The organism is Mesorhizobium sp. RSR565B (assembly GCF_054719465.1).
In genome coordinates, this window is the sequence record NZ_JBTTIE010000001.1 from 1689976 (window position 1) to 1746778 (window position 56803).

The following is a 56803-nucleotide window of genomic DNA, read 5'->3' on the forward strand; positions in this document are numbered from 1 at the left end:
CCGCCTCGGCCAGCCGGCGATCAACCTGCTGCCGGCCGGGCTGCTGCCTGATGGTGGGGCGCCGACCGGAACCAAGACCATCGGCGCGCGCACCGAGCATCTGTCGATCGAGAAGACCGCAAACGGCCATGCCGACGGCGTCGTCGACTGGGTCGAACATCTCGGGGACCAGAACCATCTGCATGTTACGGTCGGCCCGAAGAAACTGGTGACGCTCACCGACCCCGATACGGATCTGGCCGAGGGCGACAAAGTGGTGATCCGCTACCGCTCGCCACTTTATTTCGGCGCCGACGGACAAAGACTAATGTGAGGTTTTCGGTGTCTCGCCAAGGGCACGGCACCGGCTTCTGATTGACGAATACAGGACGAATTCGATGAAGCACTTTTTCAACCGCAGGGAAACGATCGTCACCGAGGCGCTGGACGGGCTGTTGCGGACTATCGGTTCCGGCGATCTCGCGCGCCTCGACGGTTACCCCGAGATCAAGGTTGTGCTGCGCGCCGACTGGGACAAGGCGAAAGTTGCCGTCGTCTCCGGTGGCGGCGCCGGACACGAACCGTCCCATGCCGGCTTTGTCGGCAAGGGCATGCTGACGGCGGCGGTTTCGGGCGAGATCTTTGCCTCGCCCAGCGTCGAGGCGGTGCTGGCGGCCATCCGCGCGGTGACCGGCCCCGCCGGCTGCCTGCTGATCGTCAAGAACTACACCGGCGACCGGCTCAATTTCGGACTGGCGGCCGAGAAGGCGCGCGCCGAGGGGTTTCGCGTCGAGATGGCGATCGTTGCCGACGACATCGCCCTGCCGGGTATCAACCAGCCGCGCGGCGTCGCCGGCACCTTGTTCGTGCACAAGATCGCCGGCCATTTGTCGGAGACCGGTCAGGACTTGGCAGCCGTTGCTACAGCCGCTCGCGCGGCGGCGAAGGACATCGTCTCGCTCGGCATGTCGCTGTCGTCCTGCTCGATCCCCGGCCAGCCACATGAAGAGCGGTTCGGCGAAAATGACGGCGAACTCGGCCTCGGCATCCATGGCGAGCCGGGCGTCGAGCGCATCGCGGTGCAAAGCGCCGACAAGCTGGTGGCGATCATGGCGGAGCGGCTGGCCGCGCGGCTCGACCCGAACGCCAGCCACGCGTTGCTCATCAACAATCTCGGCTCGGTGCCGCCGCTTGAGATGTCGCTGGTCGCCAATGCCGTGCTGGCCTCGCCGCTGGCCAAAACCGTCAAACTTGCGATCGGCCCCGGACCGCTGATGACGGCGCTCAACATGAACGGCTTTTCGCTGTCGCTGATCAAGCTCGATGCGGCGCGCGAGGCAGCCTTGCTGGCGCCTGTCGGACCACATGCCTGGATGCCGGCCAAAACCGTCGTCGCGCCGGCTATCGTGCCTATGGCGAAAGCGGCTGGAAACAGCGCAGCCCAAAAGGCCAGTCAGGATCCCGGTACCAGGCGTTTGATCGTCACGGTCTGCGAACGGCTGATCGAGCTCGAAGAGACACTGAACGGGCTCGACGCCAAGGCGGGCGACGGCGATACCGGTTCGACGGTGGCGACCGGCGCGCGCAGCGTGCTGGAACGGCTCGATGCGCTGCCGCTGGCCGACCCTGCCGCCACGCTTGCGGCTATAGGCGATAGTCTGGGCGTCGCAATGGGCGGCTCCTCAGGCGTCTTGCTGTCGATCTTCTTCACGGCGGCGGCTCAGGCTTCGAACGGCGGAGCAACCCTGTCCAAGGCGCTGCTTGCCGGGCTTGACCGGATGACCTTCTATGGCGGCGCCAGGGTCGGCGACCGCACCATGGTCGATGCCTTGGAGCCGGCGCTGAAGGCGCTCGATGCCAAGGGGCTGGATGCCGCGGCTACAGCGGCACGGCACGGCGCCGAGGCGACCGCGGCCATGGAGAAGGCGAAGGCCGGGCGCTCCGCCTATGTCGGCACCAAATTGCAGGGCGTAGTCGACCCTGGCGCCCATGCCGTGGCCGAAGTGTTCGCGGCCGCCGCCGCGCTGCATGCAACGGCCTGACGGCATGCTTAGATTGTCGAATGAAAACTCTTGCGATACTGCCGGCAGGATCGAAACCGGGAATCTGGACATGGCTGCGTTCGACCTTGCCAGGCTGATCACCGCCGCCGCGGACACGATCGCCGCTCACTCGGAAGAGTTGACCGCGCTCGACCAGGCGATCGGCGACGGTGACCATGGGCTGAACATGAAGCGCGGCTTCGAGGCTGTGCGCGCCGATGCCGGGGCGTTCGCTGCAAAGCCGCTGCCCGAGGCGCTGAAGGCGATCGGCACCAAGCTGGTGATGACGGTTGGCGGTGCATCCGGGCCGCTGTTCGGCACATTGTTCCTGGCGCTGGGCAAGGAGATTTCAGGAGAGCCGGATCGCCCCAAGCTGACGGCTGCTTTCGGCAAGGCAATCGAGGCGGTGGCCGCCAGAGGCAAATCGCAGGTCGGCCAGAAGACGATGCTCGATGTGCTGTATCCGGTGCATGACGCGCTCGCGAATGGAAAGACAGGCTCGGAAATCGTTGATATTGCCGACGCGGCTGCCGAAGCGACCGTGCCGATGAAGGCAACACGCGGTCGCGCCTCATTCCTCGGCGACCGCTCAATCGGTCATATGGATGCCGGCGGACGCTCTGTGGCGCTGCTGGTGCGGACCGTCGCCGAAACCGTCGAGGGCCAAGCATGAGCAATGTCGGCATCGTCATCGTCTCGCATTCGCCGCTGGTTGCCGAAGGCACGGCCGACATGGTGCGGCAGATGGTGGGCGACGAAGTGCCGCTTGCATGGTGCGGCGGAAACGGCCATGGCGGGCTCGGCACCAGCGTCGAAGCGATCATGGGCGCCATCGACAAGGCGTGGTCGGAGGCGGGCGTCGCCATACTGGTCGATCTCGGCGGCGCCGAGACCAATTCGGAAATGGCGGTGGAAATGATCGGCGAGCCGCGGGCGCTCAGGATTATCGTCTGCAACGCGCCGATCGTCGAAGGCGCGGTGATGGCTGCGACGGAGGCGTCCGGCGGGGCCTCGCTGAAGGAAGTGGTGGCGACGGCGCATGAATTGTCGCCGTCGTGAGCGAACGGGAATTTTGACCTGATGTCCGCATTTGCCGAGGCCACCGTCCTGATCACCCACGAGGTAGGTCTGCACGCGCGCCCTTCGGTGAAGTTCACTAAGCTTGCCAAGAGCTTTGCCGCCGAGGTGGAGATTGCGCTTGCCGCCAACGGCCCATGGTTCGACGCCAAGAGCATCGTCAAGGTGATGGCGGCCAGGGCGCCGAAAGGCACCATGCTGCACATCCGGGCCACAGGCGACGGCGCCGATGATGCCGTGAGAGCGCTGGCCGAGCTGGTGCGACGCGGTTTCGACGAGGATGCGGGCCATGCCCGAACCGCTTAGGCTGCAAGGCATTTCGGCCTCGGCCGGCTATGCCGAGGGGCCGTTGTTCAACCTCGACAACGGCACCGCGCACTACACGGGCAAGGCGAGCGCCGCGGACGAGAAGGCCGCATTGGAAGCAGCTATCGCCAGCGCGACGGACCGGCTCGCGACCCTGATCGAAACCGCCGATGACGAGGCCGCCGGCATTCTCGAATTCCAGCTCGCCATGCTTGGGGACGAGGCACTGACCGGCCCGGCTTTTGCCGCGATCGCGTCCGGCATGCCGGCTGACATGGCCTGGCGACAGGCGCTGGACGCCGAGATCTCCGGCTACGAAACGTCAGACCAGGACTATTTCCGGGCTCGCGCCGCCGATATCAGCGATATCCGCGACCGCGTGCTGCGCGCCCTTACCGAGGAGCAGGAGAGCGCTCCACCAGCCGGCGCCATTCTCTATGGCGAGGACATCGCGCCGACGCGCTTTCTCGAGACCGACTGGAGCACCGGCGGCGGCATCGCGCTGAGGGCCGGCAGCGCCGCCAGCCACGTCGCCATGCTGGCGCGCTCGCGCGGCGTGCCGATGGTGGTGGGGCTTGGCGCTTCGCCGGCTAATCCCGTCGGTCTGGCTCTGCTCGATGCGGAGCATGGCGGTATCGTGCTTTCGCCGACCACGACGGAGATCGAAGCGTTCCACCGGTCCTCGTCCTCGTTTGTGGCACATCGAGACAAGGCCGGAGTCTATCTCGCGAAACCGGCGGTAACCCGGGCCGGGACGACAGTGCGCGTGCAGGTCAACATCGCCGATCCGTCCGAGGTCGACGGCATCGACATTTCGACCTGCGACGGGGTCGGGCTGATGCGCACCGAATTCCTGTTCGGCAAGGCGCCGCCGGACGAGGAGACGCAATACCAGGCCTATCGCAAGGTGCTGGAATGGGCAGGCGACAAGCCGGTAACCATCCGTACCGTCGACGCCGGCGGCGACAAGCCGGTGCCGGGCTTCACCGTCGAGGAGAGCAACCCGTTCCTCGGGCTGCGTGGCATCAGGCTGTCGCTGGCAAGGCCGGAGGTGTTTCGCGTACAGATCCGGGCGCTGCTGCGCGCGGCGGTGCACGGCAATCTGAAGGTGATGTTTCCGATGATCGCCGTCGCGGAGGAATACCAACGCGCCGCCGCTCTGTTCGTGGAGGAGCAGGCCGGGCTTGCCGCGCGCGGCATCGCGCAAAAAATGCCGCCGCTCGGCATCATGGTCGAGGTGCCTTCGGTGGCGATCGCGCCGGAGGCGTTCGCCGATGTCGCCTTCTTCTCGGTCGGTTCGAACGATCTGACCCAATATGTAATGGCGGCTGCCCGCGATAACGCAGCCGTGGCGCATCTTAATTCTGTCCGCCATCCCGCCGTGTTACGGCTGATCGGCTCGGTTGCCGCTTTTGGCCTGCGCGCGAAAATCCCAGTCAGCCTGTGCGGCGATGCCGGCGGCGATCCGGCATCGATCCCGGCACTGCTCGAGGCCGGCCTGCGGGATCTCTCGGTGGCTCCCGCCCAACTCGCCATGGCCAAGGCGGCCATCTCGGATGCATCGGTCTAGGATGACTGAGATGGCCGACAAGACACCAGAAGCCGGCTCCGAAGAGGCGATCCGCGCCTACAAGACGATCCTGTCGCAGGTCATCGACCAGCGACCGTCGGGTATGCGACAACGCCTTGCCGACGCGCTTGGCAAGCACCGCAGCTTCGTCACCCAGATTTCCAGCGCGGCCTATTCGACCCCGATCCCGTCAAAACATCTGCCGGCTATTTTTTCGGTCTGCCATTTCAGTCCGGCCGAGCGCGATCAGTTTCTGGCTGCCTATCATCTGGCGCATCCCGGCAAGATGTCGGTTGCGGCAGGCATGCGCAAGACCCGGCATGTCTCGCTGATCGTGCCCGATTTCGGCGACGACAAGCAGAATGCAGCGCTCGACAAGGCGATCAACGAATTCATCCAGAAGATCACCAGCATCACCGGCAGGAGTGGCGGCTGATCGTGTTGTGTCGGGAGGACACATGAAGAAGTTTATGAATTCCGTCGACACGGTGCTGACCGAAAGCCTCAACGGCTTCGTTGCAGCTCATGCCGACATCCTGGTGCTGGGCGAGGAGCACAAATTCATTCGCCGCAAGGTGATGAAGCCGGGGAAGGTGGCGCTGATCTCGGGCGGCGGTTCCGGCCACGAGCCGTTGCATGCCGGCTTTGTCGGTCACGGCATGCTGGACGCCGCCTGCCCCGGCCAGGTCTTCACCTCGCCAACGCCGGACCAGATACTGGCGGCGGCCGCCGCCGTCGATACCGGCGCCGGCTGCCTGTTCATCGTCAAGAACTATGAAGGCGACGTGATGAATTTCGACATGGCCGGCGAAATGGCCGACGGCGTCCTGCAGGTGGTGATCAATGATGACGTCGCCGTCGAGAATTCGTCCTTTACGACCGGCCGGCGCGGCGTCGCCGGCACGCTGGTGGTGGAGAAGATCGTCGGCGCCGCCGCCGAGCAAGGCATGGCGCTGGCGGATCTCAAGGCGCTCGGCGGTCGCATCAACAGCGCGACGCGTTCGATGGGCGTGGCGCTGACCAGTTGCACGGTGCCGGCGGCCGGCAGGCCGACCTTCGAGATTGGTGATGGCGAGATGGAATTCGGCGTCGGCATTCATGGCGAGCCCGGCCGGCGTCGCGACACGTTGAAAAGCGCCGATGCGATCGCCGAAGAGATTTGCGCCGCGATCCTGGGCGATCTCGGCGACAGGGCGAAAGGCCCGGCACTGTTGTTCATCAACGGCTTTGGCGGCACGCCGCTGATGGAGCTCTATCTGATGTACAACAGCGCCCGAAACATCTTCGAAAAACAGGGCGTGACGGTGACCCGCTCGCTGGTCGGGTCCTACGTGACATCGCTCGACATGGCCGGCTGCTCGATCACGCTGACCATGCTGGATGACGAGGCAACGTCAATGTGGGACGCGCCGGTGCACACAGCCGCGCTGCGCTGGGGACTGTAACGGAGGGGCCTTGCCCATATCCCGAACAGGCGGCTTATGAACTTGCCTTAGCCTGCGGGACCGGACGGACCGTTACCCGCAGTCACGCCGACAGATTGCCCGCCTGCAGCGCGGCTTGCCTTGCGGCCGACCGCTCCGGCTTCATCCAAACCGAAGCCGTAGAAGTCTTATCGCGGTATCGGCAGCGACGGCCCGGCCACCACGCTGGACAACTTTCCTGCCTTGCGCAGCACGGGCGCTTCATACTTTTTCTTGGCCATTCCAAACACCCTTTTCAGTCCAGTGCAAAAGAATGGACCGAAACCGTGGAAAGTCAATTCATGAGCTGGCTCTGCCACCACACGCTGGCTTCATGCATGCTTTTCTGCAACATACGCTCCTCTGAGTTGGTTGTTTGACGCAATTCCGGACGGGAATTGCTCATGTGGGCGAACGTCATCCGGGTTTGATGCTGCCATCTCTTGCGCCTGCCGATGAAAAACTGCTGCTGACCTTCGCCGACCCGGAGGCGCCGGCTGCCATTGGCCGTGACGTTGCTGCCGAAAGCTTGCTGGCACTGCTCGTCAATGCCGAGTTCCACGGCGTGCTTCCCATCATGCTGCGCAAGCTCAGCGAGATCGGCGACGCCCAACTGCCTGCGGACGCAGCCTTGCGGCAAAAGCTGTCGGAACTGCGTGATCGCTCGACGCTGGCGACCGGCCAATCGATGCTGCTGCAATATCATGGCGACCGCATCATGAAGGCATTGGCGGCGAAAAATGTTCCGGCCCGCATCGTCAAGGGTCCGGTCTTCGCACGCAAACTTTACCGCCACGCCGCTGACCGGCCGTTCACCGACATCGACATTCTGGTCGAGCCGGCCAGCATCATTGAAGCCAACCCGGTGATTGCCGGATGCGGCTTCGAGCTCTGGAGCGGCGAGGCGCAGTCGCAGGATCTGCAGGAGTTCAAGTGGCTGGAGAAGGAGAATACCAGCCTGCTGATCGAACTGCACGGCAACCTGGTGCATGATTCCGGCATGCGGCGGCGGCTGTCGCTGGGCTTTCGCGAATTGCAGATCATCGACGGCAGCGAGGCCGACACGCCGGCCGCGCTGCTGACCATCGCCATTGTCCACGCCGCCGGCGGGCACAAGTTCCACCGGCTGCAGCTTTGCGTCGATGTGCTGCAGGGCGTGCGCGCGCTGCGGTCGCCCGCGGATGAAGACCGGCTTTTCGAGGCGGCGCGCATCAGCGGCATCGAGCTCGAACTGGCGACGGTTCTCAATGTGACGGGGCGGCTGTTTGATGCACCGCGCGCGATCGAACTGGCCGACCGCATCAAGCCCGACCTCTCGATATTTTTGGCCAAATGGCTGATCACCGGCGATACGCTGCTCGGCGTCAATTCCAGGGACAAGATGCATTCGCGCCTGCGCCGCGACGCCTTCCGCTGGATCCAGCGCCTCGCCAGGCCAAAGCCGCATTCTGCCTGAAGTGTGCTTTAGTCCCGCGCCGCCAGCGCCGAGCGGATCAGCGGGGCCGCCTCGGCCGGGTTCGCGCCGACTTCCAGGGTAAATGTCGGGACGGCTTTGACCAGCGTTGCGATGGTTGCCATGCGGCGCTTCTGCGCCGGCAAAAGGCCGGTCATGCCGGTCCTGACATTGTCGGTGGCAAGCGCCACCATGGCGTCTGTCCTGGTCATGGGCACGAGCCGGGTTTGCGCGTCCGCCGAGCGGGCGAGATGAAACAGTGCCGCAACCGGTCTGCCGACAGTTTCCTCGATGCGGATGATCTCGGCGAGACGTTCCAGCGAGACGGCCTGCTCGCCATTGGCGTCCCATTTGTCGCCAAGGCAAGGCGCCACGAAGGGCAGCATTGCCGCGGTGTGGCGGTGGACCTTCACCTTGCGCGGCAAGCCCCAGGCCGTGATGCCGCCACCGGCCAAAACCTTGAGGATCATGGCGTCATCCGAGCACAGGCCGAAACCTTGCGACGCCAGCGCCAGCGACGTCGTCGACTTGCCGGTGCCGCTCGGCGCATGGATCAGCACGAGCGCCTCGCGGCCGGGCAATGTCAGGCCGGCGGTGTGCAGCATGTGCTGGTCGCCGGCATCAAGTGCTGCATCCAGCACCATCATCAGCACCGTCCATTTGACCTTGGCATCGGGATGGACTCGTATCTCGGCCCAGCCTCCATCGGCATTGATCGAGACGGTCTGCAGGCCGGGAAAGACCAGATGAACGGTGCCGCCACCGTCGATCAGCCGGCAATGGCCGTCTTCCGGTACGTCGCCGTCGAAAGCGAGTTTTCCGGCAGGCGATTCCTCTAACTCCTGCGTCTCGACGATATCGATGCGGAAACCCGGCTCGGCCGGCCCGCTGACGCGCAACGTGCCGAGCATGAGGTCGAAGCTTGGCCAGAGATCGGCCCGCGAGGCCGATATGCTGATGACTTGGCCCTGGAGATCATAGCAGAAGGTGGTCGCCGGACCGGTCAAGCAGCGTGCGCCTTTCCGGCATCGGCGTGATGGCGATAGATCTGGACCATGCCGGGGAGGCTGTCCGAGACCACCGGGCGGCCATCGAGACAGACCCAGCAATGGGCAGACATGCGCGGCGCCTGCATCGACTTCGGATCGACGCCGAAGCGCAGATCCGGATCGAAGCCGGCAAAGCGCAGGAAGCGGTGGGCGAGCAGGCCCTCGCGCAGGCATCTGCGGTCGCGCATCAGCCAGGGGTGCCGGACGGTCCGGTTGACGGCAGCGACGATGTAGGCTGACGACAGGCCGCGATAAGGGGTGGGTGCGCTGAGCGGCGCCCATTTCAACACCGATTCGAAGCTGCGGCGGCCGACCAGGATCGGCATCAGCCGCGCGCTTGCCCATAAATGGACACGAAACAAAGCGCGCAGGAGAACGCCGTCCACCATCAGGGAGCCGGGTCGGCGAGAATGCCTTCGCTCACCAGTTCGGCGGCCAGCGCCGCCATGTCCTGGTCGAGCGTGCCCTTGTCGACCTCGAACTCTTCGCACAACAGGACGACGATCTGGTCGAGGCTGCGGGCGCCGTCCACCTTGTCGAGAAAGGCTTCGGTGGTGCCGTTGCAGGTGTAAAGCTGGCCGCTGCGCGCCAAGAGCACGACGGCGCCATCGCCGACATGCTGGACCGAGGCGTCGTCCGCCAGCCGCAGAACCATTTCAGAACCGATTTGGGCCATGGAGCCCCTCCACCATTTTCCTGGAGAGCAGATAGCGCGGCGATGCGGGTCTGTCCATTGCGCGGGCGAGAGGGAGAACAGGCAGGCCCGACCGTTCTGTGGCAACCCGGCAACGCCAAAATCCTCACGACACACGCAACCGAAGACGGCGGGTCTTAAAACAGGGAAGCACCCCAGAAATAGTCGGTGATTGCAGCTGGTAATCACCGCCGCAAGCCGTCAAGCCGGCTATCTCGCAGGGTCAAGGTCTTGCTTTTCTTACCTAAAGTAAGCTATGCAGTCGCGGGGTTTTGGGAGAGCATTGGGTATGCGTTACAATTGGGAGCGGGCGCCGACCGCGTTCGAACGTCATCGAAAAGCGTTGGCAGCCGCCATATTGATTGCGGGTGGCGTCGGGCTGATGCTGGCGGCCTTGCCGCTTTAAGACTGATATCCGACACGAACGCCCTGCTTTCTCCGGGCGCATGAGCTTTTTCTGCCTGCCACAAGACGGGCCGCGGCTTAGCGTGCCTGGCCGGTTACGGCGATGAAGCGGCGGTCGCGTCCTTCGAAGCCCTGGCTGAAGCGCTGCACCAGCACGGCCAGTACCGCCGGCCTGCCGGGCGGGGTGTATTCGTAGGATTCCGACAGGCTGTAGGAAGTCGGGCAGTTGCGCGAGCCCGGCACGGCCTTGTCCTCGTGCATGACCTTGAACGGCTTGCCGTCCTGCCCCTGCAGCGACAGGCGGAAGCCGCGCGCCTTGCCCGCCTTGTCCCCTTGAAGTGTCTTGTCGCCCTGAAGTGTCTTGTCGCCCGGAAGAACTTGGTCGCTTGGCTTGGCGTCATCAAAGCTTGCCAAGCAATCCTCCTTGCTGTCGGCAAGGATCTCATCGAGCTGGATGGTCGAAATCAGTGTTTCGCCATAGAACGGCGACAGCCATTTCTGCGCGGCCTGCTCGAGGCGGGGGATGTCGTTGTACTCGACCGTGTCGTCCGGGAAGGTGAACCTGTCGGAGGCCGTGCGCGTGCCGCGCTCGGCGATGCCGTATTTGGCCAGGATTGGCGCGGCCTGCTTTGCGGCCTGCGCCCGTGCCTGCTCCACCGTCGTGGTCGCCTCTTCCGATTCATCGAGGACAAGGATCGGCTTGCCGCCGACGAACTCGTCTGTGCTTGTGTCGATGATGTCGATCTGCGACCAGCCGGAAACGGCAGCGTCGAGCTCGCCATATTGCTCGAAGGCGAAATATTTGCCGTCGGGGGAAAAGCCGATGATCCGCCGCGCGGCGGCATCGCCGGCCTGGGCGGCGGAAACGATCGTCAACAGCAGCGCTGCTCCAACGGCAGATCCAACCCCGTATCGTACCGTCATTGCGCGCCCTGCCCCGATTTCAAACCCGGCCATGGTGCCTGCAATTTATGGCCAAGGCGAGATCGGCCAAGCCCCAAATTTCGGGAAAGACATGGCATTTGGGGAAAGACGTGGCCGGGAAAACCCGCATAGGCTATTGCAAGATAGAGAGTTTTCCCGAGGAGGGATGAATGGCGTCACGCTACCACGAGGTCTATGACGGCTGGAAACGCGACCCGGAACAATTCTGGGCCGCTGCCGCCGAGGCGATCGACTGGTATTCGCCGTGGACCAGCGTCTTCGATGCCAAGGCGGGCGTTTACGGGCGCTGGTTCAACGGCGCCAGCTGCAACACCTGCTTCAACGCTCTCGATCGCCATGTCGCAAGCGGCCGCGCCGACCAGATCGCACTTATCTACGACAGCGCGATCACCGGCACGGTCAAGAAATTCACCTATGCCGAATTGAAGCGCGAAGTGGTAGCGCTGACTTCGGTGCTCAAGAACCGCGGCATTCGCAAAGGCGACCGCGTCATCATCTACATGCCGATGGTGGCCGAAGCGGCGGTCGCGATGCTTGCCTGTGCCCGCATCGGCGCGGTGCATTCGGTGGTGTTCGGCGGCTTTGCCTCGCACGAGCTCGCCACCCGCATCGACGACGCCAAGCCGAAGCTGGTCATCTCCGCGTCCTGCGGCCTGGAGCCTGGACGTGTCGTGGCCTACAAGCCGCTGCTCGACAAGGCGATCGAAATGTCCCGCCACAAGCCGGACGCCTGCCTGATCCTGCAGCGCGACCAGCTGCGCTGCGATCTGAGGGAGCATTACGATATCGATTTTGCCGACGCCGTTGCCCGCGAGCGCGCCGCGGGCGCCAACGTCGATTGCGTTCCGGTGCTCGCCACCGACCCGCTCTACATCATCTACACCTCCGGCACGACCGGCCAGCCGAAGGGCATCGTGCGCGACAATGGCGGCCACATGGTCGCGCTCAAATGGACGATGGAAAACGAGTTCGGCGTCAGACCGGGCGAAGTATTCTGGGCGGCCTCCGATGTCGGCTGGGTGGTCGGCCATTCCTACATCGTTTACGGACCGCTGCTGCATGGTGCGACAAGCGTGCTGTTCGAGGGCAAGCCGATCGGCACACCCGACGCCGGCACCTATTGGCGGGTGATCGCAGAACACGGCGTGGTCGCGCTGTTCACCGCGCCGACGGCCTTCCGCGCCATCAAGGGGCAGGACCCCAAGGGCGAATTCGTGCCGAAATACGATCTGTCGAAATTCCGCACTCTGTTCCTGGCCGGCGAACGCGCAGACCCGGAAACCATCAAATGGGCGGAGCAGAAACTCAACGTGCCGGTGGTCGATCATTGGTGGCAGACCGAGACCGGCTCGCCGATGACCATCAACCCGGCGGGCCTCGGCCTGCTGCCGGTGAAATACGGCTCGCCCGGCGTGCCGATGCCGGGCTACGACATTCGCGTGCTCGACGATGCCGGCCATGAAGTGCCGCGCGGCACACTTGGCAATGTGGCGGTGAAACTGCCGCTGCCGGCCGGCTGCCTGCCGACGCTGTGGAATGCCGACGAGCGTTTCCGGCAAGCCTATCTCGAGGAATTTCCCGGCTTCTACAAGACGGCCGATGCCGGCATGATCGACGACGACGGCTACCTCTATGTCATGGCGCGCACAGACGACATCATCAATGTCGCCGGACACCGGCTGTCGACCGGAGCCATGGAGGAGGTGCTTTCAGCGCATCCCGATGTTGCCGAATGCGCCGTCATCGGCGTCGCTGACGCTATGAAGGGCCAGGTCCCGCTCGGCTTCGTCGTGCTCAATGCCGGTGTGTCGCGCGATACCGCTGCCATCGAAGGCGAAGTGGTGGGGCTGGTGCGCGAACGGATCGGCCCGGTCGCGGCCTTCAAGACCGTGGTGACGATCAAGCGCCTGCCCAAGACGCGCTCCGGCAAGATCCTGCGCGGCACCATGCAGAAGATCGCCGACAAGGAAGAATGGACGATGCCGGCGACTATCGACGATCCCGCCATTCTTGACGAGATCACCGCGGCGCTCAAAGCCCGCGGCATCGGGGTCTGACGGCCCCAGTGGCGTTGTTCCAGCGATCCAGGCCCCCCCGGCCGGCGCCGCGCGAGCGCCTGGAAATGGATATGGACGACACCGTCGTCTACGCGATCGGCGACGTGCATGGCTGCTACAAGGAATTGCTGTCGCTGGAGCAGAAGATCCAGCTCGACGCGCTGCAATTTCGCGGCCGCAAGATTATCGTCATGCTCGGCGACTATATCGATCGCGGGCCGCAATCGGCGCGCGTGCTCGACCACCTCTTGGCGCTGCCGCCAACAGGGTTCCTGCGCGTCTGCCTGGCGGGAAACCACGAAGTGGCCATGCTGAACTATCTCGACGGCTATCTGTCGCGGGACCGCTGGCTGGCGGTCGGCGGCCGCGAGACTCTGTTTTCCTATGGGGTCGATCCGGCGCGGCTTGCCAGCCTCTATGCCTCGAGCGACGCGGTCGACCGGCGCGTGAAGGAGGTCATTCCGGCCAGCCATATCGACTTCCTGCGCAGCCTGCCGGTGCTGCTCTGTTCGGATAAATTCGTTTTCGTCCATGCCGGCATCAGGCCGGGCATCGACCTGGTCGCACAGGATGAGCAGGACCTGCTCAACATCCGCGACGAGTTCTTCAAGGCCGCACATCTGCTCGACCGCCTTGTGGTGCATGGGCACACGCCGGTCGATATCCCCAGGCTTGACGGGCGAAGGCTCGGCATCGACACCGGCGCCTTTCAGAGCGGACGGCTGACAGCGCTCAGGATCGCGGGTAAGTTCGGCAAGCTGATCTTTTCCTGACCTGCCGTGCTTCTTCGTTTGAGCGTGATCTTTTCCGAAAACCGGATCCGCTGTCCGGATCACGCTCCTTTTCAGGATCGCGCTCCGTTCAGGCGGCGGTCTTGGCTCGCACGTCCGATTTCTCCAGATAGTAGGTCGAATAGCGGTCGAAGAACTTTTCCGAGCCGCCGAGCGAGCCGTATTTCGGCAGCTTCTTCAGATCGACCTTGTTGAGCACGGCGCCGACGACCTTGCTTGCGACGTAGGGTTCCTGCTCCAGCAGCGAGCGCACCATGGCGCGCGGCGTGCGGCCCCATTCGGCAACCAGCACGAAGCCGTCGACCAGCGGCGCAAACGCCTTGGCGTCGACCACGGGGCCGAGCGGCGGCAGGTCGACGATGATGTACTCGAACGTCTCCTTGGCGTTGTCGATGAAGCGCCGCATGCCGGCCGACGACAGCAGCTCGCTGGTATGCGAGAATTGCCCACGCAGCACGGCCGGGATGATCGCCAGCTTGGTCTGGCGGTCGACTTTGCCGACCGACTGCCAGGTCTGGCCGTTGACCACGGCCTCCATCAGCCCCTGCTCGGCTTCCATGCCGAGGTTGCGGCTGAGGCCAGGATTGCGCAGATCGGCGTCGATCAAAAGCGTCTTCGAGCCGTTGGCGGCCAGCAATCCGGCGAGATTGGCGGCGACCGTAGACTTGCCCTCGCCGGGCAGGACCGAGACCACGCCTATGACCCGGCTGCCTTGCCCTTCCATGACGACGTCGAAGGCGATCTTGGCGTTGCGCAGCGTTTCGGAGAACATTGATGCCGGCGCATCGACGCTGACCCGCATGCGCGCCCGTTTCTCGGCCGCCGACAATGTGTTGGCGCCTTTGGCATCCGCCGCACCGCCGTCGGCGTCCTTGCCGAGCCTGCCGCCGATCATCGGCAAATAGCCGAGGAATTTGAGGCCGACGCGATCGCGAATGTCCTCGCCGGTCCTGAAGAAGCGCTCGTTGAACTCATTCAGGCCACCAAAGCCGGCGCCAAGCAGCACGCCAAGCACCAGCGACAGCGCCAGCACCCTGGAGGTGCGCGGGCTCGAGGCGGAAAGCGGCGTTGAGGCATCCGAGATGATGCGGACCTTGCCGACCGGGAAGGATTGCTGCTGCGAGGCCTCCTCGTAGCGGCTAAGGAAGGTCTGGTAGAGCGTGGTCAGCGCCTGCGCCTGCTGGTCGAGTTCGCGCAGTTTGACCTGGCTCTGGTTGTCGATGGAGCTCTTGCCGGCCGCGTCGGCGATCTTCTGCCTCAGTGAGGTCTCGCGTGAAAGCGCGACTTCATATTCATTGCGATAGCTTTCGGTCAGTTGCTTCAACTCGCCGAAAATCTGGGTCGACAGGTCGGCCTTTTCCTTGGCCAGCGCCACCGCCTGCGGATGGTCGGCGCCGAAATTGGCCGTCACGTCCTGCAGCCGCTTGGCCACTGCGAGATAGCGGGTCTTGAGCGTTGCAATGACGGAGCTTGCCGGCTGATCGCTTGAGATGGCGGAATCGTTGAAGGCATTGTCCGAGCCGCTTTCGACGATGGTCTTGTATTGCTGATAGCGGGCGCTGGCGCGCGCCGTATCGGCCTGCGCGACGATCAGTTGCGCGGTGAGATCGGCAATCTGCTTGTCGCTGATCAGCTGGCCGTCGCTGTTGGCGGCCAGACCATGCTCGGCCCTGAATTTCTCGACCGCCATAGCGGCCGCCTGTGAGTTCTGACGAAGCTCGGTCAGCCGGCCCTGCAGCCAGACCGCAGCGCGCTCGGTGGCGTCGAAGCTGGCATTGAGCTGGTCGGCGAGATAGGCGTCGGCATAGGCCTTGGTGATGGCGGTGGCGAGCGCCGGATTGGTCGACTGGTAACCGATGGCGAGCACATAGGAGCGGCCGTTGCGCTGCGCCAGCACCTCGCTCTGCAGCTTCAGCACGGCATAGTCGTGGCGCGCCGTCTGCATCATGGCCTGGCGTGTCGCCTCATCGACGTTTTCCATGCCGGGAATCTGCTCGGCGGAACTTGAGCGGAAATAGCCGATCACGCCGCGCACGAAGCCGATGCCCTTGACCAGCGCCGATTGCGGCGGGTTCATGAACTCTGCGTTCTGGTCGAGTTTCAGCTTGTCGACCACCACCGAGGCCAGCCGCGCCGAGGTGATGATTTCGATCTGGCTGAGCAGGGCGGCGTCGGTCTGCATGGTGACGGATGCAGCCGAGATGTCGTCGATGACCTTGTTCAGGCCTTCGTCGATCAGCACGCTGGCGACCGACATGTATTGCTTGGGCGTGGTCTGCAGATAGAGCAACCCCAGGAACAGGCCGATGATGGCGCAGACCGCCACCACCTTGACCTGACGCGCCGCCATGCCAAGCAGGCGCTCGACGTCGATGAAGTCTTCACCCTTTTCCTGATCGGGGTTGGGCAATGGCATCCTCTTGTCGAGAGGAAAGCTGGCATAATTCATCTTCGATCCAATTCTAGGTTACAGGCGCCGGAGCGAGACGGGTCAGGTCCCACCTCGTCCGAAGCTGCGGAGATCGGGGGCAAGATATGCAACGCAAGCTTCATGCCATCCGGCGCCGGGCCTGAGCGGCCAGGCGTGCAGGCATGAGCCGCGCCATCGTCCAAACGCATATGCCCTCGAAAGATGGGCATTATGCGGCCACTTCCTGACGCTCATGCGACCGCACGAACGCCTGCAGCATTTCCAGCACAGGTCCCTTCATGTCGTCGCGCGCCAGCGCGAAGGCGATGGTCGCCTCTATGAAGCCTTCCTTGGAGCCGCAGTCGAACATGCGGCCATTGAAAGGCTGGGCAAAGAAAGACTGGCTTTTCGCCAGCCGCACCATGGCATCGGTAAGCTGGATTTCGTTGCCGGCGCCGCGCTGCTGGTTGCCCAGCAGCGAGAAGATCTCGGGCTGCAGGATGTAGCGGCCGTTGATGTAATAGTTCGACGGCGCATTGGCCGGCGCCGGCTTTTCGACCATGGCCGTCACCTCGAAGCCGCTGCCTGTCTCGGCGCCGCGCCCGACGATGCCGTATTTGCTGGTCTCGCTGGGATCACAGCGCTCGACGGCGATCACATTGCCGCCGGTCTGCTGATAGAGATCGACTGTTTCAGCCAGGCAACCTCGGCGACCGAACGACACCATATCGGGGAGCAGCAGGGCGAAGGGCTCGTCGCCGATGACTTCGCGTGCGCACCACACCGCATGGCCGAGACCATGTGGCGACTGCTGGCGGATGAAGCTGGTGGCGCCGGCCACGGGCAGCATGCTTTCGAGCGCCTCCAGCTGGGTCTTCTTGCCGGTTTGTTCGAGCGTTCCAATCAGTTCGGGGTGCAGGTCGAAGTAGTCCTCGATGACAGCCTTGTTGCGGCCGGTGACGAACACGATGTGCTCGATGCCGGCTTCGAAGGCCTCGTCCACCGCATATTGGACGACCGGCCGGTCGACCACGGGCAGCATCTCCTTCGGAATCGACTTGGTTGCCGGCAGGAACCGTGTTCCAAGCCCCGCCACAGGGATGACTGCCTTCCTGATTTTCTTCATCGCAAATTCCTTCTGAGCAGATCGATTTCAGCCTGTTGCAGGCCACGAACAAACGTCTTCATGTACTCGCCCTCCTTACTCCGCGCCGACAGCAAACAGCGCCGCCACCCTTTTGAGGCGGACGGCGATCGGCATCGACATGTGCCTGACAGCCGCCGGATCACTTAGCGCGGTGCGTATCGCTTTCAACGGCGAACGCGCCTTGATGTGCTGGACCAGCGACAGGAACGATGCCGCCTTGCGCAGGCTGCGGGCGCGTTTGGCGAAGGCGGCCGCAGCAGCAGCGTCCATGGAATTGGTCTCGGCGAAGACCGCGTCGGCCTTGCGCATCGCCTCGATATGGTGAAGCTCGAGCACGCGCGAGATCGAGCCCGTGCGGATGTGGTAGATATAGCCGGTCGTCGGCTCGACGACGCATTTTCCGCCCTTGGCCAGCGCGTTGGCGAGCAGGATGTAATCCTCGCCTATGCTCAGACTTTCATCATAGCGAAGCCCGTTTTCGATCAGGAAACGGCGCTGGAAGATCGGCTTGAGATAGCCAAGGTTGAACGTGGATTCGAAAACGATGTTGCCAGCGATGTAGTCGGCGAGCGTGATTTCACGCAGGCCCTCCAGATATTCGGCGGGAAACATCGTCGCTTCGGCAATGCCGTCCTCGCGCACCACCTGGAGGTTGTCGACGGCGATCACAGCGCCCGCGCTTTCGGCCCGCGCGATCATGGCAGAAAGCCGCCCGGGCAGGACGGCATCGTCGGAATCGAGCACCGCGACCCAGCGGCCGGAAGCCAGTTCGAGCCCGGCATTCCTGGCGCCGCCAGGGCCACGATTTGCCGGCAGCGCAACCACTTTGACGACATCTTTTGGATAGGCTCTTGCGACGTCGAGCGTGTTGTCGCGCGACTGGTCATCGGCGACGATGATTTCGACGCTGACATCGCGCTGGGCCATGGCGCTTGCGATCGCCCGGTCGAGCGTGGCCGCGGCATTGTAGGCTGCGATGACAAAGGAGACGTCAGGCTGCACGCTTGCCTCCTTGCTGCGGGGAAGACAGTCCGTATTGGCGAATTTCGCTGATACCGACCAGGCCGCTGACGACGCCGACATGCATGATGCCGCGCAGCACGCTGCGGTTGCGGCGGACCGGGCTAATCGCGGTCAACGCCGCCATGCCGAAGCAATAGACGGCCTTGGCCGAGGCAAGGCCGACAGCCTTCGCACGCTCTATCACGCCTGCGTCATGGCCGATGAGGTGGCCGTGCGTCTGGCCGAAGCGGAAGCGGCGGCGGCGCAGCCAGTCGAAAGCGGCTCGCGAACGCGGCACGACTTCCTCGACCCACGCCTCCGGCGCAAAGGCGATGCGACCGCCTGCCTTGACCATGCGGTTGAAGAATTCGGTGTCCTCGCCGCCGCTCTGGCCGCGCGCCAGGCTGAAACGACGGTCGCGCAAGCTGTCGGCGCTCATCCTCAAAAGGACGTTGCAGGTGTAGCCGGTGCGGATTTCGCCCTGCACCCAGACCGGCAAGGTCGAATGGAAATCGCCCTTGCGCATCCAGTCCGGCGCATCCGGGCGGTAGAGCGCCCGCACCGGACCGAGCACGGCCTCGGCGCCCCTTGTCTCCGCGATAGCAATCAGTTCGGCCAGCCATTGCCGGGAAGCGGTTTCATCGTCGTCGATGAAGGCGACAAAATCGGCCGTGCTGGCATCAAGACAGGCGTTGCGGGCAACCGAGATGTTGCGCGCCGGAGCGTGCCGGTAGCGGGCCACGAGCTTCAATTCGCTCGCCAGCGCGGTCACCAGCGGCTCGGCGGTCGGCTCGTCGTCATTGTCGGCGACGATGACGCCGATGCCGAAACCGGCAGGCATATCCATGGCAGCGAGCGACCGCAGCGTGTCGGCCAGTTCCGGCCGCCGGAACGTGCAGACGCAGATGTCGATTCGGCGGCTGTCGGCGACCATCATGCCACCCCGCGCTGCGATCGCGAGCCGAGCAGTTGCAGCCAAAACCCGAGCGACCAGCCGAAATGCATGACCATCGCCGAAATGCCCGCCAGCACATTGTTGGGACTGCGCTGGCTGATGGCGGTCACAGCGCCGTAGCCCAGACAGACCGAAGTCCAGACCAGCAGCGGCACCGCCGCCAGCCAGTGGATAAAGGAAAATACCGCGAGAAGGACGACCGGCGCCACCAGCAGCGGGATCATCTGCCGAACTTTCGGGATCATTCGGTGCTTGAGCACATTCTTGGCGCGGCCGCGGCCATAGCCGAGATATTGGAAATACAGGCCCTTCAGCGACGAACGCGGATAGTAGACCATCTGCGTCTTGCCGCTCATCCAGATGCGGTAGCCAGCCTGGCGCAGCCGGTAGTCGAGTTCGGCATCCTCATTGTGGCTGAAGCTCTCGTCATAGCCGCCGACCGCGGTGAAGGCCGAAATCCGGATCAGCGCGTGATGGCCGTGGTCGACCCATTCGCCGGCCGAGAGGTGCCGGTGCTTGGAGCCGCCGGTGCCGAGCTTGGAATTCTGCGCCGCCGCGACCGCTTTCTGCACCGCGCCGCTGCCGCTGGTCAGCATCGAGACGACGACCGAATCGGCTGAAGTGGCGAGCGCCTCCTCGACCAGCCGGTCGCAATAATCGGCGGGATAGCCGCCATGGGCATCAATGCGGATCAGGTATTCGGCGCGGTCACCGAGGCTGGCGACGGCGAGATTGATCGCCGCGCTCTGGATACGTTTTGGGTTGTGCAGGAGGACGACCTGAGGGTCCTTGGCCGCAACCGCTTCGACAATGGCCAAAGTACCATCGGTGCTGCCGCCATCGGCAACGACGATGCGGGCGCCGAGCCTTAGCGCTGCCGGCCTGAGCTGCTCGAGCAACGCGCCGATATGGGCTGCCTCATTCAGGCACGGAATGACGATCAGGCTTGGCGGCAGCGCTTCGGTTTGCGTCATCGGCGCCTTCCCATGCTCTGTACTTTTCCCATCATCAGCCATCGCTAAGCCAGCGCTTCGGTGACGAAGGGACCTGGGACCGCCGCCAGACCGCGCAGCCTGTCGACAAAGGCGCGGCAGTCGCTGCGGTCGTAGCTCCAGGTTCGTGGGTTGCGGGCCAGCACACGCGCCTTGGCCTTGCCGAAGTGCTCCTGGTCCATGCGGCCGAGCGCGGTTTCCAGGATTTCGGGCGTGGCATCGGAAAGCAGGACGCCAATGTCCTGCTGGTCGAGAAAGCGCCCGGTCTCGGTATTGCCCATCGAGATCGGCACGGCGCCGAAGCGGCAGCCCTCATAGAGGCGGTTGGGCAGCAGCCATTCCGAATTCTGCCCTTCCTCGAAGAAATCGATCGCCCAGGAAAAATGCACTTCGCCGTAGATCGCGGCCATGTCTTCCGGGTTGCGGTAGGGGCCACGAAAGGAGAGATAGGGTTCGGCCTCGACAAAAGCGTGGAAATCCGGGAATTCCGAGAGTGCCGGACGGCCCCGGAGGACGACCTCGAAGCGCCCGCCCTGACGGCGCGTGAAGTCGGCCAGCAGCTCCAGCGAGCGGCGGCAGCGCAGCGCGCCGAACCAGCCGATGCGCCACGGGGGTGCTGCAGGGTTTTCGGCCTTTGACCTGTCATCCAAGGCGATCGGCGCGGTTTCGAAGTATTTGTTTTCGACCAGTTCCACCGGTGCGGCGACCTGCCCGAACGGCTTGAAATAATTGGCGATGAAGGCCGGTGAGCTCGTCACCAGAAGCTTCACGTCGCGGGCGAGATAACGCTCCGCTGTGCGCAGTGCTTTGCCCAGCATGTCATTGCGCAGCACCAGGCGATGGATGTCGAGGCATTCGTAGACGATCGGCACGCCGCCGCGAAAGGCGGCCTTGGCGCGCCTGGCCAGCGCCAGCATTTCCAGATTGCGCGCGATGATGAGGTCGGGCTTCGGCATCGCCGCAAGCTTTGAGCCTATCGACAGCGCCGCCTTGGCGACCGCCGCCAGACGCTGGCCGAATCGGCCGTCACGCGTCGCGCCGAGGTCGACCGGCTGCAGCCCCTCGACGTCGGGAACAGCATTTGTGGTCCGACGGAAGCCGGCCAACGTGACCCGCGCGCCGCCTGCCTTGAGCATTATGATCCGCCGGCGCACCGCCGGGTCGGAAACATCGTGCACAAGGTACAAGACATGCAGCATGAAAACTCGACCGCTGTTGGCCCACCCACGGGAATGCTAACCCAGCTTTTGCTGCATCGCAACATTTTTGGTGCGCCGTAGCATAAGTGCACGTTTTTTGTTGCACTGCAAAATTGATGCGTTACCCTCCGTCGGGCTTGAGCGCCGCTCTGGCTGGTCACCCAGCCCGATGCAGCGATGGATTGTGACGCGAGCCGCATCGGGATCGTCCTGGCGTGGGTATTTTCGGTCACCATGCCCGTCCTAGGCACCGCAGGCCACGCCGCGGAATCTGCTGACGAAATGAGGTATCCCATGAAGATCGTCGTTGAAAACACAGTCTGCCTGAATACCGGGGATGCGGCGATTCTGCTGGCGATCCGCCACATTCTCAAGACGATCGTGCAAGGCGACGTGCGGTTTGCCGTCTTCGACAGCCAGCCCGAGGTTGCGGAACGACTCTATCCGAAGACGGATTATCCCGACCTCGAATTCCATAAGCTGCTGTCGGAATCCCTGTTCCGATACAAGAATGGCAGCGGGCTGAGGGACCGGTTCAAGCCGATCTACAATCGGCTCGTTCTCCAGGCCCTGCGCTGGTTTGGCAGCAGCGCGCTAGGCAATTTTTTCAGCCATCGCGACCGGCGCGGTCTCGATATCTACGCCGACGCGGACATGGTGGTCACCACAGGGGGAACCTATCTCGTCGAGAACTACAATCTCGAACGACGCCTCAATCAGTTCAGGCTCGATGCCGTATTTGGCAAAGATCCGGTCTTCTTCACGCAATCCCTCGGTCCGTTCGACAAAAGTTACAACCGCCAGGAGCTTGGCCCGATCTTTGACCGCAGTCCGCTCATCCTGTTGCGCGACGAACGGTCGCGGACCCATATCGGGGACTTGGTGAAGGATCTCGGCAAGTGCCACGTGGTGGCCGATGCCGTATTCGCCTTGGCCGATACCGACAGGATCCGCAAGCGTCTCGCTTCCAGCCAGCCGCCGGCGTCGACGGGCCGCGTCGCTATTTCGGTCCGCCACTGGAACTACGTCAGCGACGGTGAGGGCGGCATGCGCCGCTATCTGGATTCGGTCCGCGAGATCGCCACAATTCTTGTCAGGGACCTTGGCAAGGAGGTGACCTTCGTCTCCACGTGTCAGGGCGTGCCGGAATATGCCCATGACGATTCCAAGACCGCACAGGCCATCGTTGCCGAGCTCGATCCTGAGATCGCCAGCCACGTGACAGTGGACGCTTCGTTCCACACGCCGGACCAGTTGATGGCGCTGGTGAAGGGCTTCGACTTCGTCGTCGCGACGCGCATGCATATGATGATCATGTCGCTTTGCGTCGGCACGCCGGTGCTGCCGATCGCCTACGAGTTCAAAACCAAGGAAGTGGCCAAGCGAATCGGTGTCGACGATGTGCTGCTCGACATCGACACCGTGACGCCCGAAGAGGCGCGCGAAAAGCTCGGCCGATTTGCGGGAAATCTCGACCGCTATCGCAAGACAAGCCTTCAGGCCGTGCTCGAAGAACATGCTTCGGCAATGTCGGCCACAAACCTGCTGGCGCCGCTGATCGCCGGCCGCTCAGCGGATATTGCGCGCGGCGTTGGACAGGGTGGTGAACAAAGCGCGTCGCGACTGCGGGACGGCAAGCATGAAAACGAGACCGATGCCGTAGTTGAGGGCAAGCGCCAAAAAGACCGCGAGCAGGTCTGACTGGCCCGTTAGAGACGCCGGCAACCACAGGTACAGGAACCAGGCAAGCAGGGACGAGGCGATGAAAAGCCCCTGCATGAGCAGGAAGTCGGCGGCGGTCACCGGACCGACGCGATGGACCAGTAGCGCCAGCACGGGAACGCGCAGCACGTAACCGCTGATGGCATAGGCCGCGGCAACGCCGACGGCGCCCCAGTGCAGGCCAACGACGAAGGCAGCGACGGTCGTCAGCGACGAATAGATGCCCCAATGGAACATGGTCTTCGTCTTGCCCTGACAGATGAATATCCATCCCGTCGTGCTTGAAACGGACTGGACCAGGCTGGCGATGCCCAGCCAGGCAAAGATCGGTGCGACCGGTGCCCAGCCCGCGCCGAAGAGAAGTCCGACGATCTGATTGGAGGTCAGCGTCAGCGCCGCGATGCCCGGCATGGTAACGGCCGCCAGCATCCAGTTGGTGCGCACATAGATATCGCGAAAGCGGGCCTTGTCATCGTGGATGCGGCTGAGCAGCGGCACCATGACCCGTGTAAGCGGCTGGTTGATGTTCTGAAGCGGGAACAACAGGAGCTTGTAGGCGCGGTCGTAATAGCCGAGTTCGATCGCCCCGGAATATTTTCCGATGAGAATGTTGTCGAGATTGCGCGAGAAGAAGTTGGCGAGGTTGAAGCCGGTCAGGTTGGCGCCGAACGACAATATATCGGCATCGACCTTCAGGTCCGGCCGCAAAGGCGTCCAACGCGCCACCAGCCAGGCGGCAGCCAGGGCGATAGCTGCCGAAACCGCCGGGCCGATGACCAGCGACCAGTAGCCCAACCCCGCATAGGCCGCGATCGCGGCGGCCAGAAGTCCGGCGGCGGCGCTTATCACGTCGTTCAGTGCGAGCTGGCCGAACTGCAGGTGCCGGTTCATCAACGCCAGCGGCACTGCGGCGAGACTGCCGAGAAGCAGCGGCAGGGCGGAGCCAAGGGTGATGCCGGACATACGTTGATCGCCATAGAACGCGGCGATGGCAGGCGCCAGGCCGGCCACTACCACGGCACTACCCAGCCCGACGAGCGCGCTGATCCAGAACACCTGGTTGAGCTGCTGGTTGCTGATGTCCTTGCGCTGAACCACAGCCTGCTGCAGGCCCAGATTCTGAAGCAGCCCGACGAAGGCCACGATCGGCCCGACGGAAGCCACCAGACCGAAATCCTCGGGCACGAGCAGACGGGCCAGCACGATGACGGAGAGAAACTGGATCGCCATCTTGAAGCCCTGGGCGCCGATGGTTACCAGCCCGCCGCGCAGGGCGACACGACCGAACTGGGGGGGCGGATTGGCGTTCATGCAAGCGACCTCGTTTCGCCAAGCCGCATGGCGATTTCCACGAAATGTTGGTTCAGCAGATCGGAGTTGAACTCGGCCTCGATCTTCTTGCGCGCTGCGAGAGCGATCTCTTCACACGGCTTCGGATTCTCGGCGATCCAGGCAAGCTTTCCGGTCAGCGCCGCAACGTCCCGCTCAGCCACGAGAAAACCCGTCTTGTGATCATCGATCAGTTCAGGGATCCCGGAATGATACGTGCTGACCACCGTCAGGCCGGCGGCCATCGCTTCCATCAGGGAAACCGGAATGCCTTCCAGATCGCCATCGCGGGCGCCGACGCTGGGCAGCAGGAACACATGCGCATCGCGCAGACGCTGTTTGACTTCGCTGTGCGGCCGGGGCCCAAGAAAATTCACCCTGTCGGCAATGCCAAGCTCTGCGGCGATCCCCTTCAGCTGCTCGAGAAGTTCTCCGCCGCCGATCACCGAGTAGATCCAGTCTCGCCGCGGCAGGCCAGCAAGCGCGCGAAGCGCATATTCGATGCCCTTCTTTTCAGTCAGGCGGCAGACCGAGATGAAGGAGAGCGTAGCCTGCTCCCATGAACGCCACCGATAGTCGATGTCACTCGGCCGCACCCCCATATGGTGAACCACAACCTGCTCCGGCGATGCACCGACCTCAATCAAGGCATCGCGGAAAAACGCATTCACCGGCAGTTGAAGAACGCCCTTTTCGAACACAATCTTGTAGCGCGCGAGCGTATTGTCATGCAGCGGTTCGCCGACATCACGGCCGTGAAATATCGTCACCAGGGGAGCGGAAATCCTCCCGCGCTTGATCGCGCGGGCCACGCGCATGCCGTTGTTGCCGAAATGGGCAACGATGACGTCGGCGCCCTGCAGTTTTCGCGCATGAGCAATGTCGATGGCGGTCGAGAGCTTGTCCCAGAACCTGCCGGACCACTTCCTGAGCAGCGGGCGATAGCGACCCAGGCCACCCCACCAGCATACGACCTTTCCTGGCAACGCCTGCCAGCGCGGATCATCGATGTTGCTGTCCCTGCCGAAGGACGTCTCGTTGCAGACGACGCCGACTTCCATGCCGCGCTCAAGGCATCCGGCTATCTGGTCGAGAACAAAGGTTTCGGACAATGAGGGAAACTTGTCGACTACAAAGCAGATCTTCATCGGCAGGATGCGCTCGTCCGGGGAGCCGGTGTCCCTTTGACAAAAGCCGGGCCGAAGACAGGGTGGCGGAAGCACAAGACATGCAGCATGGAACTCTACCGCTGTTGGCCCACCCGCAGGAACGTTAGTACAGGTCTTGCTGCACTGCAACATTTTTGGTGCAGTGTAGCAAGATTTCCCTCAGCTTGGCGTGCCTGCCGATCAAACGCAGAGGAGCAGTGTCAGCCGGCAGATGAAGGATCCGCCAAGCCCTCGGAAACGCCGACATGACCGGTGGGTGCATGCGCAGGGCTCGATGTGGCCAGTTGGGTAACGATCTGCGCAAAACGTTCATTCAGAACATCTGCGTTGAAGTCCTCCTCGACTTTGCGGCGTGCGGCAAGCGCGATACGCTCGCATTCGGTCGGGTGCTCCGCGGCCCAGGTAAGCTTGCCGGCAAGCGCTGAAATATCTCGCTCGGGCGCAAGCAACCCCGTCTCCCCATCCTTGATGAGCTCCGGGATTCCCGAATGATACGTGCTGACCGCAATCAATCCGGCGGCCATGGCCTCCATGAGCGCGACCGGAATGCCTTCCATATCCCCGTCGCTGGCAGTGATACTTGGCAGCAAAAAGAGATGCGCCATGCGAAGCCGTCTTTTCACCTCTGCGTGAGGGAGGCTGCCGAGGAATGTTACGCGACCAGCCAAGCCCAGCTCTACGGCCAGCTTCTCCAGATTCATCCGCAGAGGACCGTCGCCAACAATGTCGTAACGCCAGTCTAGCTGCGGCTGGGAGGCCTTGAGAGAGGCCAGGGCTCGCAAGGCGAACTCGACGCCTTTCTTTTCGACCAGGCGGCAAACCGTCGTCACGACCAGTTGGGTGCCTTCCCACGATTCCCAGCGATAGCCGATTTCGCGGGTGTCAATTCCCATATGGTGGACCGTCGTGCTCGCCTGGGACAGGCCGGCTTCCAGCAGCATCGTGCGGAAGTAATCGTTGACGGGCAGGTTCAGGGTCCCATGCTTGGTCAGCCCGGCATATTGTGTCGCGAGCACTGCCTGCCGCGCCGGGATCGCCACGTCCGCGCCGTGAAAGATGGTTATGATCGGTGGTTTGAGCACCTTCCATTTCTTCAGTGCGGCTGCTCTCTCGCCGTTCTGTCCGAAGTGGGCGACAATCACGTCGCAGCGGTTCAGGCGGCGTGCAAAGGCGATGTCGAGAACGGTCGAGGCCTTGTATCGCAGACGCGGCGGCAGACGCTGTACAAATTTGCTGATTACAGCGGCCCATCGCCACCAATGTCGGGTTCTGGCGAGCAGCGTCGCCATCGGCTCGCTTTGCCGGTCAATTCGGTGGTCACCTTGCATCTTTTCGCAGACCACTTCGACCTGAAAGCCCCGCGCCAGCAGCCCAGCCATCTGGTCCACGACGAAGGTTTCCGAAAGCAGAGGGAATTCGCCGACGACAAAGCCCACGCGCATGACCCGCCCATAAGGTTGGGGCTTGCTCGGACCAAGCGGTCCATATCGCACAAGCCCTAATGTAGACAGGCAGAATACACGTTGATTGCTGCAGTGCCACAAAATATTGCACTGCAGCAATAAAAAGTGATCCGGACGGGCGCACGACGCCTGGACCTGGCTAACGGGAACTTTGCGCGACCACGGTCGTGCAGCGTCTCAGCTGAACTGCAACACGACGCGTTTAGGCTGCGCGCTCCAAACCGACACGTCTTGCGCGGTCGAGAACGCCCATGAACGTTGCGAACTGGCTGTCGGGGTTCATTTGCCGCCGCTCCGAAAACTGACGTGCTGTCGCTGACAGCCGCTTGTACTCGGCCTCATCGCTCCACAGCCGCCTGATCGTTGCGACCCAGTCGGCGAGCGGGGCGTCGTAGTCCAGTACCACGCCGCCGGCGCCGATCGCTTCCGGCAGACCGCCGCGCCGCGAGCCGACCACGGGAATGCCACTACAATGCGCTTCCGAGGCCACCCGGCCCCAGGCTTCTTCCCATTTGCTGGGCGCAAGCAGGATTTTCGTGCGGCCGTAGACCGTCTTCATGTCGCTGGTGCGGCTTTCCAGCTTGACGTTCTGGAGGGGAGAGATTGTTGCTTCGATCCGGGCTCGATGATCGTCGTCGAGCTTCCAGCTTTCGACGAACAGGAACGGGATCTCGGGACAGGCCGCGGCAATGCGCACCGCAAGATCGAAGCCTTTTTCCTCATATGGATTGATGAGCGTGACAAATTCACCGGTCGTCGGTGTGCTGTAGAACGCGGGATTGATGGTCGGCGGAATAACCATCGAATCGATATCGAATTTTGCCTTATAGGCGCGCGCGGTGAACTCGGAGTTGGCGATATAGACCGCCGAATGGAGCTCACGCAGATCGCCGGCCAATTCGTCGAATTCGACATTCCTCAGATAGACGGTCAGCGGCACGCCAAGCCTCTGCAACTCTCTGCCGATCGGCACCGAATTGTGGCACTGCACGACCGCGACATCCGGCCTCAACTTTTTGACGGCGAAGTCGGCCGCTTCCCAGGGGAACCACGCCCGTACAACCGGATAGCCCGGGAAATTGTCGATGACCGCGCGCTGACGAAGGAGCTTCATCTTGGCGCGCGCCCTGAAGCCGAACATGCCGTCGCCGAACAGGGCTGCCAGAACGGATGCCTCGTGACCGTTTTCGCGCAATTGCTCGACCAGGTGGTGGGTGCTCGACTGGACGCCCCCGCTGAATTGCGGCGTGTAGCCGGTGCCGCCTGCAAACAGAACTTTCATGAACCTGGCTCCGCGTTGTGCCGCCCTGCCTTCACGCCGCCATCCTGCCGATCGAGAAATACTCGATGCCGTGACGGGCGATGACCTTGGGATCATAGAGGTTACGGCCATCGAAGATGACCGGCGTGGTCAGGGCATCCTTCACCGCGTCGAAGGACGGGGCGCGGAAACTCTTCCATTCGGTGGCGATCAGCAACGCGTCGGCGCCGCGCAGTGCCGCCTCCTTGGTGCCGCACAACAAAAGGTCGTCGCGCAGGCCGTAGATGGCCTGGCATTCCTGCATCGCCTCGGGGTCGTAGGCCTGCACATTGGCGCCGGCCTGCCACAGCGCCTCCATCAGGACGCGCGCCGGCGCCTCGCGCATGTCGTCGGTGTTGGGCTTGAAGGCGAGGCCCCAGAGCGCGAAGGTCTTGCCCTTGAGACTGCCCTTGAAATAACGGTGCACCTTGTCGAACAGCACCGACTTCTGGGCATTGTTGCGCTCCTCCACGGCGCGCAGCAGCTTGGCGTCGAACTTGACGCCTTCGGCGGTCTTGATCAGCGCGCGGACATCCTTGGGAAAGCACGAACCGCCATAGCCGAGGCCGGGATAGATGAAGTGATAGCCGATGCGCGGATCCGAGCCGATGCCCTTGCGTACCTCCTCGATGTCGGCGCCGAGCTGCTCGGCCAGATTGGCCATTTCGTTCATGAAGGAGATCTTGGTCGCCAGCATGCAGTTGGCGGCGTATTTCGTGAATTCGGCGCTGCGCACGTCCATCACGATCATCTTCTCGTGGTTGCGGTTGAACGGCGCGTAGAGCTCCCGCATCACCGCCTCGGTGCCCTCGCTGTTGGTGCCGACAATGATGCGGTCAGGCTTCATGCAGTCGGCGACGGCGGAACCCTCCTTGAGGAACTCAGGATTGGAAGCGACGTCGAAAGCCAGGTCCTGGCGCCCGCGCGCCTTCAGCGTCGCGGCGATTTTGGCCTTCACCTTTTCGCAGGTGCCGACCGGCACGGTCGACTTGCCGACGACGATCTTGGGACCGTCCATCTCGCGGCCGATGGTCTCGGCCACCGCCAGCACATATTTGAGGTCGGCCGAACCATCTTCGCCGGGTGGCGTGCCGACCGCAATCATCTGGATCTCGCCATGCTTGACGCCGGCGGCGGCATCGGTGGTGAACTTGATGCGGCCGGCGGCGTGGTTCTCCTTGACCAGGGCCTCCAGTCCCGGTTCGAAAATCGGCACCAGGCCCTGGTTGAGCCGCTCGACCTTCTTTTCATCGACATCGACGCACACCACCTGGTGCCCGACCTCCGCCAGCACCGCGGCCTGCACGAGACCGACATAGCCAATTCCAAAGACCGTCAAATTCATTCGGGTTAATTCCTGTTCACGCCCTTTGGCCTTATATAGCCGGGCCGGTTCAGATCTACTTTATGCTGCTTACACTGCATGCCAGCGATTCCGGAAACTGGCACGGCTGGCCGAGCGCGGTGAAGGCGACGCGCTGCACCTGCATCGTCACCTGGCGGCCGGGGTCGGAAAAGGCGCCCATCCAGTTTTTCAGCGTGTCGCTGCCCCAGAGGCTGAAAAATATCTTCTGCGAGTGGGTCGGCAATTGCTCGGGATTGGCCACTTCCTGGACCAGCTTGCCGTTGACGTACCAGCGCAGCCGGTCCTTTTCCCAGATAAAGGCATAGTCGTTGAAGCCCTTGTCGGCGCCGCCTTCGACCTCGGCCAGCTTCTCGTTCTTGGGCTTGCCGGCGATGTAGCTGTTGACCTGCACCTTGGATGTATCCTTGGTCAGCACCTCGAAGTCGATCTCATACCAGGGCTGTTTGTCGGCAGGGCCGATATAGGTGAAGAAAGCGGCGTTGAGACCGGATCCGGTGTCGGTCTTCATCCGTGCTTCATAGGTCCCATAGCCGAAGCGCTGCTTGGTCTGGATCTCGGCGCAGGCGAACTCGCGGTCCTTCAGTTTGCGCTTTTCGAAGCCGAGCGTCAGCATGTTGTCGGAAAATTTTACCAGGCTTTTCGACCAGGTGCAGTTCTGGTGATTGCCGTTCGACCAACCGTCGGAGACATACCAGCGCGAACGATCGAAACTCTTGAAATCGTCGACGAAGGACGGTGCGCTTTGCATCTCCGGGGAGGCGTCCTGGGCGGGGGAGGGGTGGGCGGCGCCGAGCAGAGCTGCGGCTGCCGCCAACAGAAGCGCACCAACGGATAGAAGACGCGTTGGGTTTACAAGACGCATTGGCCGATTTGGCCGCGTCGAAATCATGGCATCGATTGCCGCCATGGGCGTCGTCTTCGGATCTGCGTTCATATCAATTCACCTTTGTGCTGTTCCGCCCCAACCCAAAGTCACCGATTGGCCCACATTGCTAACGGGCCGATCCCGATCCTCCGTCCCCGAACTTTCTCTTCTGTGTCTCGTGTGACCGTGTTCAACCGAAGCGACCTGCGGGTTTGACATATTCCCCGTGCGAATCAGAACTCTGGCCATCCTCGCCGACGATCGCGTCGAGTGAATGACGCAGTTCCTTCATCCGGCTCGTCTGGCGCACCAGCTCGGCGATGCGCTGTTCGCAGTTCAGGATGGACTTCGTCAGCTCGCCGACTTCCGACAGCTTGCGTGCCGACGCCGAGCCGTTCTCCATCGACTCGACCAGGAAGGCCGCGTTGGTGGACTTCGACCGGTAGCGGGCCTCCAACCCGGTCTTCTCGGCCGCAATCTCGGCCGTGATCTGATCCAACAGCTTTGCCAGACGGTCGAAACGCGCCAGATCGGTCTGCTTGTCGCGCGCTGGGTCCCTGGACCTGAAGCCGAAAAGTGAAGCCATCCGGTTGGCCTTCCAAAATTGCTGCACCGCAACATACAGTGCCATCGTCGGGGCGTGTAGGCAACCTCCGAGTTTCAGAAAGGCAATTTTTTCAGCCTTGCGGCCCCCGTCCCGGACTTGGCGGAGCCTACTTTTGCGCCGCCGTGCTGGTACCGGCCATGAGGAAGCGCAAGGGCGGCACCGGCTGCTGCCGCGGGGGCAGACCGGCGTGGCGAAACAACGCATCGAGCTTGTCGGCGGCCACGCCGACAACGATGGGAATGAAGTTCGACTGGCTGGCCAGCGCGTAGGCGGCGGCAGACGCCATGCCGCGCTCGGCCTTCACATCGAGAAAATTGCGCAGCCGGTATTTGTCACGCACATGCCGCTCGTGCTTGCGCAGCAGGGCCTTGGAGCCTTCCGGCAGGCTGTCGATCTTGAGCAGTGCCAGATCCGCATCGGCGAGGCGCTTCAGATCCTGTGTCTTGTGGCGCCCGCTCAGCGAATCGGCGCGCACGATCGCGCCATAGCCGCAGGAACGGATGACCTTGAAGCGTGCGCCAAGGGCAAAGGCGCGGGCGTACAGTTCATAGTCTTCGCCGAGACGCAGGTTCTCGTCGTAACGCAGCCCATGCCTGTCGAGGAAAGCTCTTGATATCACCGGCTTGAGAAAGCCGAGTTCGCCGCGCTGGACACGCCGTCTGGAGATGTTGCCCTCGATGAACCGCTCGAAGTCGAGGAATTCCGGGTCCGCCGAAAAGGACGGGGCGACGATCTTAGAGACGTCGGTCGCCGTATCGTCACGGATCAGCATGATGTTGTCGGCGGCGAAATCCCAGTCGGTGCTGGCAAACAGCTGGCGAAACCGTCCCTGAAGGAAGAAATCGTCGGCGTCGAGAATGCTGATGAAAGGCGATTTCGACCCGGCAATGGCGGCATTGCGGGCGAAGGACGGGCCGCGATTGACGTCGAGCCGGATGACCGAAAGCCGACCGCTGCCATCGTCGGCAGCGCTGGCCACTTTTGCGGTGTCGTCGGTGGAGGCGTCGTCGACGACAACGACTTCCGCCACCTCCGGCTCGCGCAGCGCCGAGGCGATGGCTGCGGGAATGGTCCGGGCCGCGTTGCGCGCCGCGATGATCACGCAGACCCGGGATTCTGTCATGGACATAGGATGGCCTTTCGATTGCGTAAAGTGTCGCGAGGCCCCTCGCCCTCCCGGCGCGCGGCGCCGGACCCCGATCCATCCTCCCATGATCCATCCCCAGCGGACCGGGACGGAACGTTTTCTGCCTGCTGCATGACGACCCTCATCGTCACCGGCTTTCCCGCTCGAAAATCCGCCGGCTGAGGTCGGCTGACGCGGCCCAGCCGGCCTCGGTCAGATAGCGGACAGGTTCGCGGCCGCACAATTCCCACAAAACGGTGCGCCGTTGCGGCCATCTGAGCGACGACAGCCACGGCGCGATGACCATGTGGAACAGGTCTTCATTGCCGATGCGTGAGAGGATCCTGGTGGCCCGATCCGACAGCAGCGTGCCGGCGCCACCAAGCACCACATCGGCGGCGCGCAGGCCCAGCAGCAGGGTGTCAGCCAGCCCCTGCTCGGCCGCGTAGTCGAGCACAGTCTGCTGCTCGGCCTCGCTCAGCCGACCGGCAGCGGCCCGGACATCGCAGACATAGCCCGCGCACGGCTCGCGGTTGAACAGCGCCTTTGCGACACTGATGCAGGACAGAAGCAAAGTGTCGGAGGCCGAGATGAACGGCACGCTGGAGCCGGCGATCGCAAGCGCGCGCTTGCGGCGCAGGAACCCTTCCGTATCGCGCGGGCTGGGCGATCCCGGCTGCTGGAGCCGGTAATGGAGATCGACGGTGGACAATTTCCGACCCTGGCTGCGAACCATGTGCTGCTCGCCCAGAAAGCGCACCCACCAGACGGAGCGGGACTTGCCGGCGACCTCGTAGCCGATCGAGCGCAGCGCATCACGAGCTCTAAAGAAGCCGGCCGGCGACACCAATATGTCGACATCTCCAGACGGCTTCATGAAATGGTCGCCATAGAGCAGTTGCTGCTGGAGGGGGCCCTTCAGGAAGACGAAATCGATGCTGCTGCCGCGCAGCGCCTTGTCGATGGCCATCGAATCCATGATGCCGGACGAGTTCATCGCAATCGTGCGCCGGCGATAAGTGTCGAGCCACTCGAGCAATCCCGGCGGCGTCTCGCCCGCCGGTGGGCGCGACAGCGCCTTCAGCATGAAGGTGGCGACCTTGTTCAGCCTGGCGATATCGCAAACATCGGCAACGGAGATGGCCGGTGCAGGCGCGGCGCTGGGGCTCGCCCCGGAGGCGAAGAACAGCCGCAGGCAAGCCTGCACATAGGCCACTTCGTCGGCGCAGCCAGCGGCGCGCAACCTTTCGAAGGTCCCTTCCTGCAATGCCATATGCTGCAGCATCTCCGCAAAAAATTCGCCAGGCGCGTTATATTGCAACTGCGAAGCAAAGCATCGCCAAATTCATGCGCCGCGTCCAGTTTTTCCTTTGGAGACAATTTTCCTGCAACCTGGACGTCTGGCGACACAGTCGTACAACGATGCAAGGCGTCGCCTGATCGGAGCCTATGCCCGACACGTCAGCAACAATCTTGTGGGAACACGCGCTAGCGCCCAAATGACGAGCGTTCGACTAGAAAATTTAATGTAATAAAATCAGCTACGTAACTAAGAACCACGGTCACTCCGCTGAAATCACCTAGGCTGTGAAAATGCGAGCCGTTTTGATCACCATTGAAGGCTACCGCAACCGCGAATTGATTAACGGCGGGTAAATCAGGCTTGACTCATAAATGCTGCCATGCAGCTATTGCGGTGCAGCAATAGCTCGCTGCCGGCAATCGACAGGCCGCTTCCAGTCCACAAGTGGAGAGTAAATTGGAACAGAATGTTGAAAAGCATGAGTACGAAACCCCTAGCCTGACGGTCCACGGCTCGATCGAGACCATCACGCAAGGCGGTAGCGGTACTACGGCACTCGACGCCTCGTTTCCGGCACATACGCCGGTCGGCGAACTCACCTTCTCCTGAGTCTTCTCTCGTTGGGGTGACAAAGTCCGGACTCTGCAAACAGAGCGCACTAAGGAGAGTCGGGGGTCAAACCCCGGCTCTCGCGTCTTTGTCCGGAATTGCCGAAGCGTTGGTGTTGTGAGCGAGGTTTAGGAATGGACTGGAACCCCACGGACCACGATCGGATGAGCGCGAGCAAGGATGCCGTGGCCTGCGAATTCGGCAACGGCCTGGCGCTGCTCGATATGAGGTCCAACATCTATTACAGCCTGAACAGCGTCGGCGCCTATATCTGGGAGCTGATCCAGGAGCCGCGGCCGATTTCCGAAATCCGCAGCGCCGTGCTGGATCGCTACAATGTCGATCCGGAACGCTGCAAGGCCGATGTCGATGGATTGTTGAAGGGCTTGGCGGACGCCGGGCTTGCGAGGCTCCATGATGAGGAACTTGTCTAGAGCTTTCTCGCTGAGCGGGCCGGAGATGCTCTTTCTCGCCCACTGCCTTGCGGTGGTCGTGGCGGTGCGGCTGGGGCTGACGCTGCTTTCCTATAACAGGATTCGCCGAATAGTGACGCGGCTCGATGCAAGCGAGACAGCTGACATCGGCGATCTCAGGCGTGTCGCCTGGGGCGTGGCTGCGGCTGCCCGCCTGGTGCCTGGCGCAAGCTGTCTGACCCAAGCGCTTTCCGGCCAGTATTTGCTTGCCCGCCAGGGCAACGCCTCAAAAATCCGCATCGGCATCGAGCGCGATACCGGGACCGAGTTGAAGGCGCATGCCTGGCTGGTCAGTGGCGACCACATCGTGCTCGGCGGCTCGCTTGGCAGGTTTAACCATCTCGTCGACCACGGCCAGTGAGCGATGAGCGGCGTCGCCGGAATTCTGCTGAGGCAGGAAGGCAGGCAGGCCGCCGCGGCCGACATCCAGCGCATGCTTACCCGCATGCAACATCGCGCGCCTGACGGCAGTTCGTGGTGGATGGACGAGGGCGTCGTTCTTGGCCACGCCTGGCTCAACACCACCGATGAAGCCGGCCCCGGCCCGCTGACCATGGCCGGCGGCAAGCTCGCGATCACCGCGGACTGCCGGCTGGACAATCGCGACGAATTGCTGGCCAGGCTTGGCATCAGGGACAGTTCGGTTGCCGACGCCGTGCTGTTGATGCGCGCCTATCTGCGCTGGGGCGAAGCCTGCCCCGAGCATCTGCAAGGCGACTTCGCCTTTGCCATCTGGGATGGCGAGCGCCGGCAGCTGTTTTGCGTGCGCGACCATTTCGGCGTCAAACCGTTCTACTATCATTCGAGCGACCGGCGCTTCGTCTTTGCCTCGGAGATCGGGCCGATCCTCGATGCCGGCGGCGTCGACATGCGCATCAGCGAACACCAGATTTCGGGATTCCTGGCCGGGCTGCCCGACGATCCGCAGTCGACAGCCTATGCCGATATCTTCCGCCTGCCGGCGCGCCACAGTCTGACAGTGACCGGCAACCAGGTGGTGCTGCGCCGCTACTGGCAGATCGAACCCTCGCCAAGGCCGATGCGATCGGATACGGCCGAGGAATTCCGGCATCTGTTTTCGCAATCGGTCCGCAACCGTATGCGCGGCACGCCTGCGGTCGGTGCTATGCTGAGCGGAGGCCTCGATTCCTCGTCGATCGCCTGCGTGGCGGGCCTGCAGAATGCCGCGCAGCGAAAGCCGAGGCTGCCGACGTTTTCGCTGGTGTTCGAAAAGGGTTCGCCGATGGACGAGCGGCCTTTCATCGAGGCAGTGCTTGGACAGGAGAAGGTCGACGGCACTTTGATTTCCGTCGGCAACTACGCGCCCTTCGCCGAGTTCGAACGCATTCTGGAAGAGCAGGAGGAAACGTTCCTGGCCCCCGGCCTGTCGCTGACCCGCGACATCTACAGGACCGCCGGCGCCAAGGGCATGAAGGTGCTGCTGGACGGCCATGGCGGCGACGAGGTGGTTTCGCAGGGCCACGGCCATCTGCACGAACTCGCCTATGCCGGCAAATGGATGGAGCTGTGGCGCGAGCTGCGCAGCGCCTCCAACACCTATGGCGATGGCATGCTCGGCCTCTACTACCAGTTCCTTACCCTTTACGGGCCGGCCTGGCGCATCGCGAGAATCAAGCGGTTCGCGAACCGCGTGCTTGGCAAATTGCGGCGCCATCCCACTGGGCGGCCGGCGACGAGCTGGCGCGCCCTGATCAATCCGGACCTGGCGATGCGTACCGACCTCGTCGAACGGTTCCGCAGGGCCGGCTATATGCCGCCCGCGGTCAGCGCCAGCGAGACCTTGACCCATCGCTGGCTGCTGTCGAACGGCATGGTGCCGCACGCCTTCGAGGTTCTCGACAAGGCCGCCGCCAATTTCGGCGTCGAGCCGCGCTACCCCTTCTGGGACAAGCCGCTGGTCGAGTTCTGCCTGGCACTGCCCGGCGCGGAAAAGCTGAACCAGGGCTTTGGCCGCTCGGTGTTGCGCCGTGCCATGGAAGGAATTTTGCCCCCGGCGGTGCAGTGGCGGCGCGACAAGATCGATTTCACCTCCAATTTGGTCAAAGGCATGCTGGGCAATCACCGCGATCTCCTGGACAAGGTGCTGGTGAAAGATGCGGCGCGGATTGCCCCTTACGTCAACCTGCCTGAGGTGACCGCCGCCTATGGCCGTATTTCCAGCCAACCCGAGGCCGCGACCTTGCCCGATGTCCAGTATGTATGGCGTTCGATTTCGCTATCGTTGTGGCTGCGGCAGGTGCAACAGCGCGGGAGCCACTGATGATGCCGGCCAACATGCCTCTTGCCGCTGATGACCGCCATGCAATTGCTGCTCGCGCACAGCACTTCTACAAAGCCTATGGGCTGACGATCGCTTCGCAGGTCGAACTGCCTGAGCTAGAGCCGAGCGAACCAGCTTGCGTCGATGTGCTGATCACGGTCGGCCCGATCGACCTGCCAAAACCCTCGCCCGAGACCGGAACTGCTTTCCGTTTCGAGCCGCGGCAGCAATATTTGGCATGGCAGACGGTCGGCGCCTTCCTGATCACCGATGCCTGCCGCATCGAGGTGGAGCCGGCGCCCGATGTCGACGATGCGCTGCTGGCGTTTCCGCTGCTCGGTCCGGTCATGGCACTGCTCCTGCACCAGCGCGGCCTGCTCATCCTGCACGCCAGCGCCATTGCGGTCGGCGGCAAGAGCGCTGTCTTCATGGGCGACAAGGGCGCCGGCAAATCGACGACGGCGAGCGCGATGATCCGTGCCGGGCATCGATTGCTGACCGACGATGTCGTGGCGCTCGATCTCACGGACCGGCCGATGATCGTTCCGGGTTTTCCGCAGTTGAAGCTCGCCGCCGATGCCGCCGCCGCGTTTCCCATCCGCCAGGCAGAGATACGCCCGCAGGTGCATGCGGCGATCGACAAGATGCAGCACCGCCTGCACGCCGGATTTGCGGCAGACGCGGTGCCGGCGACCCGGATCTATATCCTCGAGCGCAGCGACAAGGCAGCGATCACGCCGCTGCCAGGCATCGGCGCCCTGCCGGCAATCATCAAATTTTCCTATGTGACGCGTTTCGGCCGTCCAGCCCTGGTCGGCGATTTTGCCACGACACATCTTCGCCAATGCGCCGCCCTGGCCAGCCAGATCGGCGTCTGCCGCCTCGAAGTGCCCACCGGGCTCGACCGTATCGGCGAAGCCGTCGCCCTGATCGAAAACGATCTGGCGGCCGACAAAGGGCCGCGGTGACTGACATGTCCGCAACGCAGATCCTGCGCTTTTCGTTTTGCCGCGATGTCGCCGGCTTCGGCGCCGCCATGGCCCGGATCGGCGGGCGCAGGACCTTCACGGCATTGCTGTTCCTGATCCTGGGAAGCCTGACCGAAGGCATCTCGATCCTGCTTCTGGTGCCGCTGCTGCATCTGGTCGGGCGACCCGAGCAGAATTTCGCGGTCAGGTTGCCTGACCGCGACTGGGTGCGCTGGCTGGCTCCGGACGGAACGCTGCAATTGACCACGGTGCTTTGCCTGCTGGTCGGGCTTGTCGCGCTGCAGGCAGCGTTCAACCGCTATAAATCCGTCTACATGGCGCGGCTGCTGCTCGACTTCATCAATCGCCTGCGCATGAACCTGTTCGAGAGCATCGGCAAGGCGCGGTGGGGGATATTCGCGCGCATGCGCAGCTCCGATCTCGACCATGCGCTGACCGGCGATATCGACCGCGTGCAGTCGGCGGCGTTCTCGCTGCTGATGCTGGTGCAGATCGCCGTGCTTCTGGCGGGTTATCTCGTTGTCTCGCTGTTCATTTCGACAGTAATGACGGCGTTTGCCATTGTCGTCGGCATCGTCACCTTCCTGGCACTGCAGCCGTTTCGGGCACGAGCCAGCGCCTTCGGCCGGGTTTTGACCAGCAATCGCCAGGAGCAGTACCGAACGGTCTCGGAGTTCCTCGGCGGCATCAAGGTCGCCAAGAGCCTGAATGTCGAGGCGACCTATTACGCGCAGCTTCGCGCGACGCTGGAGAAGATGAAGGCCGACAACATCAACTATGTGCGCAACAGCACCATCGGCACCGCTCTGTTCCAGGTCGCCAGCGTCATTGGTCTGAGCCTGTTCATCTATGTCGCTTTGGTCCGCTTCAACCTCTCGCTGGCCGAGATCGTTGTCCTGCTTCTGGTGTTCATGCGCATCGCGCCGCGTTTCATGGACATGCAGATGCAGGCGCAGCAGGTGCTGATCAACCTGCCGGCCTATGCCTCGATGCGCGACATGCAGGCGCGTTTCGATGCCGAACGCGAGCCGGCAAACCTCGAATCGGATGCCAAGCTGTCGCTCGATGTCGGGCTCAACATCCGCAACGTCTCCTTTGCCTATGAGGCCGGCGGCAAGCCGGTGGTGAGCGATGTGACGTTTGGCCTTCCCGCCGGCAAGGTAACGGCGCTGATCGGTCCGTCAGGCTCGGGCAAGAGCACGCTTGCCGACATGCTGCTTGGCCTGCTCGAACCGAGCGAGGGCAAAATCCTGGCCGATGGCGTCGAGATCGGCGCGGCCAACCGCCGGCGCTGGCGCGACCAGGTGGCGTATGTGCCGCAAGACGTGTTCCTGCTGCACGATACGATCGCCGCCAATCTGCGCCTTGCCGCGCCGCAAGCCAGTGACGCGGAGCTGTGGACTGCACTGCGCGCTGCGCATGGCGCCGACTTCGTCGAGCGGCTGGAGTTGCGGCTCGACACGGTGGTCGGCGACCGCGGCGTCCGGCTCTCGGGCGGCGAACGCCAGCGCATCGCGCTGGCGCGCGCGCTGCTGCGCAAACCTTCGCTGCTCATTCTCGACGAGGCGACCAGCGCGCTCGACTGGCAGAACCAATCCCTGATCGCCAAGTCGATCGACGGCTTGCGCGGATCGATGACGATCCTGACCATTGCGCACAGGCCATCGATGATCGCCTTCGCCGACTGGGTGGTTGCAGTCGAAAACGGACGAATCGTCGAAGTCGGGCAATATCAGAGGTTGAAAGCGAAGGCCGGCAGCCGCCTGTCGAAAATGCTTTCAGGCGAGCAATCGGAACCCGAGCCGGCCGAAGCAGGCTGAGTCCGGCAGCAAGATGATCCGAGGCCGACCTTGCGGCTTCAGACTGCTCAATGCACGCTGCGCCTCGCCGAGAGCTTCTCGCCTTCAACCGCCTTGTCGGCGCCGAGGCTTCTTTCGGCGTCGCGAGCCCTGTCGGCCGATGTCGGCGCGCTGCTGGCGATCATAACATACACCAGCAGGAAATAACCGACTTGGATGAGGACAGCGCAGCCGATGACGCGAAGCACCGTTGTGGTGACCGTCGCGCCGTCGACATAGGACCACGCGACCACGATCGCGAGGGCGAAAACCATTCCAATGACGAATTTTGGTAATGACATGTTCGGCGGCCCGTCAACCGGCCCGAGCATGCAAAAGCGATGACTTACCCACCCGAGTATCTCCCCATTCGCCATGCGAGCTTATTTAGCTGCTCTTTTTCGGCCGGTTGCTTCCGGCCTTCCCAACCCATCCAGACTCTATCAGGAATAATTTGCGACTCTATTAAGGCGCGAAACTGACGGCAAGGGCAACCTGCAATAATTTTCGGCTTGGCGGCGGCTTGGACTCCGCCATGCTGCGATGCACACGCAGGGGTGGTGACCTAACTCGTCATGCGCTTTATACTACAGTAGAATCTACAATGTTGATTAGTATTTTACTTGATTAATTTAGCAAAGCCAGTGATTCGAAAATCAGTTAAAGCCGTTCCCTCTGCGGCAAAGGACGATTTGCCCAAAACCCGCCGAAAAAACGCATTACATTTCCTACGGTTGCTAATTATTCGTCACAAACCCGCCATAAAGGGCAAAATTTGGGCAAGGAGGGTTTATTATTTAGTCAATTCCTGACGTGACTATTTCAGCCATATGGGAAATTGTGTGTTGCGCTGCAGCATTTTTTTGGTATCGTGGCATAAACCATCCGTTCAACGTATGGAGCTTTTGCATGAGGGACGTTGCCAAGTCGGCCAATGCGGCATTTTCGCATGTCGGCGTAGATTTTCCGCCACCCATCGGCGGGCTGCTGAAGCGCAGTTTCGATATTTTCGGTTCACTTGTCGGCTTGGTGGCGCTTAGCCCGCTGTTCCTGATGGTGGCCCTTCTGGTCAAGCTTTCCGACGGCGGCTCGATCTTCTACGGCCACAAGCGCATCGGACGCGGTGGGCGGATTTTCCCCTGCCTCAAGTTCCGCACCATGGTCGAAGACGGCGAACGTGTGCTGGCCGCCTATCTCGCGGCCAATCCGGAAGCCAACGCCGAATGGATCGCGACCCGCAAGCTGAAGAACGATCCGCGCGTCACCCGCGTCGGCGCCGTTCTGCGCAAGCTCAGCCTCGACGAGCTGCCGCAGATCATCAACATCCTGCAGGGCGACATGAGCCTTGTCGGGCCTCGCCCGGTGGTGCGTGACGAGCTTGAGATCTACGGCAGCGCCGCGGTCTATTATTTGAAGTCGCGGCCGGGCCTGACCGGGCTCTGGCAGGTCAGCGGACGCAACGATGTCTCCTATGACAGCCGCGTCGCGTTCGACCGTCACTATGTCGAGAACTGGTCGCTGTTCGAAGACGTTCGCATCATCCTCAAGACCGTGCCTGCGGTGTGGATGTCGCGCGGTTCCTACTGACCGACCGCAACTGGTCAGCAATCGGGCCGGTACGGCCCGAAGCCAATCCGGTCCAAAGCTATTCGGCGATGGGCCGGTCTCGCATTGCAGCCATAATTCTGCCAGGTTCCGAAGGAGGCACTCGGCAGCAGGTCTATCGGGCGGATGGGGCCAAAACGGATCGGAAACGTTCAGTTGAAAACAGACATATCAGCGTATTTTCGCCTTGCCGGCCCGATGCGGCCGGCACGGCTCGTCGCCACGTGCCTCGCTCTGTCGCTCGCGGTTCCGGCCATGGCCGACGAGTACCGGCTCGGCTCGCAGGACAAGCTCAACATCCGCGTCGCCGAGTGGCAGACGGTGGAAGGCACGTTCCGTGACTGGTCGGCGGTAAACGGCGAATATTCGGTCGGTCCCGCCGGCAATTTGTCGGTGCCGTTCGTCGGCGAACTGCCGGCCGCCGGCAAGACCACGTCGGAGGTTGCGGCTGCCATCAGCGTCGCCCTGCAGCGCAAGCTTGCCTTATCGGACAAGCCGGAAGCCTCGGTGGAAATGGTGCAGTTCCGGCCGTTCTACATCTCGGGCGAGATCCAGACGCCTGGCCAATTTCCCTATGTGCCGGAGCTGACCGTGCTCAAGGCGATCAGCATCGCCGGCGGCATCCGGCGCAACGCCGATTTGGGCACCCAGCTCGGCAAGGACCTGATCACCGCCAAGGGCAATTTCGACATTTATGACGACCAGCGCGTGCGGTTGATCGTCAAGCGTGCCCGCATCGATGCCGATCTCGCCGGCAAGGAGAGTTTCGAGGCGCCCAAGGAAGTCGAGGGCGACCCGCGCCTGGCGACAATCGTCGCCGACGAAATGCAGATCCTGATCTCCGACCAGAAAGCGTTGAAGCTGAAGCTGCAGGCGCTTGACGATCTGAAAGGGGTCCTGCAGTCCGAAATCGAGGCGCTGCAGAAAAAGATCGTCAACCAGCAAAAGCAGGTCGACCTGGCGCAGCAGCAGGCGGACAGTATTGGTCCGCTGGCGCAAAAGGGCCTGGTCGCCAACGCACGCCTGCTTTCCTCGCAACAGTCGGTCACCGATCTGCAGGGCAAGATCCTGGACTATGAGACGGCGATCCTCACCGCCAAGCAGTCGGTCAGCAAGGCGACGCAGGATGCCATCGATGCCCAGAACACGTTGAACTCGAGACTTGCCGCCGACCGGCAGCAGGTCGAAGCAGACCTCAACGAAGCCGCACTCAGGGTCAACATGCAACAGGGCCTGATGGCGCAGGCATCGGACCCGGCCACGACCGCCGCCATCACAAACAACAATGAAGAGCCGGCGCTCATCTATTCGCTGGTGCGCGTGACCGACGGCAAGACCAGCGAGATCGACGCCAAGGAAGATACGCCGGTGCTGCCGGGCGACGTCATCAAGGTGAAGCTGGCGCCGACGGCCAGCCAGTAAGTTCCTGTCTCGCTCAGCTAGACCGGAACGACGGAGGGGCGGGAGAACCAGTTCGGCTCGTTCGCGCCAGGGTGCGGGCGGCACTTCCGTTTTTCGACCGCTTGAAGGCATTCCATGCAGCCCGCCGCACCGCGCCACGTCTACCTCAATCTCGATGCCATCCGCGGCGTCGCGGCGATCAGCGTCATGCTCTACCACTTCTCGCCGTTCCTGGCCGCCGGCAAGGTGCTGCCGTCGAGCTATTTGGCCGTCGACCTGTTCTTCCTGCTCAGCGGCTTCGTCATCGCGCATGCCTATGACCGCAAGATCGAAAACGGCATGGGCGTCGGCACCTTCGTGGCGATCCGCCTGATACGCCTCTACCCGCTTTACCTCGCCGGCACGCTGCTCGGTTTCTTCTATCTCATCGTCAAGAACCGGCTGATTCCGGCGGAATACATGCCGATCTCCGAGATCGGCACCATGCTGACGACCGGCATGTTCTTCATCCCGCTGGTCAGCGATGCCTATCACACGATCTTTCCGCTCAACCCCGCGTCGTGGTCGCTGTTCTTCGAGCTGATCGTCAACATCGCCTATGTCGCCGTCTTCTTCCTGCTGACGAAACGCGTGCTGAGCGTGCTCATCGCCGTAAGCCTGGTGCTGCTGGTCATCGCTTCGATCGTGGCCGGCACCCTCGACTTCGGCATGACCGGATCGACCATCATCAGCGGCCTGCCGCGCGTCTGTTTCTCGTTCTTCCTGGGCGTGCTGCTTTGCCGGTCCATGACACGCTATCAAAGCGGGCTCGGCTTCCTGCGGCGCGGCTGGTGGGTCGAGGGTGCGATCGCGCTGACGCTCTTTGTCTTTGCCATCGCGCCGGCCGGCGGCGCGCGCGTCGCCTACGATCTCGCCTGCGTCGTCCTGGTCTTCCCGGCGCTGGTGGTGGTCGGCACTATTGCGCCGACGGCGCCGCGCCTGTCAGGCCTCTATGGCTGGCTGGGGCGGATTTCCTACCCGATCTACATCATCCACACGCCGCTGCTGATGATCATCGCCGGGGCGGGCAAGGCCGCAGCGATCGACCCGTTCGCGCATCATCCCTGGTTCGGCATCGTCATGGCGGTTTCCGTCATCGTCATCGCCGACATCGCCACGCGCCTCTATGACGAGCCGTTGCGCCGCTTCTTGCAGCGGCTGATGCTGCGCAAGCGCGCCGTCGCCTGAGATAAGCAAGTCAGACGCGCGCCGGCATGCGGCCGTTGGCGGTGTTCTCGTCCGGCACCGGAACATAGGCCCGCCTTGCCCTGGCGAGCGGCACCGGGCGCAGCTTGAACAGGCCGTAATAGACGATGAACGAGGCCATGAAATAGGGGCCGAGGATCTCGACCTCGAAGAAGGAGCGGATCAGCATCATGCCGACCGCGCCGGCGAGCACCACCGAATCGGCGCTCCAGTCACCGAACACCACCTTCGAAACATGGCCCCAGAAGGAGCGCAGGATGATCAGTGCCAGCATCGTCACGCCGATGAAGCCGAGTTCGACCAGCGTCTCGATATAGGTGTTGTGGAAATGGAAGCCGGTGCGGGTGGAGATGTAGAACTCGGCCCAGAGCCGTTCCGGATCGGCAAAACCCTGGATCCAGTAGGCGGCATAGCCATAACCGAGCACCGGACGCTGCTGCGCGGCGGCCCAGCCCTGTTCCCAGAGATAGGTGCGGCCGGTCAGCGTCGAATCCTTGCCGAAGATGCCGAGCACGACATCGAGCAGGCCAAGGTTCAGCGCAGCCATCACACCGCCGACCAGCGCGGTAGCGCCGACGACGAACAGCACGCGGCGGTAGCGGCGTGACAGAACCTTGCTCATGGCAAGCAAGGCAACGACACCGATCACCGCCGGAAGCGAAGCGACTGACGTCGCCGAGTGGGCGATCGCCAGCATATAGACCGACAGCAGGATGATCGGCGCGGTCCAGATGAAGCTCATCCAGTTGCGCCGGTAGAAGGCCAGAAAAGCGAAGCAGAAGAAGATGCCGAGCGAGGCGAAGAAGCCGATCTGGTTCTTGGAGCCGAAGGCGCCGACGAAATTGGTGGTGCCGTCGATAGTGTCGAGCGCATAGGCGCCAACCTTCAGCGAATACAGCAGCACGATGAAGATGCCGATCAGCGAGCCCAGCACCAGCGTGCGCGTGCTGATGGTGCGCGCCGCGATGTAGGCGCACAGCATGTGGGAGAAATATTGCAGCCCCGCCCGCGCGCTGGTGCCGGCCGCTTGCGACCAGAACAGCGACAGGCAGACATAGGCCGCAAACAGCAGCGGCAGCCAGGCGCTGGAGAGATCGCGGGCGAAACGCCGGTAATCGACGAACAGCAGCGGCAGCCATACCAGATAGTAGGCGAGGATCAGGATCTGGCCGAAATTGGTGGAGTAGGCGAAGGCAAAGACCGACACCGCAACGGCGAAGGCGGCATAGGCCTTGTTGTTGTCCGGATCGATCAGAATGGATTTCGGGATCTTCATATCCGTACCGGATTTCTCATGCTGCCGCCTTTCAGCTGGGCTGAAGCGCCCATGGTCGGCTTTTCTGCGTCAGGTCCGCCCTTGCTGCAGGCGCGACTGCCGAAACGGCCCTTACCGGAACCCGCACAACGGGCATCCATTGTGCAGTGCAATATAACCTCTATTGCCCGTCACTCAATGGTAAATTTGCCGCGAGGGGTAAAGTTGCCGCGGGCAAGGTCAAAACCACGATGCAACGGACAAATGGCGGTAATGCGGCTCGCTCGTTCGAAAATTCAAAACTGTGGCCGCTACCACAGGGCTCCGCCGGTGACCTGGATGTTTTCCATGGTGATGCCCTTGGCCAGATCCGAGCACAGGAACACGGCTAGAGCCGCGATTTCCTGCGGCTGCAGCATGCGCTGCTGGGGATTGCCCTTGGCGATCTCGGCCATCGCTTCCTCGGCGGTTCTGCCGTTGCCCTCACGCTCGACCACCTGCGCCACGTTGCGGCGCATCAGTTCGGTCTCGACCCAGGTCGGGCTGATCATGACGCAGGTGACACCGTGCGGGGCGCCTTCCAGCGCCACGCAGCGGGTAAGGCCGAGCAGCCCGGCCTTCGAGGCGCAGTAGGCCGGGTTGTCCTTCCAGCCGACGGAAGCCGCTGTCGAGCCGATGTTGACGATACGGCCCCAGCCGCGCGCGATCATGCCGGGCAGCACAGCTCGGGTGACGCGGAACGCTCCGCTCAGATTGGTGTCGACGATCTTGTCCCACAGTGCGTCGGAATGGCCGCAGACCGGCTGTTCGGCGGTGGTGCCCGCGGCATTGACCAGTATGTCTCCCGGGCCGATGGCGGCTTGTGCGTCAGCCGCAAACCGGTTGGTCACCTCGCTATCGCGGACATCGAGGTGGGCGGCATAAACCCTGGTGCCGTGTGCCGACAGGGCCAACCGCACGCGCTCGAGTTCATCGGCGCCGGGATAGTAGGCGGCGTCGGTTCTGTCGGCGCCGGCGGGGGCGATGTAGGAGCCGACCGCTACATTTGCGCCGGCCTGCGCCAACGCCGTCGCAATGGCGAAGCCCATGCCGGAAAACCCGCCGGTGACGATCGCGCTGCGGCCGGAAAGGTCTGTCATGGGCAGTGAATCTCCGATGCCGACGTTTGATGCCATAGTCTTAGACCCAGCCCGGTGACGAGCGCTACCTTGCCTGCAGCGCTGGTCACCACGTCGCTAAAGCAGTTTGCCCAGCCACTCGCGATAGAAGCCTTCGAGATCGGGTTCGAAGTCGTGCACGATGGGGTAGCCGGGAGCCGCCGCCTCGACCTCATGCATGGTGCCGCATTGCGGGCAGATGAATTCGCGGATTTCCATCCATTGCGGATCGGGGATATCGCTATTGGGATAGATCTCGCGCAGCGCCTCCTCGGTGTTGCGCACGTTGATCGCGGCCTTGAGCTTCCAGTTCTTGCGATAGTCGCCGAAGGAGTGGCCGCATTCGCAACGGGTGATGCGCTCGTCGCCGCTCTGGCAGATGAACAGGTGATCCGAGACCGGCAGAAGGATCGGGTCCTTCCATGCGACACGGTCCTGATAGACGGCGAGCATCTTGAAGAAGCGGTCGTCGTCCTTGTAGGCGCTCATGATGCGCTTTGTCTGCGGCCAGGGCAGCTTGCCGGCTGAGAGATCGCCGAGGACTTCCTTGCTGTATGAGGTCATGGCTTTGCTCCCGGCATGAAGATCGATCTGGCGTCGACGGTCCAGAAATCGCTGAAATCCCTGGTGAAGCGCGACGATAGCTTGATCGCGCTGGCATACATTTTCTTCACCTCGGGCGCGAAGTCGGCCTTCTCGACACGGCCGCGTTCGGCAGCGATCCAGTCCGAAACCGGGATCGCCTTGGCCAGACGCTCCTTGCGCATGGCGGCACGACGTTCGACGGTGGCGTCGATATCGGCAACCGGATAACCCTCGGCGTCGTCCTTCAGCACGATGCCGAAAATCTGGACCGCCGCCTGGCGGGTGAGAAAACCGTTCTCGACATCCCAGGCGGTCTTGACCGGATCGCGCTCCAGCACGTCGCCGTAACCGCCGCCACCATTGTAGGAATGGCTGAAGATGTCCCCCGACTTGTGCGGCGAGGTGATGTAGGGGCCTTCGACCACGGCATGGTCGCCGCCGATGTTCTTCTCGTAGTCGGAGACATGCGGATCGATACCTGGGGCATGCGCGAGCGGTTCGCCTTTTGCCGCCAGTTCATGGATGTTGGAATTGCGTACCGCGCGATGCTTCTGGCAGGTCGGCGCGGGATAGCCGCCACACATGCCGCCATTGTCGAATACCCGCGAGGAGTGTTCCGAGGTGTGCAGTCGCAGGTGCGAGGTCTTGTTGATCAGCCAGGTCGAGACGAAGGAACAGCCGCCGCGATATTTGCCGGCGCCCCCTGAATTGGGGACGATCGAGCGGCCGATATAGACCAACGGCATCGATTGTTCCCAGACCTCGATGTTGCCCATGTCGGATTCCGGATTCCAGCCGACATAGGCGGTGTCGAGGCCATCGGCGATGGCGAGCGCGCCGGAGCCGGCGGCGGCGCATTCGAAATGCGCCATGCCGAACGGCGTACCGTACTGGCTTTCGCCGCCCATCTCGATCATCGGGCTGTTGACCTGGCCAACGAAGGCTTCCTCGACGAAGCCGCGCGCGACGAAGCCGCGCGACAAAAGGCGCTGGAACACGCCATAGGCCGGCAGCAGCAGCGCCCAGGATGTGGCGGTCGCCACCATCTCATTGTCGGGGTTGGTCCAGGTGCCGTGCGGCAGCTTCAGCTCGGTCGCCATCCAGGCGCCGTCATTGACCAGGCCCTCGAAATTCATGTGCTGGGTCAAGGTGACGAACATGCCGCCATCCATGCCGGCCGGCGTGCAGTTCATCGAATGGTAGCCCCAGGGCTGCGTGCCCTCGAAGTCCATGGTGATCTTGCCGTCGGTGGTGATCTCCATCTCGATCGGGATGTTGTAGAGCCAGTCGGGATCGCCAAGCAGCTGGAAGCCGGGCTTGCCCGCCGTGACATGGCCGTAGAAGGTGTGGCCGCGATAGATGCCGGGCACGGTGAGCTGGCGGGTGCGGGCGAGCTGGGCGCGACGGCCCTCCTCGATGAACTCCTTCGACACCTTCATCCAGTAGTCGAGGCCGATCTCGGAGATCAGCTGCTTGACGCTTTCGCGCATGTCGATGCAGGAGGCGACCTTGGCCTTCTCGTCGAGCACCCAGTAGATCGGCATGCGTAGATTGCGCTCGCAGCGGATGACGTAGTCGCGGCGGATCTCGTCACTCTCGCCGATCTTTTCGGCGCAGACGAACAGGCCTTCGGTGAAGCGCTCCTGCGCCAGGCAGACGTCGCCGCCGGGCGTGATGCCGCCGGCTTCGAGCTCGTGGCAGACCGCACCGGCCCAGCCGACCAGCGTGCCTTCATGGAAGATCGGCACCACGTCCATGACGTCGGGCACCTGCACGGTGCCGATGAAGGCATCGTTGTTGGCAAAGATGTCGCCTTCGCGGATCTTCGGGTTTTCCTCGTAATTGTTCTTGATCATCCATTTGATGAAGCGGCTCATCGTGTGGACGTGGACCATGATGCCGTTGGACAGCGCGATCGCATCGCCCTCGGGCGTATAGATCGCCACCACCATTTCGCCGACTTCGCGCACGCCGGGCGAGGCCGAGATGCGGCGGGCCATTTCGCGGGCCGAGACGCAATAGGCGCGCAGCTTGGTGTGCAGCGTCTCGAATTTCAGCGGGTCCTGGTTGCGTAGCGTGAGCTCGGTGATGCCGTCATAGCAGCCGGTCTCTTCCATCAGCCGTTCTGAATCGAGCAGCCGTTCGCGAAGGCGCAGGGCCGAGGCAGGTCCGTCCAACATGGCGGTGCCCTTTCAAGAATGGGTGTAATGCAGCAGCGTCCACTCATCGACGTGGACACGGTCCTGCGGATGAACAACGAGCGTGGTGGCGGGATGTTCGATGATGGCCGGACCGATCACCTCATGGCCGGGCTGCAGTAGGTCCATCTCGTAGAGATTGGCCTTGTGCCAGCGTCCCCCGATATAGGCCTCGCGCACGCCCTTGTGCGCTGCTGCCGGGGCCGACTTGCCGAGCGGGCGCTTCAAGAGCACCGGCTTGACCTTGTCGGCGGTGGCGATCAATCCGAGCTCGGTGATGGTGAAGCCGGCTTCGCCATAGCGCGAAACGCGATGGTTGACCTTGGCGTAGACCGCCTCGAACTCGTCGATGACCCTACGCATGTCGTCAGCCGAATTGACCTCGGCAAGCGGTGCCATGACCTCGACATCCTCGAGCTGGCCGGTGTAGCGCATCATCAGGAACGGCACGGTCTTGATCTTGTCTCTGATATGGCCGTCGCTGATCATCTCCTCGACCGCCGCCTTGGTGAGATCATTCCAGACGTCGGTGACCTTCTTGCCGAAAGCGAGCAGCTCGTCATCGCTTGCGCGGGCGCCGATGTCGTGCTGCGTCGAGACCGAATGCCGACGCATGAAATCGGCGGTGGTGCAGCCGAAGGCCGAGAAGGCGGCGGCAAACTGGAAGGTGATGATGTCCTTGAAGCCGATGCCCCTGCAGCAGCCGGCCAGATGCAGCGGACCCGAGCCGCCATAGGACAGCAGCGTGAATTCCGAGGGATGGATGCCCTGGCCGGAGATGACCCGGCGCAGCGCGTTGTTGGCATCGGCTTCCAGCATGTCGATCATGCCTTCGGCAGCCTCCTCGACACCGACGCCAAGGATGCTGGAGCATTTTTCCTCAAACGCTTTGCGCGCCTTCTCGACCTGCAAGACGACCTTGCCGCCGAGGAAATAATACGGGTTGAGGCGGCCTAGTATGGCGTCGCAATCGGCGATGGTGGGTTCAGTGCCGCCCTTGGCGAAGCAGATGGGGCCGGGGTCGGAACCGGCGCTTTCCGGCCCGAGCGAGACTTTCTTGGTCAGCGGGTCGACCTTGAGGATCATGCCGGCGCCGGCGCCGATCGTGTCGAGATGCAGCGTCGGCACGTTGAGCTTGAAACGGTCCATCAGCGGCTCGTTCTCGATCCGCGTCTGGCCGCGCGAAATGACGCCCATGTCGAAGGAGGTGCCGCCCATGTCCGAGCAGATCAGGGAGTCGTTGCCGATGAGCTTGCCGACATAGGCCGCGCCGAGAATACCGCCGATCGGGCCGGAAATCATGGTTTCGTGCAGGCGCGGATGGTTGATTGAGGTCAGGCCGCCAAAGGACAGCAGCGTCTGCACGCCGTATTTGAAGCCGTATTTTTTCGAAACGTCCTCGATACCCCTAAGCTGCTTGCGGCCGCGCGACGTCGCGTAGGCTTCGATCAGCACCGAGTTCAGCCGCGACTGTTCGCGGATGACCGGGCGGACCTCGTGGCTGGTGTAGATGAGGATGTCGGCGCCGGCTTTCAGCACCTCCTCGCGGCATATCTCGGCGATGCGCTTTTCGTGCACCGGATTGACGTGCGAGAAGATGGTCATGATGCAGATCGCCTCGACCTTGTCGGCAATCAGCTTCCTGGCCGCAATCGCGACTTCATGCTCGTAGAGCGGCAGCACGATGTCGCCGAACTGGTCGATGCGCTCGGTGACGCCATGGGTGCGACGGCGCGGCACCAGCGGATCGGGATGATGGTGGGTCACCGCATGCAGCCGGTCGGCATAGGAATAGTCGGCCCAGGCCTGCAGGCCGCGACCCATCAGGATCATGTCTTCCAGACCCTTGGTGGTGATCAGGCCAAGCCGGCGCCCGGTGCGCGACAACAGTGTGTTGAGCATGCCGGTGCCGGAATAGAGCACGACGTTGACGCCGGAGAACAGCTGCTCCAGCGAGATGCCCCAGGCGTCGGCCGCGTCTTCGGCCGATGCGAGGAAGCCTTCGGCCTCGTTCTTCGGCGTGGTTGCCGACTTGCCGATCTTGAAGTGGCCGTCCTGGTCGACAAGGATCGTGTCGGTCATGGTGCCGCCGGCGTCGATGCCGATGACGATTGGATTGCCGACGATGGGGCTGGTGAGGTTGGGTTGGGTCACGGTCGCCTCAGGATTGCTGTAGGATGGCTCAAGCTAGATTCCTTGGGCGGCCTTGCGCCATATGCCAAAAGACACAATGACCGCCGGACCGGGATCGCCGAGAAAAGGGCATGCGCATGGGCAGCAACATCTGGGCGCCGCTGGCCAGGGCGATTGCCGCCACCGGCACGGACAGGCATGTCGACTGCCTGATCGACCTGATCGGCGCCGATATCGAGCACGATCTCGTCACCGTGACCCGATATTCGGCGACGCAGACACCGGAGTTTGTCAAGCACCGGCGCTTTTCGGATGAGATGGTGCGGCGCTATCTCGACAATTACTACGTCTTCGACCCGTTCTATGCCTCGTGGCGGCGCGAGCGACGGCTGGGCATCCTGCCGCTGAAACGGCTCGCCGATGACGAGGCCAAGCGCGGCCAGTACATAGCCGGTTTCCTGGCGCAGTCGGAAATCTGCGATGAGGTCGGCATCATGCTGGCCGATGGCGGCGACTGGTGCCTCGGCATCTTCCTCGACCGCTCGACCTCCACCTTCAAGGAGAGCGAGATCGCCCTGCTGGACGAGCGGCTGCCGGTGTTCGAGGCCTTGCATGCGCTCGACATCAAGGCGCGCGGCACCGAGTTCTCCCGCACATCGGCGCCGACCGGCCCCGGCGCCTCGCCCCGGCAGGAGCCGACCATCCCGGCGAGCCTGTGGCCGGAGCTGTCGCTGCGCGAGCGGGAATTGGTGCAGTTGATCCTGGCGGGACATCCGACCGCCAACATCGCGGAACGGCTCGGCATCGCCGTCGGCACGGTGAAGAACCACCGCCGCCGCATCTACGAGAAGCTCGACATCACCACCGAACGGGAGCTGTTTTTGCAGTTCTTCCAGCATCGGGCAGACGGTTAGTCCGCCATCGATATCGTCGTCAGTCGTGCAATTGCCTGGAAATCGGCGGGCCGACAGTAAAGCCGGAGAATGTTACCTCAAACCCTTCGCGCTGTGGCGAGCAGCACATCATTCCGACATCGACGGATTTCGAGATCGGGAAATAGGCCAGCCGCACCGGCTTCCAATGGCTATCCGTGGAGTCCAGATACTGGATGCGGATCGCCTCCGCGTGGCGGGTCAGGCGGATGCGGACGCCGTCGGGGCCGGTGGGGATGCTAAGCAGCGACCAGTCCGAGGTGTCGCTGGTGACGACGACGGAAAAGTGCGCCAGCCCGTCGGTGTATTCGATGCCTGCCTTGATCCAGTGCGTTTCGCTCAGCCGCAGCATCAGCCCGGCCTGGTCGTAGAGCACCTTGTAGTCGCCCTTGACGGTGACTTCGGCGCTGAAGTCACCCTCGACCGGCCGATACAGGAAATGGCCATTGTCACGCCAGAAACCGTAGAAGGTTTCGCGCCAGAAGTCGGTTTCCCTGCCGGTGCGCACATGCACGATGCCATCGCCGAAGGCATGATGCGGCGGCGGGTTGAGCCAGGTCAGTTCCTTTTTCGCCGCTGTCATCGGGTCACCCGTCGATCAGCCGGCAAATGTGTAGGCTGTCTTCACCGTGGTGTAGAATTCCGCGGCATAGCGGCCCTGCTCGCGTGGGCCGTAGCTCGAGCCCTTGCGGCCGCCGAACGGGACGTGGAAGTCGACGCCCGCCGTCGGCAGATTGACCATCACCATGCCGGCTTCGGAGTTGCGCCGGAAATGCGTGGCATGCTTGAGGCTCGAGGTGCAGATGCCGGACGTCAGGCCGAAGGGCGTGTCGTTGGCAACCGCCAGCGCCTCGTCATAATCCTTGACACGGATGACATTGGCGACCGGCCCGAAGATTTCTTCGCGCGAAATGCGCATGGCGTTGGTGCTCTCGGTGAACAGTGCCGGCCTGAGGTAGAAGCCGGGCGTTTCGCGATCGAGCCGCTCGCCGCCGAAAGCGAGGTTGGCGCCTTCCTTGCTGCCGATGGCGATGTAGTCCTCGTCCTGCTTGAGCTGGCTCGCATCGACGACCGGTCCTATCTGGGTCTTGGTGTCGAGCGCATCGCCGATGACGAGCTTTTCCAGGCGCTCCTTGAGCGCGGCGACGAAGCGGTCGTGAATGCCCTCGGTCACCACCAGGCGAGAAGAGGCCGTGCAACGCTGGCCGGTCGAGAAATAGGCGCCGTTGATGGCGCATTCGACCGCCGTGGCGAGGTCGGCGTCGTCGAGCACGACCATCGGATTCTTGCCGCCCATTTCGAGCTGGAACTTGCGCATGTGCTCGACGCTTGCCGCGGCCACGCGTTTGCCGGTGCCGACCGAGCCGGTGAAGGTGATGGCGTTGAGGTCGGGGCTGTCGAGCATGGCCTGGCCGACCACCGAGCCCTTGCCCATGACCAAATTGAGCACGCCTTTCGGCAGGCCGGCGCGGTGCAAGATGTCGACGATGGTCCAGGCGCTTTCGGGAACGAGTTCGGCTGGCTTGAAGACGATGGTGTTGCCGTGGGCGAGCGCCGGCGCGATCTTCCAGGTGGGAATGGCGATCGGGAAATTCCACGGCGTGATGATGCCGACCACACCAACGGCTTCGCGGGTGATCTCGACGCCGACGCCCGGGCGCACGCTGGGCACCAATTCACCCGACAGGCGCAGCGTCTCGCCGGCGAAGAAGTCGAAGATCTGGGCGGCGCGGATGGTCTCGCCAATGCCCTCGGCCAGCGTCTTACCCTCTTCGCGCGACAGCGCGCGGCCGATCTCGTCCTTGCGCGCCATGATCTCGTCCGACGCCTTTTTCAGCACGGCGTGGCGCACCAGCGGCGCGGAGCGCGACCAGGCCGGGAAGGCGGCTTTGGCCGCCGCTATGGCCTGCTTTGCCTGTTCGGCGCCGGCCGAGGCATATTCGCCAACGACATCGCCCGTGTTCGAGGGATTGATGTTGCGCGAGCCGGTCTCGCCCACCCACTCGCCATCGATCAGATTTTTACGAAACAGGCTCATGTCGCGGTTTCCTTGTATTGGTTCGCTGGGGGTGCCGTATGCCTGAATCATTTATCAGACAAATGACGACACTGTGAGGGCTGAAATCTAGCTGCGGACTGGATAGCCGATGGCGCGCGGCTATGAAAGCCGCGACCTCAAGATGGACAATATAAAGCGGCCCTGTCAGGTCGGAAAAGTCCAGAACAGGCAAGCCAGCGTCGCCGCGGCGAAGATGACGAAGAACAGGCTTCTGAGCAGGATGTTGCGACGCAGCTCGTTCATGGTGAAATGGCAGCCGACGATGGCCGCGGCGAACAGGAAGCGCCAGTTCAGCAGCGCCCACAGCACGCTGCTCTGGCCAAAAGCCCAGCGCGCGACGAGACAGCCGACAATTGTGGCGAACAGGGCAATCACCGCCCAGAACAGCGCATCCGCCGCATGGGTCAAGACGATGCCGGCGGCCCGGATCGGCAGGATCATCATCAGCATAGCGCCGAAGAAGTAGACGGCGGCGAGCGGCAGGAACGAGCCGGCATCGGCAATACCGTCCAGCCGCCGCACGCCGATCGCGCCATAGGGATAGCCGTGCCTGGCCACCGCCAGGCTGAGCGCCATGAGCAATGCGGTGAGCACCGCGACCAATGCGAATGTAATGAGGGCCTTGCTCATGCCGTTCCTTGCTTTGAGGCCCTGTCAGAGCCGAATCACGAGGAATGATTTTAGCGCACGGTCCGCGATTGCGCGTCAGCTTTGCTGAGCGTTGCGCTCTTCACCGATCGCTGTTTTCGAAGGCGCCCATGCCTTGCGCGATCAGATTGGTTGCCATGACAAGCGAAACGATGGCCGCCGAGTTGAAGATCACCACCCACCATTTGCCGCCGGTCAGGAAGCCGTAGCCGTCGGCGACCGCCAGTCCCCAATCGGCTGAGGGAGGCTGGATGCCGAGGCCGAGGAAGCTCAGCGTGGCGATCGAAAAGAAGGCGTAGCCAAGCCTTGTGACCAGCTCGATGAGGATGGTTTCCCTGACATTGGGCAGGATCTCGAGGAACATGATGGCAAGAGCGCTCTCGCCGCCGAGGCGGGCGGCGCTGACATAGTCGCGGTCGCGCTGTTCGCGCACGGCGGCACGCACCGTCCGTGCCACCAGCGGGGCATAGGCGATGCCGATCACCAGGATGACGGTGAGGTTGGACGGCCCGAGCGCGACAAGCGTCATGGTGACGAGAACGATGAAGGGAAAGGCCATCAGCGTGTCGAGCAGCCTGGCACCGATGGCGTCGACCAGCCCGTCGAAATAGCCGAGCACGAGCCCAAGCACGCTGCCGGCGGCAACGCCGAGCAGGGTTGCCGCCGGCGCGACCAGCAGGATGTCGCGCGAGCCGACGACGATGCGCGACAGCACGTCGCGGCCGAGCTGGTCGGTGCCGAACCAGTGCGCGGCGTCGGGCGGTGCCAGCATGACCAGGAAATCCTCGGCATAGGGGTCGTAAGGCACAAACAGGCTGCCGAACACGGCGCAGCCGACCCAGAACAACAGCAGCAACGACCCGACGATGACCGAGGGCGGCAGCTGCGAAACAGTCTCGCGGATGCGACTTGCTGCCCGCCAGCCCAGCGTACGGCGCTCCGGCAATTCCATCAGTTCCATCATGGCGAGACACGGCGGCGCTGCCGCGGATCGAGCAAGGCATTCACGAGATCGCCTGCCGCGGCCGACAGCACGAAGATGGTCGCCATGACCAGCACGCCGGCTTCGAGCATCGGGAAGTCACGCGACTTGGCGGCGTTGAGCACCAGATTGCCGAGACCCTGTATGCCGAACAGCGCTTCGATGACCACCAGCCCGCCAAGCATGTAACCGGTCTGCGTCGCGAGCACGGCGATGGTCGGCGTCAGCGCATTGCGCAGCACGTGCCGGATGAGGATTTCGCGATGCTCGAGGCCTTTCAGGACGGCGGTGCGCGTATAGTCGGCGGCCAGCGCCTCGATCACGCCGGCCCGCGTCATGCGGGTGATGTAGCCGGCAAGGTTCAGCACCAGCGGCAGCGCCGGCAGGATCAGATAATAGCCACTGACCCACAGCCCGGCGCCATCGGGAGCAGCGCCGGTGATCGGGAACCAGTTCAGCCACAGGCCGAAGACGATGAGCAACAGCAGGCCGGAGACGAAGTCCGGGACGATGCCGAAGGACACGCCGGCGAGTACGATCAGGCGGTCGACAAAGCGGCCCTGGTTGAGACCGGCGACGATGCCGGCGCCGATGCCCAGCGGCAGCAGAAAGACGAGGATAATTCCG

51 protein-coding genes and 1 pseudogene (2 of these 52 running past the window's edge) are annotated in these 56803 nt (G+C 63.0%); 22 read left to right on the top strand and 30 right to left on the bottom strand.

Going from position 1 to position 56803, the window contains the following annotated elements; translation table 11 throughout:
• The 9 genes from ACYG9R_RS08085 to ACYG9R_RS08125 all read left to right on the top strand — a co-directional run.
• On the top strand, positions 1-313 hold the final stretch of the coding sequence (locus ACYG9R_RS08085; RefSeq protein WP_023823816.1) for an ABC transporter ATP-binding protein. Its footprint begins 701 nt before the window's first position; only the last 313 of its 1014 coding nucleotides appear in the window; the start codon falls outside the window, past its left edge; the stop codon is at positions 311-313.
• Positions 314-377: 64 nt separating this feature from the next.
• Entirely contained in the window at positions 378-2021 is a 1644-nt protein-coding gene (locus ACYG9R_RS08090) for a dihydroxyacetone kinase subunit DhaK (RefSeq protein WP_023823817.1), read from the top strand.
• Positions 2022-2091: 70 nt separating this feature from the next.
• Positions 2092-2694: a dihydroxyacetone kinase subunit DhaL gene (gene dhaL / locus ACYG9R_RS08095; protein WP_023823818.1), complete on the top strand. Its 603-nt coding sequence runs from the start codon at positions 2092-2094 to the stop codon at positions 2692-2694.
• On the top strand, positions 2691-3080 hold the full coding sequence (gene dhaM, locus ACYG9R_RS08100) for a dihydroxyacetone kinase phosphoryl donor subunit DhaM (RefSeq protein ID WP_023725850.1): 390 nt from the start codon (positions 2691-2693) through the stop codon (positions 3078-3080). The genes dhaL and dhaM overlap by 4 nt, the downstream gene beginning before the upstream one ends.
• A 21-nt stretch (positions 3081-3101) precedes the next feature.
• Positions 3102-3404, top strand: a complete 303-nt coding sequence (locus tag ACYG9R_RS08105) for an HPr family phosphocarrier protein (protein ID WP_023684207.1) — start codon at positions 3102-3104, stop codon at positions 3402-3404.
• Entirely contained in the window at positions 3388-4974 is a 1587-nt protein-coding gene (gene ptsP, locus ACYG9R_RS08110) for a phosphoenolpyruvate--protein phosphotransferase (protein WP_023823819.1), read from the top strand. The genes ACYG9R_RS08105 and ptsP overlap by 17 nt, the downstream gene beginning before the upstream one ends.
• 10 nt (positions 4975-4984) lie before the next feature.
• Positions 4985-5410: a hypothetical protein gene (locus tag ACYG9R_RS08115; RefSeq protein WP_023668784.1), complete on the top strand. Its 426-nt coding sequence runs from the start codon at positions 4985-4987 to the stop codon at positions 5408-5410.
• A gap of 22 nt (positions 5411-5432) precedes the next feature.
• Positions 5433-6419, top strand: a complete 987-nt coding sequence (dhaK, locus tag ACYG9R_RS08120; RefSeq protein ID WP_023668785.1) for a dihydroxyacetone kinase subunit DhaK — start codon at positions 5433-5435, stop codon at positions 6417-6419.
• Positions 6420-6867: 448 nt separating this feature from the next.
• Positions 6868-7893: a nucleotidyltransferase family protein gene (locus ACYG9R_RS08125; protein ID WP_023725855.1), complete on the top strand. Its 1026-nt coding sequence runs from the start codon at positions 6868-6870 to the stop codon at positions 7891-7893.
• 8 nt (positions 7894-7901) lie between these two features.
• Here the strand turns inward: ACYG9R_RS08125 and ACYG9R_RS08130 are convergent, their stop codons facing one another.
• The 4 genes from ACYG9R_RS08130 to ACYG9R_RS08145 all read right to left on the bottom strand — a co-directional run bounded on the left by ACYG9R_RS08130 (position 7902) and on the right by ACYG9R_RS08145 (position 10914).
• Positions 7902-8897 (bottom strand): phosphoenolpyruvate carboxykinase (ATP), encoded by a 996-nt coding sequence (locus tag ACYG9R_RS08130; RefSeq protein ID WP_023745212.1) that lies wholly within the window; start codon positions 8895-8897, stop codon positions 7902-7904.
• Positions 8894-9328 carry a lasso peptide biosynthesis B2 protein gene (locus ACYG9R_RS08135; RefSeq protein ID WP_023745211.1) on the bottom strand — a complete coding sequence of 145 codons (435 nt, stop codon included), beginning with the start codon at positions 9326-9328 and terminating at the stop codon, positions 8894-8896. The genes ACYG9R_RS08130 and ACYG9R_RS08135 overlap by 4 nt, the downstream gene beginning before the upstream one ends.
• On the bottom strand, positions 9328-9615 hold the full coding sequence (locus ACYG9R_RS08140) for a PqqD family protein (RefSeq protein WP_023823820.1): 288 nt from the start codon (positions 9613-9615) through the stop codon (positions 9328-9330). The genes ACYG9R_RS08135 and ACYG9R_RS08140 overlap by 1 nt, the downstream gene beginning before the upstream one ends.
• Positions 9616-10116: 501 nt before the next feature.
• Entirely contained in the window at positions 10117-10914 is a 798-nt protein-coding gene (locus ACYG9R_RS08145) for a DUF2259 domain-containing protein (protein ID WP_245260048.1), read from the bottom strand.
• Between the two features lie 218 nt (positions 10915-11132).
• On the opposite strand from ACYG9R_RS08145, the gene ACYG9R_RS08150 reads away from it, so the two are divergent.
• Both ACYG9R_RS08150 and ACYG9R_RS08155 read left to right on the top strand, forming a co-directional pair.
• Complete coding sequence (locus ACYG9R_RS08150) at positions 11133-13040, top strand: propionyl-CoA synthetase (protein WP_023823821.1); 1908 nt, start codon at positions 11133-11135, stop codon at positions 13038-13040.
• Positions 13041-13111: 71 nt separating this feature from the next.
• A complete protein-coding gene (locus ACYG9R_RS08155) occupies positions 13112-13813 on the top strand; it encodes a metallophosphoesterase family protein (RefSeq protein WP_023689995.1) in 702 nt (233 codons plus the stop codon).
• An 88-nt stretch (positions 13814-13901) separates the two neighbouring features.
• On the opposite strand, the gene ACYG9R_RS08160 is transcribed toward ACYG9R_RS08155, so the two are convergent.
• The 6 genes from ACYG9R_RS08160 to ACYG9R_RS08185 form a co-directional block, all read right to left on the bottom strand.
• The gene (locus ACYG9R_RS08160) at positions 13902-16280 is read right to left on the bottom strand and encodes a polysaccharide biosynthesis tyrosine autokinase (protein ID WP_023689994.1); all 2379 of its coding nucleotides are present in this window, start codon (positions 16278-16280) and stop codon (positions 13902-13904) included.
• A gap of 190 nt (positions 16281-16470) precedes the next feature.
• Entirely contained in the window at positions 16471-17367 is an 897-nt protein-coding gene (galU, locus tag ACYG9R_RS08165; RefSeq protein ID WP_023668795.1) for a UTP--glucose-1-phosphate uridylyltransferase GalU, read from the bottom strand.
• Positions 17368-17442: 75 nt separating this feature from the next.
• Entirely contained in the window at positions 17443-18390 is a 948-nt protein-coding gene (locus ACYG9R_RS08170; protein ID WP_031199315.1) for a glycosyltransferase family 2 protein, read from the bottom strand.
• Positions 18380-19327: a glycosyltransferase family 2 protein gene (locus ACYG9R_RS08175; RefSeq protein ID WP_023703568.1), complete on the bottom strand. Its 948-nt coding sequence runs from the start codon at positions 19325-19327 to the stop codon at positions 18380-18382. The genes ACYG9R_RS08170 and ACYG9R_RS08175 overlap by 11 nt, the downstream gene beginning before the upstream one ends.
• A complete protein-coding gene (locus ACYG9R_RS08180; protein ID WP_023725858.1) occupies positions 19324-20319 on the bottom strand; it encodes a glycosyltransferase family 2 protein in 996 nt (331 codons plus the stop codon). Before ACYG9R_RS08180 ends, ACYG9R_RS08175 begins: the two co-directional genes overlap by 4 nt.
• A 44-nt stretch (positions 20320-20363) precedes the next feature.
• Complete coding sequence (locus tag ACYG9R_RS08185) at positions 20364-21536, bottom strand: glycosyltransferase (protein ID WP_023684222.1); 1173 nt, start codon at positions 21534-21536, stop codon at positions 20364-20366.
• A gap of 294 nt (positions 21537-21830) precedes the next feature.
• Between ACYG9R_RS08185 and ACYG9R_RS08190 the strand changes: the two are divergent.
• Positions 21831-22880, top strand: a pseudogene (locus ACYG9R_RS08190) (polysaccharide pyruvyl transferase family protein); the annotation flags it as partial.
• Between the two features lie 225 nt (positions 22881-23105).
• Here the strand turns inward: ACYG9R_RS08190 and ACYG9R_RS08195 are convergent.
• The 9 genes from ACYG9R_RS08195 to ACYG9R_RS08235 all read right to left on the bottom strand — a co-directional run bounded on the left by ACYG9R_RS08195 (position 23106) and on the right by ACYG9R_RS08235 (position 33756).
• The gene (locus ACYG9R_RS08195; protein WP_023684224.1) at positions 23106-24569 is read right to left on the bottom strand and encodes a lipopolysaccharide biosynthesis protein; all 1464 of its coding nucleotides are present in this window, start codon (positions 24567-24569) and stop codon (positions 23106-23108) included.
• Entirely contained in the window at positions 24566-25735 is a 1170-nt protein-coding gene (locus tag ACYG9R_RS08200) for a glycosyltransferase (protein WP_023736209.1), read from the bottom strand. Before ACYG9R_RS08200 ends, ACYG9R_RS08195 begins: the two co-directional genes overlap by 4 nt.
• Before the next feature lie 221 nt (positions 25736-25956).
• Positions 25957-27198 carry a glycosyltransferase gene (locus ACYG9R_RS08205; protein WP_023736210.1) on the bottom strand — a complete coding sequence of 414 codons (1242 nt, stop codon included), beginning with the start codon at positions 27196-27198 and terminating at the stop codon, positions 25957-25959.
• Between the two features lie 223 nt (positions 27199-27421).
• Positions 27422-28501, bottom strand: coding sequence for a glycosyltransferase (locus tag ACYG9R_RS08210; protein ID WP_023823823.1), 1080 nt, complete (start codon positions 28499-28501; stop codon positions 27422-27424).
• Between the two features lie 31 nt (positions 28502-28532).
• Positions 28533-29864, bottom strand: a complete 1332-nt coding sequence (locus tag ACYG9R_RS08215) for a UDP-glucose dehydrogenase family protein (protein WP_023668805.1) — start codon at positions 29862-29864, stop codon at positions 28533-28535.
• 55 nt (positions 29865-29919) lie between these two features.
• Complete coding sequence (exoK, locus tag ACYG9R_RS08220) at positions 29920-30819, bottom strand: endo-1,3-1,4-beta-glycanase ExoK (RefSeq protein ID WP_023823824.1); 900 nt, start codon at positions 30817-30819, stop codon at positions 29920-29922.
• A 121-nt stretch (positions 30820-30940) separates the two neighbouring features.
• Positions 30941-31336, bottom strand: coding sequence for a cytochrome P450 family protein (locus ACYG9R_RS08225; protein ID WP_023823825.1), 396 nt, complete (start codon positions 31334-31336; stop codon positions 30941-30943).
• A gap of 127 nt (positions 31337-31463) precedes the next feature.
• Complete coding sequence (locus ACYG9R_RS08230; protein WP_023823826.1) at positions 31464-32486, bottom strand: glycosyltransferase family 2 protein; 1023 nt, start codon at positions 32484-32486, stop codon at positions 31464-31466.
• Between the two features lie 145 nt (positions 32487-32631).
• On the bottom strand, positions 32632-33756 hold the full coding sequence (locus tag ACYG9R_RS08235) for a nucleotidyltransferase family protein (RefSeq protein WP_023822122.1): 1125 nt from the start codon (positions 33754-33756) through the stop codon (positions 32632-32634).
• A 486-nt stretch (positions 33757-34242) separates the two neighbouring features.
• On the opposite strand from ACYG9R_RS08235, the gene ACYG9R_RS08240 reads away from it, so the two are divergent.
• The 6 genes from ACYG9R_RS08240 (at position 34243) to ACYG9R_RS08265 (ending at position 39958) form a co-directional block, all read left to right on the top strand.
• Positions 34243-34395, top strand: coding sequence for a lasso RiPP family leader peptide-containing protein (locus tag ACYG9R_RS08240; protein WP_023684233.1), 153 nt, complete (start codon positions 34243-34245; stop codon positions 34393-34395).
• A 164-nt stretch (positions 34396-34559) separates the two neighbouring features.
• Positions 34560-34829 (top strand): PqqD family protein, encoded by a 270-nt coding sequence (locus ACYG9R_RS08245; RefSeq protein WP_245259933.1) that lies wholly within the window; start codon positions 34560-34562, stop codon positions 34827-34829.
• Positions 34822-35229 (top strand): lasso peptide biosynthesis B2 protein, encoded by a 408-nt coding sequence (locus ACYG9R_RS08250; protein ID WP_245260050.1) that lies wholly within the window; start codon positions 34822-34824, stop codon positions 35227-35229. Before ACYG9R_RS08245 ends, ACYG9R_RS08250 begins: the two co-directional genes overlap by 8 nt.
• Positions 35230-35232: 3 nt before the next feature.
• Complete coding sequence (locus ACYG9R_RS08255; RefSeq protein ID WP_023742532.1) at positions 35233-37149, top strand: lasso peptide isopeptide bond-forming cyclase; 1917 nt, start codon at positions 35233-35235, stop codon at positions 37147-37149.
• Positions 37149-38117 (top strand): phosphoenolpyruvate carboxykinase (ATP), encoded by a 969-nt coding sequence (locus ACYG9R_RS08260; protein ID WP_023715553.1) that lies wholly within the window; start codon positions 37149-37151, stop codon positions 38115-38117. Before ACYG9R_RS08255 ends, ACYG9R_RS08260 begins: the two co-directional genes overlap by 1 nt.
• A gap of 5 nt (positions 38118-38122) precedes the next feature.
• Positions 38123-39958, top strand: a complete 1836-nt coding sequence (locus ACYG9R_RS08265) for an ABC transporter ATP-binding protein (protein WP_023823827.1) — start codon at positions 38123-38125, stop codon at positions 39956-39958.
• A gap of 47 nt (positions 39959-40005) precedes the next feature.
• On the opposite strand, the gene ACYG9R_RS08270 is transcribed toward ACYG9R_RS08265, so the two are convergent.
• A complete protein-coding gene (locus ACYG9R_RS08270) occupies positions 40006-40308 on the bottom strand; it encodes an exopolysaccharide production repressor exox (RefSeq protein WP_348524462.1) in 303 nt (100 codons plus the stop codon).
• A gap of 577 nt (positions 40309-40885) precedes the next feature.
• Between ACYG9R_RS08270 and ACYG9R_RS08275 the strand changes: the two genes are divergently transcribed.
• The 3 genes from ACYG9R_RS08275 to ACYG9R_RS08285 all read left to right on the top strand — a co-directional run bounded on the left by ACYG9R_RS08275 (position 40886) and on the right by ACYG9R_RS08285 (position 44209).
• On the top strand, positions 40886-41563 hold the full coding sequence (locus tag ACYG9R_RS08275) for a sugar transferase (protein WP_023668816.1): 678 nt from the start codon (positions 40886-40888) through the stop codon (positions 41561-41563).
• Between the two features lie 216 nt (positions 41564-41779).
• Positions 41780-43003, top strand: a complete 1224-nt coding sequence (locus tag ACYG9R_RS08280) for a polysaccharide biosynthesis/export family protein (RefSeq protein WP_032885928.1) — start codon at positions 41780-41782, stop codon at positions 43001-43003.
• 114 nt (positions 43004-43117) lie between these two features.
• Positions 43118-44209: an acyltransferase family protein gene (locus ACYG9R_RS08285; protein WP_023823828.1), complete on the top strand. Its 1092-nt coding sequence runs from the start codon at positions 43118-43120 to the stop codon at positions 44207-44209.
• A gap of 10 nt (positions 44210-44219) precedes the next feature.
• Here the strand turns inward: ACYG9R_RS08285 and ACYG9R_RS08290 are convergent, their stop codons facing one another.
• From ACYG9R_RS08290 to ACYG9R_RS08310, 5 genes are all read right to left on the bottom strand, one after another.
• Positions 44220-45503, bottom strand: a complete 1284-nt coding sequence (locus ACYG9R_RS08290) for an O-antigen ligase family protein (RefSeq protein WP_023823829.1) — start codon at positions 45501-45503, stop codon at positions 44220-44222.
• 290 nt (positions 45504-45793) lie between these two features.
• Positions 45794-46621 carry an SDR family NAD(P)-dependent oxidoreductase gene (locus tag ACYG9R_RS08295; RefSeq protein ID WP_023823830.1) on the bottom strand — a complete coding sequence of 276 codons (828 nt, stop codon included), beginning with the start codon at positions 46619-46621 and terminating at the stop codon, positions 45794-45796.
• A 96-nt stretch (positions 46622-46717) separates the two neighbouring features.
• Positions 46718-47203: an acetone carboxylase subunit gamma gene (locus tag ACYG9R_RS08300; RefSeq protein WP_023703583.1), complete on the bottom strand. Its 486-nt coding sequence runs from the start codon at positions 47201-47203 to the stop codon at positions 46718-46720.
• The gene (locus tag ACYG9R_RS08305; protein WP_023823831.1) at positions 47200-49404 is read right to left on the bottom strand and encodes a hydantoinase B/oxoprolinase family protein; all 2205 of its coding nucleotides are present in this window, start codon (positions 49402-49404) and stop codon (positions 47200-47202) included. Before ACYG9R_RS08305 ends, ACYG9R_RS08300 begins: the two co-directional genes overlap by 4 nt.
• Before the next feature lie 12 nt (positions 49405-49416).
• A complete protein-coding gene (locus ACYG9R_RS08310) occupies positions 49417-51576 on the bottom strand; it encodes a hydantoinase/oxoprolinase family protein (protein WP_023823832.1) in 2160 nt (719 codons plus the stop codon).
• Positions 51577-51686: 110 nt separating this feature from the next.
• Between ACYG9R_RS08310 and ACYG9R_RS08315 the strand changes: the two genes are divergently transcribed.
• On the top strand, positions 51687-52469 hold the full coding sequence (locus tag ACYG9R_RS08315) for a helix-turn-helix transcriptional regulator (protein WP_352654620.1): 783 nt from the start codon (positions 51687-51689) through the stop codon (positions 52467-52469).
• Positions 52470-52488: 19 nt separating this feature from the next.
• Here the strand turns inward: ACYG9R_RS08315 and ACYG9R_RS08320 are convergent, their stop codons facing one another.
• From ACYG9R_RS08320 to ACYG9R_RS08340, 5 genes are all read right to left on the bottom strand, one after another.
• The gene (locus ACYG9R_RS08320; RefSeq protein WP_023823834.1) at positions 52489-53070 is read right to left on the bottom strand and encodes a DUF1349 domain-containing protein; all 582 of its coding nucleotides are present in this window, start codon (positions 53068-53070) and stop codon (positions 52489-52491) included.
• 15 nt (positions 53071-53085) lie between these two features.
• Complete coding sequence (locus ACYG9R_RS08325; RefSeq protein WP_023823835.1) at positions 53086-54525, bottom strand: aldehyde dehydrogenase family protein; 1440 nt, start codon at positions 54523-54525, stop codon at positions 53086-53088.
• 165 nt (positions 54526-54690) lie between these two features.
• Entirely contained in the window at positions 54691-55176 is a 486-nt protein-coding gene (locus tag ACYG9R_RS08330) for a hypothetical protein (RefSeq protein WP_023823836.1), read from the bottom strand.
• Positions 55177-55276: 100 nt separating this feature from the next.
• Positions 55277-56158 (bottom strand): ABC transporter permease, encoded by an 882-nt coding sequence (locus tag ACYG9R_RS08335; RefSeq protein ID WP_023738078.1) that lies wholly within the window; start codon positions 56156-56158, stop codon positions 55277-55279.
• Positions 56155-56803 carry the 3' portion of an ABC transporter permease gene (locus tag ACYG9R_RS08340; RefSeq protein WP_031199323.1) on the bottom strand. The gene runs 311 nt beyond the window's last position, so 649 of the gene's 960 nt are visible here — the last part of the coding sequence; the start codon falls outside the window, past its right edge — the gene reads right to left on this strand; the stop codon is at positions 56155-56157. Before ACYG9R_RS08340 ends, ACYG9R_RS08335 begins: the two co-directional genes overlap by 4 nt.

Bases quoted from the DNA above. Each gene is read 5' to 3' on its own strand.
- ACYG9R_RS08090 (WP_023823817.1), top strand. From the start codon at position 378: ATGAAGCACTTTTTCAACCGCAGGGAAACGATCGTCACCGAGGCGCTG.
- dhaL (WP_023823818.1), top strand. From the start codon at position 2,092: ATGGCTGCGTTCGACCTTGCCAGGCTGATCACCGCCGCCGCGGACACG.
- dhaM (WP_023725850.1), top strand. From the start codon at position 2,691: ATGAGCAATGTCGGCATCGTCATCGTCTCGCATTCGCCGCTGGTTGCC.
- ACYG9R_RS08105 (WP_023684207.1), top strand. From the start codon at position 3,102: ATGTCCGCATTTGCCGAGGCCACCGTCCTGATCACCCACGAGGTAGGT.
- ptsP (WP_023823819.1), top strand. From the start codon at position 3,388: ATGCCCGAACCGCTTAGGCTGCAAGGCATTTCGGCCTCGGCCGGCTAT.
- ACYG9R_RS08115 (WP_023668784.1), top strand. From the start codon at position 4,985: ATGGCCGACAAGACACCAGAAGCCGGCTCCGAAGAGGCGATCCGCGCC.
- dhaK (WP_023668785.1), top strand. From the start codon at position 5,433: ATGAAGAAGTTTATGAATTCCGTCGACACGGTGCTGACCGAAAGCCTC.
- ACYG9R_RS08125 (WP_023725855.1), top strand. From the start codon at position 6,868: ATGCTGCCATCTCTTGCGCCTGCCGATGAAAAACTGCTGCTGACCTTC.
- ACYG9R_RS08135 (WP_023745211.1), bottom strand. From the start codon at position 9,328: ATGGTGGACGGCGTTCTCCTGCGCGCTTTGTTTCGTGTCCATTTATGG.
- ACYG9R_RS08140 (WP_023823820.1), bottom strand. From the start codon at position 9,615: ATGGCCCAAATCGGTTCTGAAATGGTTCTGCGGCTGGCGGACGACGCC.
- ACYG9R_RS08150 (WP_023823821.1), top strand. From the start codon at position 11,133: ATGGCGTCACGCTACCACGAGGTCTATGACGGCTGGAAACGCGACCCG.
- ACYG9R_RS08155 (WP_023689995.1), top strand. From the start codon at position 13,112: ATGGACGACACCGTCGTCTACGCGATCGGCGACGTGCATGGCTGCTAC.
- ACYG9R_RS08160 (WP_023689994.1), bottom strand. From the start codon at position 16,280: ATGAATTATGCCAGCTTTCCTCTCGACAAGAGGATGCCATTGCCCAAC.
- galU (WP_023668795.1), bottom strand. From the start codon at position 17,367: ATGAAGAAAATCAGGAAGGCAGTCATCCCTGTGGCGGGGCTTGGAACA.
- ACYG9R_RS08175 (WP_023703568.1), bottom strand. From the start codon at position 19,327: ATGATGGTCGCCGACAGCCGCCGAATCGACATCTGCGTCTGCACGTTC.
- ACYG9R_RS08180 (WP_023725858.1), bottom strand. From the start codon at position 20,319: ATGACGCAAACCGAAGCGCTGCCGCCAAGCCTGATCGTCATTCCGTGC.
- ACYG9R_RS08185 (WP_023684222.1), bottom strand. From the start codon at position 21,536: ATGCTGCATGTCTTGTACCTTGTGCACGATGTTTCCGACCCGGCGGTG.
- ACYG9R_RS08195 (WP_023684224.1), bottom strand. From the start codon at position 24,569: ATGAACGCCAATCCGCCCCCCCAGTTCGGTCGTGTCGCCCTGCGCGGC.
- ACYG9R_RS08200 (WP_023736209.1), bottom strand. From the start codon at position 25,735: ATGAAGATCTGCTTTGTAGTCGACAAGTTTCCCTCATTGTCCGAAACC.
- ACYG9R_RS08205 (WP_023736210.1), bottom strand. From the start codon at position 27,198: ATGCGCGTGGGCTTTGTCGTCGGCGAATTCCCTCTGCTTTCGGAAACC.
- ACYG9R_RS08210 (WP_023823823.1), bottom strand. From the start codon at position 28,501: ATGAAAGTTCTGTTTGCAGGCGGCACCGGCTACACGCCGCAATTCAGC.
- ACYG9R_RS08215 (WP_023668805.1), bottom strand. From the start codon at position 29,864: ATGAATTTGACGGTCTTTGGAATTGGCTATGTCGGTCTCGTGCAGGCC.
- exoK (WP_023823824.1), bottom strand. From the start codon at position 30,819: ATGAACGCAGATCCGAAGACGACGCCCATGGCGGCAATCGATGCCATG.
- ACYG9R_RS08225 (WP_023823825.1), bottom strand. From the start codon at position 31,336: ATGGCTTCACTTTTCGGCTTCAGGTCCAGGGACCCAGCGCGCGACAAG.
- ACYG9R_RS08230 (WP_023823826.1), bottom strand. From the start codon at position 32,486: ATGTCCATGACAGAATCCCGGGTCTGCGTGATCATCGCGGCGCGCAAC.
- ACYG9R_RS08235 (WP_023822122.1), bottom strand. From the start codon at position 33,756: ATGGCATTGCAGGAAGGGACCTTCGAAAGGTTGCGCGCCGCTGGCTGC.
- ACYG9R_RS08245 (WP_245259933.1), top strand. From the start codon at position 34,560: ATGAGCGCGAGCAAGGATGCCGTGGCCTGCGAATTCGGCAACGGCCTG.
- ACYG9R_RS08255 (WP_023742532.1), top strand. From the start codon at position 35,233: ATGAGCGGCGTCGCCGGAATTCTGCTGAGGCAGGAAGGCAGGCAGGCC.
- ACYG9R_RS08260 (WP_023715553.1), top strand. From the start codon at position 37,149: ATGATGCCGGCCAACATGCCTCTTGCCGCTGATGACCGCCATGCAATT.
- ACYG9R_RS08265 (WP_023823827.1), top strand. From the start codon at position 38,123: ATGTCCGCAACGCAGATCCTGCGCTTTTCGTTTTGCCGCGATGTCGCC.
- ACYG9R_RS08270 (WP_348524462.1), bottom strand. From the start codon at position 40,308: ATGCTCGGGCCGGTTGACGGGCCGCCGAACATGTCATTACCAAAATTC.
- ACYG9R_RS08275 (WP_023668816.1), top strand. From the start codon at position 40,886: ATGAGGGACGTTGCCAAGTCGGCCAATGCGGCATTTTCGCATGTCGGC.
- ACYG9R_RS08280 (WP_032885928.1), top strand. From the start codon at position 41,780: ATGCGGCCGGCACGGCTCGTCGCCACGTGCCTCGCTCTGTCGCTCGCG.
- ACYG9R_RS08285 (WP_023823828.1), top strand. From the start codon at position 43,118: ATGCAGCCCGCCGCACCGCGCCACGTCTACCTCAATCTCGATGCCATC.
- ACYG9R_RS08290 (WP_023823829.1), bottom strand. From the start codon at position 45,503: ATGAAGATCCCGAAATCCATTCTGATCGATCCGGACAACAACAAGGCC.
- ACYG9R_RS08295 (WP_023823830.1), bottom strand. From the start codon at position 46,621: ATGACAGACCTTTCCGGCCGCAGCGCGATCGTCACCGGCGGGTTTTCC.
- ACYG9R_RS08300 (WP_023703583.1), bottom strand. From the start codon at position 47,203: ATGACCTCATACAGCAAGGAAGTCCTCGGCGATCTCTCAGCCGGCAAG.
- ACYG9R_RS08305 (WP_023823831.1), bottom strand. From the start codon at position 49,404: ATGTTGGACGGACCTGCCTCGGCCCTGCGCCTTCGCGAACGGCTGCTC.
- ACYG9R_RS08315 (WP_352654620.1), top strand. From the start codon at position 51,687: ATGCGCATGGGCAGCAACATCTGGGCGCCGCTGGCCAGGGCGATTGCC.
- ACYG9R_RS08320 (WP_023823834.1), bottom strand. From the start codon at position 53,070: ATGACAGCGGCGAAAAAGGAACTGACCTGGCTCAACCCGCCGCCGCAT.
- ACYG9R_RS08325 (WP_023823835.1), bottom strand. From the start codon at position 54,525: ATGAGCCTGTTTCGTAAAAATCTGATCGATGGCGAGTGGGTGGGCGAG.
- ACYG9R_RS08330 (WP_023823836.1), bottom strand. From the start codon at position 55,176: ATGAGCAAGGCCCTCATTACATTCGCATTGGTCGCGGTGCTCACCGCA.
- ACYG9R_RS08335 (WP_023738078.1), bottom strand. From the start codon at position 56,158: ATGATGGAACTGATGGAATTGCCGGAGCGCCGTACGCTGGGCTGGCGG.